Genomic DNA, 57,671 nt, shown 5'->3' on the forward strand with positions numbered 1-57,671 from the left:
TTAATTCCCGGCGAAAAAATATCAAAAATCAAATTAATTATTATTAATAATAAAAAAGTTTTAGCAGTTTGAGTAATAAATTCATTATTTTTCATTACACAAGCTAACATTAAAAATGAACCAAACAATCCAAACAAAGAAGTGCTACTTCCAGCAGACAAACTATTTTCAAACGCAAAACTCATTAAATTTCCAAAAAATCCAGAAACCATAAAAATAATTAGATAACGGATATGTCCAAAAATATTTTCTAAAATCTTACCTACAAAATAAATTGAAATTCCATCAATGATTAAATGTTGATATCCAATATGAACAAAAATTGGAGTTATCAATCTCCACCATTCACCTTGCTGAATTAAAATATTTGATTCAGCACCGAATCTCAATAAAACACTTGGATTAGTAGATCCTCCCGAAAATGTCATAAAAATGAAATTAATAACCATAATTGCTAATAATAGCCAAGTTACTATTGGATATTTTGAATATTGTTTTATTAACTTTTTAAACACAATCATTCTCCCACCAATATTTTTTGCACAGGAATATCAAATTTTTCTGAATTCCATTGCATATCATCAAAAATCTGCTCTTTTTGTACTAAAGAGATAGTGTTTCCAAAATAGTTTTGTAGATAACAATCAAAATATCCCCCACCATATCCAACTCGCTGCCCCGTTGTAATACAAAAAGCAACTCCAGGAATAAACATTAAATCAATCTTATCCTTAGTTATTTCAGTTCCATTAATTGGTTCCCAAATTCCAAATTTAGATTTTTTTAATTTAGTCTTAGTGGTCAGTCTATAAAAAATCATCTTTTTATTTTTGAAAGTTTTTGGAATTACAATTAGCTTTCCTTCGGATAAAGCTTTGAAAATCAGAGGATAAGTTGGGATTTCATTCTCGGTATTAAGAGTTAGAGCTATCACTTTAGCATTTTCCCACTCTGATGTATCAAAAACATTTTGATACATCTTTAAAAACATTGAAGGAGTAATTTTTTTATTTTTTAATTTCTCTAAAACAATTCGTCTTAATTCATTTTTTGTCATCAATACCTTCAATTCCAATAAAAAAAGATTCTGGGCAATAGCCCAAAATCTTATTTTGTTTCACGGTGTAATGTAACTTTTCTTTCACGAGGGCAATATTTATCTAATTCTAAACGATCGGGATTATTACGACGATTTTTAGAAGTTAAGTAATTGCGCTCGTGACATTCAGTACATTCTAAAGTAATGTGTACACGCATGTTAAATACCTCCAAACAATTTCTTTTTAACATCAACTATAACAAGTATCAGTTTAACATCTTTTGGAAATAAATTCTACAAATTAACTAAATAAATGTTAAGTATTTATACTTGACGCTATTTATCTGGTTTATTTTGAACATCTTTCCAATATGCTTTATAAATATTTTTAGCTAAATCCATATTATTGCTTTCAGCATCAGTTGGAAGGTTTGGCATTGCAAGTGCAACAACTACTTGAGGATGGGTTGATGGTGCATATGAAGCTAAACTCAATGTAACGGTGGGCTTCCCATTATAAAATGTTTGGGCTGTTCCCGTTTTCGCCGATATTTCTGGTGAAATATCTGCTAGTGCTCCACCAGTCTTGTACTTATTATTCCCGTGGACTACTTTATATAATCCATCTTTAACAACATTACGTTCATCTTCTGTCATTGGAATCTCATTTAAAGCTTTTGGCATGATAGTTTCTTTAACAGCACCTAATTTTCCAGTTTTGCTATTCGTGCCACGAATATTTTGAACAACATGAGGTTTAAGACGATATCCGCCATTTGCAATGGTTGACATGTATTGAGCAACTTGCATAGTAGTATACCCATCATAGTTTCCATATGATTCATCAAGTGCTTTACCAATGTTTGCAAATCCACCTGGTCCTTTAATACCAGCTGATTCTCCTGGCAAATCAATCCCAGTTTTTATCCCCAGCCCAAATTGATTGAAATATCCACGTTCAATATCAAAGATATTTGGGTTCATATTTAATTGGCCACCAGGAACATATTTAAAGTTTGCTTCTTTCATGGCTAATTGCATCATATAAGAATTAGATGAAACTTCCAAGGCGTCAGAAGCAGTAACCGGCATGTTTGCATTACCGGTCTTATTGAACCATGAACTTTTTGATGATCCACCATTTTTAATAGGTTCATCGGTTAATGTACTGTTAGTAGGAGTGATAACGTGGTCCATCAAAGCACCTGAAACAGTGGCTCCTTTAACTACTGATCCCATAGTAATAGCATTGTTGATATTTCCAATATCATTTTGAGTAACTTTATTAGTCTTAGGATCACGATTAACTCCGGCCATCCCAATTACTGCACCAGTATTTGGATTCATAGCTACTGCATAAGTTCCAGTAGCATTACCACCAGGTTGAGCATCTTTAACTAATTTTTGAAGATCCTTTTGAAACTTAGCATTGATAGTTAATTGCAAATTGTCACCACGTTGTCCGGGATATTTTTTGACTTGCTTAACAATCTGATTATTACTATTCAATTTAACATCAGTCTGAGATTTGGAGCCTTTCAATATTGGCTCATATTCTTCTTCTAGGTTACTTTGCCCAACCGATTCGTTTTGCGAATATCCTTGAGAAAGTAATTGATTAACCCGATCTTCTGGCAAACCAACTTTATTTGATGAAACTGTTCCAGTAATTGATTGGAATCCATTACCATCAGGATAGCTTCGCTTCCAGCTAGTTCCAACTTGAACACCAGGCATTTCACTTTGATGTTCTCCAACTTCTGCAACTTCTTTATTAGAAACCCCACTATATTTAATATAAGTAGTGGATAATTGATAAGCACCACTCATTTCAGTATAAATAATAGCAGCATTTTTCATTGAAGGTGTAACTTCAGCTACAGAACCTTCTTTAAACTTTTTGATTTCAGCTGCTTGTAAAGCATCCGGAGATAAATTAGCAGCATTCGGTATCGATTTTGCAATCTGTTTTCTATTATTCGCATTTGCTAAATAATATTCAGCAATTTGTTTTTTAGTTAGTTTTTTTGTCGGAACTTTAATAAAACTACCTAATTTGGTTGCATTTTGATACATTTCATCAGAAGTTACTCCTGGGCCTTTCGTATATATAATGGCACGTTCTGATTTATTTCCTGCAATTTGTTTACCAGTTGAATCATAAATCATTCCCCGTTGTACATTTCCATATACAGTAGAATTATTACTTTGATTAACATTTGATTTAAAATAATTGCCTTGAATAATTTGTAAATCAGCTAACTTCCAGATTAAAACAGCAAATAATATTCCAACAATTATAAAAATTAAATTTAAACGAAAAGGAATTTTACTTGTTCCGTTTTCTTGACTATTTGCTCGTGTTCTTTTTTTGAAAAATTTACCAAAGAAACTCCCCACAACAGTTACCCCTTAATAATAATTAAATTAAAACTTATAGTTTTAATCACTATGAAACTAAATTTTACAGTTATGTCCATTATTACATTATACGCTTAAGACCACAATATTGAGCTCCAGAAAAAATTAATTTTAATAAAAAGTTGAATTTTATTGAGAATATTCAATAAAATTCAACTTATAATTATTCAACTGAGATAATCTTTACATGCATTACGCCATCAGGAATTGCAATATCTACTTCTTCACCAATTTTATGTCCTAATAATCCTTTAGCAATGGGAGAATCATTAGAAACCTTGCCACCAAGCGGGTCGGCTTCGGCTGCACCAACAATTTGATAAACCTCAGGCTCTCCGTCTGGTAGTTCCTTAAATTGGACAGTTTTACCAACACTAACCTCGTCAGAAGCTGTTTCCTCTTCATCTACAACTTGGGCAAACTGAAGCATATGTTCAACTGTATTGATTCTACTTTCTAATAAAGCTTGTTCATTTTTTGCCGATTTATACTCGGAATTTTCTGATAAATCACCATAACTTCTTGCAATCTTAATTTGTTCAATTACGTGAGGACGCTGATTAGTCTTTAAATCTTCAAGTTCTTCCTCTAATTTATCCTTCCCGTCTTGAGTCATTGGATATACTTTTTCTTCTGCCATTTCTACACCTCAATTATTTTATTCAAAATAGAATTTATCATGAAAAATTGCCATTATCAAATAAAACGTTTAATAATTGACAACTGGATTATTGTCGTCAGTTCCAAAAATAGCTTTAACCTTGGTAGCTAACAAATCAATTGCAACAGCATTTTCGCCTCCACGAGGAATGATAATATCTGCATAACGTTTAGTCGGTTCTACAAATTGATGATACATTGGTTTGACGGTTGCCAAGTATTGTTGAATAACGGAATCCAAACTTCTTCCGCGTTCTTTTGTATCACGTTGAATTCTACGAATTAAACGAATGTCATCATCAGTATCAACAAAAACTTTAATATCCATCAAATTCCGAAGCCGTTCATCATTTAAAGTTAAAATTCCTTCTAAAATAATAACATCCGTCGGCTCCTGCTTTTCAGTTCGTTTACTTCTAGTAAAAGTAGTGTAGTCGTAAACAGGTTTTTCAATTGTTTTATACGCAAGCAAATCATTCAAATGATCTACTAATAAATCATTATCAAATGCATTAGGATGGTCATAATTTACTTTTTTCCTTTGTTCCATCGTCATATTAGTTTGATCATTATAATATGAATCCTGTTGGATAATACTAATTGAATGACCTAAAAGACGTTGTAAAATTGCTTTACTGACTGTTGTTTTACCACTACTAGAACCGCCTGTTACACCAATAATAACGGGATGCTTATTTTTAGTTGTCATTGTCTCCTCCATCCGTGCCAAAAAAATAGTATTATCTAATTTCAACTTTGAGTTCATCTTGTAAATATTTTTCAATTTTTTTAACTGATTTATTTACTACATCATCTTTCAAGGTATCATTAGGATTTTCAAATGTTAATGAGTATGCTAAAGATTTTTTCCCATTTGGAACATGGTCCCCATCATATACATCAAATAAAGTAATGTCTTTCAAAAAGGCACCACCACGACGTTTAATAATTGTATAGATTTGCTCATTTGTAACTTGCTGATCAATTAACATTGCAATATCACGTTTAATACTAGGATATGAACTTACAACTTGATATTGTTGACCCGTTTTATCTGCATTAATTAATTTATCTAAGTCAATCTCAAAAACGTATGTTTGTTTAATTTTAAATTGATTGGCAATTGTAGGATGTACTTGACCCACGAACCCAATTATTTCATCGCCTAGTTTAATCAATGCTGTTCTTCCAGGATGCATTTCCTTTATTTCATCACTTGAAACAAAAGTAATTGAATCTTTTAAAGACAAAGTTTCTAAATATTTGGCTACAATCCCTTTTATTTCAAAGAAATCTACTGGTTTAGATTTTTCATTCCAAGTTGATGGAACTAACGATCCAGAAATAGCTCCTGCAATGTGTTCAATTTCAGTTGGACGAACTTCATCGTTATTTTTGAAAAAGACTCTACCTTGTTCATAAAAAGGAACATCAACCACTCCACGAGCTTGATTATATGCAACATCATCTAACAATCCAGAAATCAAGTTCATGCGTAAAACAGAATGATCATTAGTCATAGGCCATTGTAAACTGGTTTCCTTACTTGAATTAAGCATGAACATTTTAGCTTTATCTGCATTAGTTAACGAATAAGAAATTGCGTGATTCAATCCCATTCCCTGGAGCGTTTGACGGGATTTTTTAATTAATTTTTGTTTAACAGTTAATCCACCCTCGGTGGTGGTAGTAATTGGAAGGGTGCTTGGAATGTTGTCATAACCATAAATTCTGGCAACTTCTTCGTATAAGTCAGCATCAATTTTGATATCCCAACATCTAGTTGGAATTGTTACTAATAATTTGTCATCCTGTTTTTCAATTCCAAATCCAAGTCGTTTAAAAATTGAAATAACTTCCGCTTCACTTAGAGAAGTTCCTAACACATGATTAATTTTTGCGACTGTGATTTCAATATTAACGGGATTTATTGTTTCCATGCTACCAGTAACCACATCTTTACTAGCGATTGCTTCAGTATTTTTTTGAATCATACCAGCAGCGTAGTTAAGTGCATTTTCTACATTTCCCTTATCAACTCCACGTTCAAACCTTTGGGAAGCATCCGTATGCAAGAGTTCTTTTTGAGCCATCTTACGGGTTAAAACTGAATCAAAAACTCCAGCTTCGATGACAATATTTTTTGTTTTTGCAGACACACTGCTTTGCAATCCACCCATCAACCCAGCAAGTGCGACCGGCTTTTCTTCATCAGCAATAACAATATCTACATCATCTAATTCACGTTCTTTATCATCCAAAGTAGTTATTTTTTCACCATTTTTAGCTTTACGAACTTCTAAATGATGATTAGTTATTTGATCCAAATCATAAGCATGTAATGGCTGACCCAATTTCATCATGACAAAATTAGTTATATCAACTACATTATTTATTGGTTTAATTCCTAAATTCCATAGTTTAATTTGGAGCCATAAAGGACTTGGTTTTACGTCAACATTTTTAACAACCTTAAGCTGATAAATAGGAGCCAAAGAATCATTTACTGTTGCTTTTATACTATCGGCACTAAAATCATCGCCTTTAGATGGTTCAACAGTTTCTTCAAAATCTACTTTTTGATTCAAAACTGCTCCTAAATCATAAACTGCTCCTCTAAGACTTAACATGTCGCCACGGTTAGGCGTCACGTCTAAATCAATCAATGAATCGTTCATACCTAAATATGAATAAATCTCATCTCCAACTTTAGCATCATCAGGGAGAAAATAGATTCCATCCTTCCATTCATCAGGAACAATTTCTTTAGGAAAACCAATTTCATCTAAGGCACATAACATACCGTTTGATTGAACCCCACGCATTTTGGCTTTTTTGATTTTTATATTTCCACCAATACGAGCACCAGGTAACGCGACTATTACCTTTTTGCCCACTTCAACATTAGGTGCTCCACAAACTATTTGTTGTGGTTCATCATTTCCGACATCAACTTGACAAATATTTAAATGCTCTGCATCGGGATGTTTTTTAATCGATAAGATTTTACCAACTATTAATTTTTTTAAACCATCGCTTCGTTTAAAAACAGAATCAACTTCTACTGAAGTTCTTTCAATTTTTTCTCCCAAATCTTTAGGAGAAAGATTTATTTTTAAATAATCACTTAGCCAATCATAAGATAATAACAATTTTATTCCTCCCTATTAATCAAATTGAGTTAAAAATCTTAAATCATTAAGATAGAAATCACGAATATCATTAACTCCGTATTTCAACATTGCAAAGCGATCTGGACCTACCCCAAAAGCAAAACCACCATATTCTTGACTATCAACCCCTGCCATTTTCAAAACATTGGGATGAACCATACCTGCTCCTAATACTTCAATCCAACCGGATCCTTTGCAAACCTCGCAACCTTTTCCTCCACAGTTCATGCAAGTTACATCTGCTTCTACTGAGGGTTCGGTAAAGGGAAAATAACTAGGACGAACGCGAACTTTAAATTTATCACCAAATAATTTATGAGACATTACTTCTAAAGTTCCCTTTAAATCAGACATCGTAATGTGTTTATCAATCACAATCCCTTCAACTTGGTGAAATTGGTGTGAATGGGTAGGATCATCTGTATCTCTTCTAAAAACAACTCCAGGAGAAATCATTTTTAGTGGCCCTTTACTGAAATCATGATTTTGCAAAGCACGAGCCTGCATAGGCGACGTATGGGTACGCATTAAAATTTCCTTAGTGATATAAAAAGTGTCTTGCATATCACGAGCTGGATGGTTTTTAGGCAAATTCATCATTTCAAAATTATAGTGTTCTTCTTCAACTTCTGGACCACTTAATACTTGATATCCCATTCCAATATAAATGTCTTCAATTTCATCAATAATTTGTTGAATAACATGAGGATGACCCATCGGAATGTTATTTCCTGGCAAAGTAACATCAATTGTCTCAGACTCTAATTGTTTGTTTAGAATTTCTTTTTCAAGTTGCGTTTGTTTTTCATTAATAGCGGCCGTAAGTTCATCACGCACTTTATTAGCAAAACTTCCTACAGTTGGTCTTTCAGCTACCGATAATTGTGAAATTCCGCGTAGAGCTTTAGTAATAGGGCCTTTTTTACCTAAAAACTTAATTTTAATTTCATTTAACATCTTAATATCTGACGCAGATGTTACCTCTTGTAATCCAGTTTGTTTAATTGTTTCTAACTCTTCTTTTAAACTCATAATTACCTTCCTTTTTCCAAAAAAAAAGCCCTCCCTTAATGTAGGGACGAAGCTTCGCGTTACCACCCAAATTCACACTAAAAAGTGTGCACTCTTAAATGGATAACGATCATTAATCGGACATTTTTAATTAATTATTTATGCCTACTTTCAAAAGCGAATTCAGCTCTAATGATTAGTTCCAGCATTTCTAATCTCTCTGTTCTTATATTCATAGCCTACTACTTCTTTTGTCCACGTAGTTATTAAAACTATAAAACAAACATTTATAATGGTCAAGATTATTTGTTACCATCGCACCACTCGTCGGCCCAATTATGTACATCTGTCATAATTGGCTTTAACCCACGGCCTTTTTCAGTTAGTTCATATTTAATTATAGCTGAGTCTGGTGAGGTTTTTCGTACAACAATTTTTAATTTTTGTAATTCTTTCAATCTAGCTGTTAATACTCGATCACTACATGTTTCAATTTTTTTTGCAATTTCACCAAAACGTAAAGAATTTCCAATCAACAATGATTCAATAATCATGCCATTCCATTTTTTACCTAAAATACAAAAAGCTTCTTGAAACTTAGAACATAAACATTCTGTCTCATTATACTTGGAGGTTTGTCGTTTCATTATATCACCCCTTTAAATTATTACTTTTTTCATTTTTTGCTAACAATTTTTTAACTTTCGTCTCTAATGGAGCCATAAATTCATTAACCGCTGCATAATCATCAACTAATGAAACAATAACACTTTCCATATATTTCGGTCTTGCTAATGTTAAGCCCCACATGTGTTTCAATATTATATCTTCTTCTTTAGGCGTTAAATCAGTAATTTTTTTAGCATTTCGTAAAGCTACTCGTGGATGAATATATGCATGTGAACCAACCTCAAATTTAGTAGTTCTCCAGTCATAGTAAAACAAGTCATGTAATAATCCACCTCGAGCGGCGGCCCGATAATCTAAATGCATTTTTTTAGCAATTTTATAACTTTCATAGGATACATCTATACAGTGTTTTAAACGAGTAGAATGATGATGTTGCGTATAATTAGCTAATTCTTTTATTTCGTTTGATTCTAACAAATCAGAAACACATGCTATATATTCTGGATCATCTTTCCAATTTTGTTTTTTCAACTCTTTCACATCCATTCATGTAATTATTTCTTAATTCGAAACATAATTACTGCTGCTGCAATCGCTACATTTAACGATTCTGCTTTCCCTGTAATTGGAATATACAAATTTTTAGTAGTTTTATCCAACAATTCTTGCTTCATTCCATTCCCTTCATTTCCCATAACTAAAGCGAAATCATTAACAGGAGTAATGCTACGATAATTAACAGCTTCTGGATTCAATTCAGAACCATAAATCGGAAAGCCTTTAAAATTAAATAATTCCATCACTTTTAAAAGTGATTGTCTCACCACCTTTATGTGAAACTGACTTCCCTGCATTGAACGTAAAACTTTACTATTATAAGGACTAGCGGTTCCTTCACCAAAAACTACTCCACTAAATCCCGCTGCATCAGCAGTTCTTACCATAGTACCAATATTACCAGGATCCTGAACATCGTCTAACAATAACCAAGCTCCATGTAGATCATTATTTTCATCAAAACTAGAAGGAATAATCTTACAGACCGCAAAAATCCCTTGTGTTGTGGATGTATCACTTAATTCTTGAGCTACTTCGTCTGAAATTAAGGTTATTTTAAAATCATTAATATCGCTACCATGTTTTAAATATTGATCATCAGTTGTATAAATACTAATGATTTCGTCTTGAGGTAAATAATTAATTGCTTCTTGAACTAAATGCCAACTTTCAATCATATATTGACTATTTTTTTTACGTCCCTTATTAGTAGACAACTTTTTTAAATCTTTAATTATTTTGTTTTGTTTTGACGAAATTCGTTCCATTAGCAACTCCATTAGATTATTATATTATAAGTTAATACTACCACAATCAATTAAAATGAAAGTGATTTTCTACTATGAAAACAGTAATAATAACAGTAACTGGAAAAGTTCAAGGAGTGGGCTTTCGTTACACTACTTCGATGATTGCTGATTCGCTAAAATTAAATGGCACTGTCAAAAATTTAAAAAATGGAAAAGTTGAAATTTATGTCCAGGGATTAAATCAGCAAATCACAAAATTTATTGAGTACTTACGCAACTTCCCTAATCCTTATGCAAAAATTAATAAGATAAGTACTAAAATTATCAAAGATACAAAAAAATTCAATAACTTTCAAATTATCCAATAATAATTGAGGACATAATTGCGATAAACTATGCTTTAGTTTAGTATTAAGAATATGATTTTATAGTTAGGAGCTGTATAAATGAAAAAGATGAAAAAATATACACTATTAGGAGTCGTCGCATCTGCGGCTTTATTACTAACAGGGTGTGTTAGAACTGACTCACATGGTCATCCATACGGATTAGTATATAACTATCTTGCTGTTCCAGGACAGCATTTAATGGATTGGCTAGCAAAGTTTGTTGGTGGTTATGGTTGGTCTTTGATCGTAATTACAGTTGCTGTAAGGTGTATTTTACTACCCTTAATGATTAATCAACTAAAAAAATCAACTATTCAACAAGAAAAAATGAATTTAGTCAAGCCACAATTAACTAAATTACAAAAGTTGATGAAAAATGCGAAAAATCAAGAAGAACAAGTTGCACTTAACCAACAAATGATGAAATTATATCGTGATAATAACATCAGTATGACTGGTGGAATTGGATGTTTGCCAATGTTGATTCAACTCCCTATTTTTGCAGCTTTGTATGCTGCAATTAGGTATTCTCCAGAATTATCTCATACTGTTTTCATGGGAATTCAATTGGGACAAAAGAGTGTTTTGTTAGCTGTTCTTTCATTTGTAGTTTATGCCGTTCAAGGATATTTATCTGTAATTGGGATGCCAAAAGAACAACGAAAGCAAATGGGAATGATGATGTTAATCAGCCCTATCATGATTTTTTTTGTTTCTATGTCGTCTCCAGCTGGATTAGGAATTTACTTTTTCATTGGAGGAGTTTTTGCAATTTTACAACAATTAATTGTTAATTCATATCGACCAAGAATTATCAAAAAAATAAATGAAGAAGCAAAAAAGAATCCACCTAAAATAGTTATTCCTGACACATTGAACTCAATTGAAAATAATGTTGAAAAAGAAGAAAATAATCAAGCAAATAAACAATCTGAAAAAAATCGAAATCGAAATAAAAATCGTCAAAAACATCACAAAAAATAAATAATATTAAAAGGATGGGATTAGTTATCTAACTAATCCCATCCTTTTAAGTTAGTTTAAATATAATTAATTAACGATTATTGCTACTCATTCCAATTAGTTCAAGTAAAATTTCAAAAATATTAAGAATATCAAGATAAATACTTAAAGCACTCATAGCGCTAAACTTTTGTAATTGACTTTCTGAGGTAACAGAACTGGCATATTGTTTTACACTTTGAGTATCCCAAATAATGTAAAATGAAAAGATTACTAGCATTACAACATCAATAATAATATATAATGTTGGGATTCTTAATAACATTGCAACTAAACTAAGCACAATTGCTGCAAGCAATGCCCAAAATAGGTATACTCCCATTCCAAGAAAATTACGTTTCGTTTTGTTGGCATACAAAGTTAAACCACCAAACATCAATGCTGTACCCAAAAAAGCAAGTCCAATTGTTCTAACATCGTAGTAAATTAATACTGGACTCAAAGAAACTCCAAACAAAATTGTCATTAAGTAATAAATAGTATTGGTTGTTGAAGCACTCGTACTTTCATCGTTAACTGAATGACCAAGAGCAAACATTAGTCCTAATGCTACAACTAAAATTAATAATGAAGTTCCAATCCCCATTGACATAACAAATTTAGTCATAAAAGTAGACATAAATGCCATTACGATTCCAGTTATTAATAAACCAATGGCAACTTTTTGATAAGTCTTAGCAACTAATCTTTGCGCCATATCTTCAGTATTTCCGTAAATTTCTCCGTTCATACAAAAACTCCCTTTCTATATTTTTAACAATATGAATTGTACCACGTTTAACAACATAAATATAGAAATGAATGATAGCCAAATAACATTAAAAATCATTCATTATAAATATAAGTCAATCTAGTTAACAATTATATATAGTTAAGTAAATTTTTATTTTGGGATAGTTCATGTTTCTTACCATTAATACTAACGATTAAATTATCATCATTATTTATCTTAACTTTAAATCCGAGTTTATGTGCTTGAATATAACTTTGAATTAAATTTTTTGGTATTCCTGGGAATTTTTCTACTAACGTTTCTCTAGAAAAATCATTTTTATATTTAAGTCCTTGTTCAATTCCAAATTTTTCTAATGATCCATTACGAATAAATGGCATTAATTGCCCAGCAACTGTCCTCTTAGGATTTAAGATATCTGTACGTGCTGATTTTACTGTTTGTTCTAGTTGAGATTGTAAATTTTTTGGAGCATTTTTTACAATAGAATCTAATCGATTCAATAATTCTAGTGCTTTATTTTTTAAATCAACTGACAAATCATCATATGGATGTTGTAAGGCGGTATATTGATTATCATAATGTGCCTGATTTAATTCTGACTTATTCCAACTTTTATCAGTAATCAATTCATCAATGACCAATAAATGAACAAAATTCAATGATTGAAGTGTAACTCCATTGATTGAAAATGGATTATCATCAAAAATCCTAAATTCAACGTATTTTGCTCCTTTTTTAATTACATCTTCTATTTTATTAGTACCTTTCAAACGAACCGGACCATAAAACTCACTAGAACTACTTAACTTACCATCATTTACTGAATTAACTATATCATTAATAAAACCCTCTAAAGTTGCATAAGAAACACGAACATCTGGAAAATTAGTATAACCATATTCACTAGCACGAATCGAGCGAAAGGGTTCCTTTTGGCGAATATTTTGAGGAATAGTATCATTTAAGTTCTCACTAACTGGCGTTGCACCAAATAAATAAGTTAAAAGCCAACGATATCCAACAATTTGTTGACCAATTTTAAACAATAGTTCATTTTTCGCTTTTTTTATTGATTTAATTTGATGCTTTTTTTGAAAATTATCAACTATCTTTTCATTTGGGGAATAATTGACATGAACGCCCGCAATTAACTGTCTATATGGACCATATTTATGCATTAAATTGTCTAGATATGCTTGATACCAAGGACGATTTTTGGATGTAGTTTTTAAAAATATTAAATCTGTCGATGTTAGTTTGGGTGGCATTGATAATGGCCAAATAATTTCGTTTTTCTGTAAATCATTTTGTAAAATAGATTGTAATGAATGTAAATGATTAATAACTTTTTCATTCGTTGGCTGCGGTGCGGTTACTAATTCTTCCATACATTCAGTAAAGTCATTTTGAAAATATGGTTGACTGCGACGGTTTCCTAAATCTTTAGGATGTTTATAACGGGATAAACTATTAATTTTTAAATCAAAGCGATTACCTTCAATTTCGATTCCCATTAATCCTGTAAATAATGAATGATATATATCAGAGTTCATTTTAATTGCACCACCTTATTTTTAATTAAGTGTAATTACTAGTTAAACATTAGTCAATCCATTAGTAAAAAAATATATAAAAAAAGAACTTCGAAAACCCATGGTGTTTTCGAAGTTCTTTAATTTAATTAGTTACTTTTTTTAGCAACTACTTCTTTACCATCGTAATATCCACAACTAGGACATACGTAGTGTGATTTGCGGAGTTCACCACAATTAGGACATGGACTCATGCCAGGAACTGACAATTTAATGTGTCCACGACGATTATCTCTTCTTGATTTAGAAGTTTTTCTCTTTGGTACAGCCATTATTAATAACCTCCCTTTACTTAATTTCCACTAGTGAATTATTAAGTTTCGTCATTATCAGAAGAATAAAAATTCTTCAAACTTGCGAAACGTGGATCAACTTTTTTAGCATTCTCCTTTTGATGGTCAAAATCATCTTCAGAAATAACATTCCAGTCATTTCCAGATGGCATTTGTTTTCCATTCTTTTCATCTGGAGAAAGAACTTGCATTGGAATTTGGACAATCACATTGTCCACAACAGCCTTATCAAAATCAATCATTCCAGATTCATCAATTAACAAAGCCACCACCTCTTCATCGTAACGATTTAAAGCAGCTTTTGTATTTACATAAACTTCATTAACATGAAAATCTAGCGGCATATTAACTGGCACTAACGATCTTGAAGATGGAACAGTAATACTTCCCTTAATGTCTGCATCAATAACTACATCGCTCTCATCGGCAATAATTGAAACTGAAACATTAAATGGGGTTGCATCTAAAATTTCATCTGGATATCGTTCTTTTAAAGTCTGTTTTAAATCAAGGACTGCAGATTCCTCGTAAGGTTTGTCTTTATATCCTTGTAAATTTTCAAAGGACCATTTCATAAAATAACCTCCAATGCAACAGTTTCAATTATACTTAGAAAAAAATTCAATGTCAAGGACTGCTCCTTGATAGCTATTCATTCTACTATTATTGAATGTTGTAACAAATCTTGTTGCTTTCCATTAACCATACCTGTTAAAATGCCAGCTTTGCCCTCTAAATAAAGTTGGTTTTCAAAAACATTTTTATCTATTTTTGAAATAATTGGAACCGGACATTCATGTTTAATTTGCTTTAAATATTGCCGTCCAATTTGATTTGTTCCTAAAATTCTAAGACAACTACCACATTCATTTATATTTTGGGTTGTCATTTTAAATAAAACATAAACGCATAGTCTTTGAATTCTAGTATAGGTATATCTTTTACTTTTAACTGCATTAACAAATTCAGTAAAAGTGTTAGCATTAATTACCATTTTCTTGAAACGATATTCTAGCCCATCAGTCATTTGATAAATTTTTTTTAAATCAGATAATGAAATTTGGGTAATTTCATATTTTAAATATGGCCAAAAATTATCCCAAAATAATGGCTTTAAATTATTAGGATTAATAGATGATTGGGGAAGATAATTTAAATAATCAATTTGTTGATTTTTAATTGCCAATCTAATCGATTTTCCGCTTGAAATTTGCTTTAACAAATATTCATCACTATGATTACTTTCTTTTCGATCAATTGGAACTAATTCTAAATTAGAATTAAATTTTTGAGCTGCTTGAGCATACCAAAATCCTAACGTATCATTAGGGTTATTAATTTTCAATCCTAAATTTTCTCGAAGATATTGACTAAACATTTCGGGATACGTTTTTCGATAGTCTTTGGCAAAAGATAACTCAAAATTTAAATCAGTATTTTTAAATTGATTAAAATCCCAATCAGCATGTTCACTTCCAAAAGATAAAAACGAACATTGTAGATAGTTAATTAATTTAACCGCTTGAGTAGCAAAGATACTAGCTGGTTGTACTGCAGCTTGAATTGGTAATTCTACTACTAAGTCAACCCCATTATCCAATGCCATTTGTGTACGTGCCCATTTATCAAAAATTGCAGGTTCCCCCCGTTGGGTCCAATTACTGCTCATTACAACTACTACTAGATCAGCATTAGTTTTTTCTCTCGCGGTCTGCAGTTGAAATAAATGTCCGTTATGAAATGGATCATATTCAGCAATAATTCCTACTGCTTTTAATTTTTCCATTATGCTTTCTCACAAACAAAAAACCAACGAGTAGTTTCATCATCAATTTTTTGCTCCCCAAAATCACTTGTCACTTTAATATTTTTAAATCCTGCTAATTTTAAAGCATTTTTATATTCAGTTAATTCATAAGTTCGTTCTTTATGTGTTTCACTGTATTCATCATAAGCATTAATTTTTTCATTATATTCAAAAAATGATAAATCATGTTCAACAGAGTGACTTTGTTTTCCAACATACGTTGTCCACATAAAAGCATGATCTTGATCACGAAAATTATACATATATCCCGGATATTTAATATCAGTTTGATAAGGGGTAATTACATCAAACAAAAATTTACCCTCCTGCTTTAAATGCCCATGGACTTGACGAAACATCTCTTGTACTTCTTCAATATTATTTAGATAACAAATTGAGTCGTCAAAACACATAATATCATTAAAATTAGTTAAACCATTTAAATCTAACATATTAGCTTGAATCAATTCGGTATTCAAAAAATCATGTTCAGATAAATGCATTTGTGCAATTGTCAACATGTCATCAGATAAATCGACTCCTACTACTTGATAATTTGCTTGCTTTAAAAGAACAAGTAGACGCCCAGTTCCACAAGCTAAATCTAATAAGTAATCATCTTTGTTAACATTATTAGCAACAAAAGAAAACCAACGATTATATAATTGATTATCAAATAACTCATCGTAAAATGTTGCAAACTTACTGTAAATCATTTTTAATCCTCAGCTATCCAATCAGATATGTCCTCAACTGTTGCGTCTGCCCATAATTTTTCTAAGTTATAAAATTCACGTGTTTCTGAGGTAAAGACATGAACGATTACATCTCCCAAATCAATCAGAATCCATTTAGCATTATCTTTTCCTTCTAAATGAATAATTTTTACATGATTTTCATTTAAATGGTCAATAATATTATTAGAAATTGCTTTAACTTGTCGATCAGAACTAGCGTCCATAATAACAAAATATCTTCCCATAACACTGAGTTTCTCAATATTGAGAACTTCAATATCATGTGCTCTTCTTTCATCAGCAGCCTTAACTATTATTTGCAAAATTTCTTGATTATTCATAAATTCTCCTATCTAATTCCTGCTACAATCGAATTATAAGCAACAACTGCAGCCGGATAAATTGCTTTTCCTTTTTTAATTAGAAAATCCATTGTATTTTGGTTTTGGTATACTACGCCTTTCCATAAATCATCGTGCGTCAAACGACGTGCTTCATCAACTCCAGCAAAATTCCGATTAGGTTCAATATAATCCGCCATGTATACAATTTGAGTACAAATATCCATATAAGGAGCAGCAATTGTATGATATTTAATCGCGTCTAAAATTCGAATGTCATTAATACCCAGTTCATGTTGCACAAATAAATAACCGACATATCCATGCCAAATTGATTTCCCGTAATTTAACAAGTTAGGGTCTAAATGATATTCATAAATAGCTTTTTCAAAATCGTTTGAGGAACGTTGTTTAGCATAATCATGAACCAATCCTGCTAACCCAGCTACAGTTTCATCAAAGTTATTTTCTTTAGCTAAATCGATTGCAACCTGCTCAACTCTTAAACAATGTTCAAACCGATCATTTTTTAAAACTTTTTTCATTTTTGCAATAATTTCTTCTCTACTATACGATGAATATTTTTGATAATCTAATTTATTTTCATTCATAAAGATGATGCTCCTTAATATAAGTTAAAACTTTATCTGGAACTAAATATCTAATGTTTTTATGATTTTTAATACTATTTCGTATGAATGTAGATGAAATAGCAATGGTTGGTACTGTAATCCATTTCACTGGATATTTTGAAGTATAAGGATTGCCTTGACGATTAACTCCAACAAATGTAACTAATGAAAGTAAATCATTAATTCGATACCATTTTGGCAAGTACGATACCATATCTCCACCAATAATAAAATAATATTCATTCATCGGATGTGAGTGTGTTAGTTTGATCATCGTATCATAACTATAACTTTTTCCACCACGCTCTATTTCATTCATTTCAATCTCAAATTGCGGATTATTTTCAATGGCTAAATTAATCATATTAACTCGATCTTTTGCAGCAATTGCTGTTTTAGCATCAATATGTGGCGGAATAAAATCGGGCATAAAATATACTTTATCTAGTTGTAATTGTGCTAACGCTTGCTCGCCAATCACAAGATGGCCTATATGAATTGGATTAAATGTACCGCCTAATATACCTATTTTTTTATGTTTCATTTGATACTCCTACAAGTTAAAAACCCCATTGGAAATATCACGATGAGCAGGATTATTTGATTGATTAAATAATAAAACAGTTTTTCCAATTGTTTGAACTACTTGAATTTCACTATTATCTTCCACAAATTGTTTCACATCATCAACATCAACGTCCGCACTTTGCTGAATACTTATCTTCACCAACTCACGTTTATTTACTGCTTGAATAACTTCATTCAACCAAACCTCATTTAATCCATTTTTTCCAACCGAAAAAATTGGACGAAGATGATTGGCATTTGCTCGTAAAAATCTTTTTTGTTTTCCAGTTAATTTCATATATTCTCCTTTTAAAACATTGATTTACGAATTAAGACAGCTACACCTTTGGGAGCCCATCCTGCTATAATTGATCCTTTAGGAACAGTTATCCAACCTAATCCCTCAATTACTAAATCTGACGTGTCCGTTACTTTAAATTCATGTCGTTGTAATGGAATAACATTTTCTTTTCCAGTTGGTGGATTTAACAATTCTCCTGCATGTTTTTCAAAAAACTCATCAGCATTTTCCAACTTGGTTCTATGAATCATTAAATTATTATCAGCATAAACTACAAAACCTGCTTTTGGTCCTTTAATATAATCAAAACGACCCAATGCACCTAAAAATAATGTTTGTCCTTCATTAAGTTGATAAGAACGTGGCTTGATTGTTTTTTGTGGTGAAACATACTTTAAGTCTTTAGGAGATAAGTAATGTGCCATCTGACTTTCATGAATAATTCCTGGAGTATCAACCAAATAATGTCCATTGTCTAATGGAATTTTAATCATATCAAGCGTTGTTCCAGGAAATTTTGAAGTTGTAATTAATTGTTTTTCTCCAGAACTTTGATGAATGATTTGATTAATAAGGGTAGATTTACCAACATTGGTAACTCCAACTACATATACATCACGATTCTTTTCATACTTATTAATTGCATCTAATAAATTATCCACAGATTGATTAGTTTTAGCAGAAGCCAATTCAATATCAATTGGTTTAATTCCTGCCTTATTTACCATTTGTCGAAGCCAGTCTTTTACTTTTGTTCTTTTGAATGATGAGGGCAATAAATCAACTTTATTACCCACTACCATAATAGGATTATCTCCAACAAAACGTTGAATTCCCGGTATAATACTTCCATTAACATCAAAAATATCTACTACATATACAATCAATGAATCGGTTTTTCCAATTTTACTTAATAATTCCAAAAAATCATCATCAGAAATACTGACAGGTTGAATTTCATTATAATGACGTAATTTAAAACATCGCTGACAATATAACTCACCTGATTCTAAACCTTTTTCAACCGCAGATTGCGGTGTATATCCAGGTTCTTTAGGGTTAGTGGTTTGAATCTCTGCCCCACAACCAATACAATATAATGATTCATCGTTCGTCTCTTCATTAATAATTGCTTCATCATTTTTTTTCATTAATCAATATCCTCTTTCCATTTCAAGTCAGAATATTTATTTTGGAGCATTTTATAAACAATCGCTTCAAAATAGCGATTGATTTTAGTTGGTAACATATCACTAGATTTTAATGGTTTTACCCAAATACTAGCAATTCCACAATTATTTGCTGCCCAAATGTCAGTCATTAATTGATCCCCCACCATCACCACTTGATTTTTTTTAAGATGATAACTTTTTAAAGTTTTTTTGATTCCAATCCCAAGTGGTTTTAAAGCATGTGAAACAAATGGTAGTTGTAAATCTTTCACAGCAACTCTGACTCTTTTAGGATCATTATTAGATACGACAATGACTTTAATACCATAACTATGCAACTTATCAATCCATTTGATAACTTTTTCTGTGCCAGTAGCATTATTCCAAGGGATTAAAGTATTATCAAGATCCGTCAAAATTGTATTAATTCCGTGCTTCTTTAATTTTTCAGGTGAAATATGATAAATACTTTGTACCATCCACGTTGGCTTAAAAGATGATAACATAACAAACCTACTCTCTTCGCTAAATTTACTTACTTTATTTTAAAGCATTTGGATATGAATTGGGAAGATTCTAATAAAAAAACCTCCACCAACATAAAATGGTGAAAGTTTAAAATAAGATTTATTTTATTATAAAGCCTTTTTAGCTTGTTCAGCTAATGCAGCAAAAGCATCTGCATCATTAACAGCTAAATCAGCTAACATTTTACGATTCATATCGATATTAGCTTCTTTTAAACCATGCATAAGTTTGCTGTAACTAATATCATTAATTCTAGCTGCTGCATTAATTCTTGCAATCCAAATTTTTCTAAAATTACCTTTATTATTACGACGATCACGGAAAGCATATTCCTGTGACTTCATTACTTGATCTTTAGCTGTTTTAAAAAGACGATGTTTTCCACCGCGGTATCCTTTAGCTAATTTAAGAACACGTTTACGACGGTTACGTGTAGCAGTTCCACCTTTTACTCGTGGCATATTAAAATCCCCCTAAGATTAAATTATTTTCTTAATAGTTCAGTATAGGTCTTAACCCAAATTTTACTAAGCGTGTGTGTTCCACGTAAATGTCTACGTTGTTTCTTAGTTTTACCGTGGAATCTATGGTCAGTAAAGGCATGTGCACTTTTAAGTCCACCTTTAGAAGTTTTCTTAAATCTTTTAGCAACCGCACGATTTGATTTCATCTTTGGCATAACAATTTCCTCCTCATTAATTAGCTATTTAGAGCTAGTTTTTTCTTTTATTACTTGGTGCAAGCATTAAGAACATACTACGGCCATCCATTTTTGCTCTCTGAGTTACTGTTGCAATATCAGAAGTTGCATCAGCCATTCTATTAAGAACCTGACGTCCAATTTCTTTATGCGTAATGGCACGTCCTTTAAATCTAATTGAAACTCTAACTTTTTCACCTTTATTTAAAAATTTCTGTGCATTTTTAAGTTTAGTATTAAAGTCGTTAGTGTCAATTGTAGGACTTAAACGAATTTCTTTAAGACTAACAGTCTTTTGCTTTTTACGAGCTTCACGCTCTTTCTTTTGCCGATTAAAACGATACTTACCATAATCAAGTATTTTTGCAACCGCTGGCTTTGCATTAGGAGCTACAAGTACTAAATCAAGATTAGCATCCTCCGCCATTTGTAAAGCATCTTGCTTTGACTTCAGCCCAAGTTTATTACCATTATCATCAATAATCATCATTTCATGAGCTCGAATACCTTCATTGACCATTTGATCTCTCTTTGCTATGGTGGTTCACCTCCAAGTATATTTAAAGCAGAAAAATAGCGGGTATTCAGCTGAATACCCGCTACACCTATTAATAGGTCATTAATCCGTAAAAGCCCAGCAATCATTATCACTAAGGCGAGAAGCGGGAAGCCTCTGCTTTTATCTATTTAATAATATCAAGATTATTTAACTTTGTCAACCTTACTATTATCTTTTTTGTCATTTCGTGAATAAGTAGAAATATCTTTAAGAATTTCAATCAAAAAGTCATCCATTGATAAGTCACGACTATTATCTTCTCCATATTTACGAACAGAAATGGTATTGTTTTTAACTTCATCATCACCAACAACAATTGTATATGGTATTTTATGAGTTTGGGCATCTCGGATTAAATATCCCATTTTTTCACTTCGTTCATCAACATTAGAACGAATATTAACTGCACGTAATTTTTCGTTGATAGTTCTAGCATAATCACCGTGTTTATCGTCACTAACGGGGATGATTTGCACTTGTTTAGGTGCTAACCAAGTTGGAAAGGCTCCTTTATACATTTCAATCAAGTAAGCAGTAAATCTTTCCATGGTTGATACAATCCCACGATGAATCATAACGGGACGATGTTCTTTACCATCTTCACCAACATAATGAAGATCAAATCGTTCTGGTAACATGAAATCTAACTGGATAGTTGATAAGGTTTCCTCATTGCCAAGTGCAGTCTTGGTTTGAACATCGAGTTTTGGACCATAAAATGCTGCTTCACCTTCAGCTTCTACATAATCTAAACCAAGATCATCCATAGCACCTTTCAACATTGACTGAGCCTTATTCCACATTTCATCATCATCAAAATACTTTTCAGTATTCTTTGGATCACGGTAACTTAATCGGAAAGTATAGTTATCGATATCAAAATCTTTGTATACTTCCATCATTAAATTAAGAATTTTTTTAAATTCATCTTGGATTTGATCCAAACTTACAAATGTGTGTCCATCGTTCAAGGTCATTTCACGAACTCGTTGTAATCCACTCAAAGCTCCTGATTTTTCATAACGATGCATCATTCCTAATTCAGCAATTCGCAAAGGTAATTCACGATATGAACGAATATGATGTTTGTAAATCTGAATATGAGAAGGACAATTCATTGGACGCAATTCAAGCATTTCATCATCATCCATTTCCATTGGTGGAAACATATCTTCTCGATAGTGATCCCAATGACCTGATTGTTTATATAAATCAAGATTAGCCAAAACAGGAGTATAAACATGTTGATATCCATGAGAGATTTCTTTGTCTGTAATATATCTTTCAATCGTACGACGAATAGTAGCACCATTTGGCATCCAATATGGTAAACCAGCTCCAACTTTAGGGTCTACAAAGAATAAATCAAGATTATTACCAATTACACGATGATCACGTTCTTTTGCTTCTTGACGTTGTTGTAAATCTGCTTTTAATTCGGCTTCTTTATAAAAAGCAGTTCCATAAATTCTTTGTAACATTGGATTGGAAGATTTCCCTTCCCAATAAGCGCCAGCAACTGACAATAATTTAAAATGTTTTAAATCTTTTAAACTAGGAGCTACTACTCCTTGTGACAAAGTTAAAATACCATCAATATCATAAAATAATACATTATCTGAATTAATCTTATTAATTAATTCAGCTTGATATGGATCACCATCAACTTCTTTAAGTGCATCTTCTTTACTTAAATAAACTCGCTTTACACTTGCATCATTTTTAATAACTTTTTTCATTTTTTCAGCAAGAGTATCTAATTCATCAGCACTAACCTGACGGTCTTCTTTATCAGTGTCAACATAAAAACCATCTTCATCAGCTGAAATTTCACCAATTCTTATTTCAGGAAACTCTTTTTTTACTACAGCTTCTAATAATTGTGCTGCCCCTTGACGTAATACTTGAAGTCCATCTTGAGTTCCAGAAGTAATAATTTCAATCTTGCCGCCTTGATTCAAAGGTTGCATTACATCAACTAATTTTCCATCAACCTTACCAGCAACAGCTTTTTTAGCTAAACTAACAGAAATTGATTTAGCAATTTCTTCAACAGTAATTCCACGATCAAATTCTTTTTTGTTTCCATCAGGAAATTCAAATGTTAACTCTGCCATGCTATTTTCCTCCTATAAAAAATGCCCCTGGTATTATAATACCAGGGGCGTCATTAGACGCGGTTCCACCCAAATTTATTCATAAAAATATGAATATCTTCGTTAACCACATATTAATTTTTGATTTAGTAAGGTGGTAAAATAATAAAATCAACAAACAGTTTCCAGAATATACTGTTCTCTCTGTGAATCAATTATTATTCCATATCCTTATTGACATTTTAACTATCAGTCATATGGATGTCAAGCTATAATCTTAATTATTTCTACGATTCCGGCCTCCAACTTGAATTGGACGAGCTAAAAATTTAATTCTTTCCATTAATCGCTTGGCTTTTAAAGGTTCTACATCGCCTCGAGAGGTAGTTGAAAGATGTTCTTGTTCTAATTGTTCCATTGAAAAATTAGAACTAAAAAATGTTGGTAGCTCATGCTGCATCCGATATTCTAAAATAACACCTAAAATATCATCTCTAATCCAAGTAGACATTGAATCTGCACCAATGTCATCAATTATTAAAACTGGAATCTTTTTAACACTATCCAATTTATCTGCCACCTGGTTATTGTTAATAGCATTTTTAATATCAACTGCAAAACTCGGAAAATGAAGCAATAATGTTTGAAATCCATCATCAGATAGACGATGAGCAACCGCAGCTAATAAATATGTTTTACCTACTCCAAATGGACCATAGAAATAAAGTGCTTTATGAAATGATTTAGGATTAGTTTCGTAATCTTGAATAAAATCAATTGAAGTTTCAAGAGCAACTGCTCTGTCAGCTGTTTGTTCATAATCATCTAAATTGACATTTTTGATATCTGCTGTCATTCCAACTGTTTTAAAATTTTTAGCTAATTTTTTTTGTCTTTCTAAGCTTAGATGCTCTTTTGTTGGCTGATATGATACGTCAATCAAGTGATCATTTAAAATTAAAGTCGGCTGATATCCCTTAGCAAAATTGCCATTTCCGTTTACTAACTTTTTCTTTTCATTAACGAACTCATACAATTTTGAAGCAGACTTTTCAACTGCATTTTTATCAAGTTTATTTTGATTTATTTTTAAAAAATTTTTTACGTCATCATCATCATATACACTATTTAAAATTTCTCGATAATGTTGTTTTAAATTATGAGATTCCATTGTTCGTTTTAATTCTTTTCCAACATCTTCCACTACTTTTCACTCCCCTCATCTTTTTTTAATTGTTTTAATTTGTCAGCAATTTTATGTTGTTGTTCTTTTGAAATAACCTCATCTTTAACAAATTTAGCATCGTTTTGAGCCCAATCAGGCAATGTTTCTTTAATATTATTTTTTCGCTGATTTTGTTTTTTTCTAGCAACTTTTTTCTCATCAATTTTACTATCACGTGTTTTAATCTCGTTAAGAGCTTGACTTGCACTATTAATATCTTGTTGCGACCAGTCATTAGCAATCGTATCAACTAAATTTTTATTTAAAGTAGGATAGTCCCTATCAACGAGTAACAAATAAATCAGTATATTTACTACTTCGCTTTTTAAAACATTTCTCTCGACTAGTTGACTGATTGTACGTTCTTCAGAAGAAGTTGCAAAACCTTTTTTTTCTTTTTTAAGTGAATTTAAAAATACAAGTGGAGCTGTAGTTTGTGCAATTTTAACCAACTGTTGTTCTTGAATAGTTAAAGATTCAATCTCTGACACATTATTTTTAACAACAACTGGATCATCATCCTGACTAACTGGATTAAATTGAATTTGATGAGCACGTGAAATTAATATTTTGAACTTTTGCACATCAAAATGATTATTTACTAAGCTGGTTGCTTTTTCAATTATTTTAGCCATTTCAACTTCATCAGTACCATATAATAATTTTGTTGAACTAAACAAAGATTTGTTTTTTTTCACATCATCTATATTTACAAATGAATTTTGTAAAATAGTTAATATCAAATCAAAATCCAAATTATTAAAATTGTCAGACTGATTCCGTTTATCTAAAGTGCCTTCCGTATAATCATGGACTTGTTTAATCATATTTGGTTGGTTCGTAATATTTTCTGAATGAATTGAAAATGCCTGTAAAAAATTATGTGTTTGATCATCAAAAGCAGAAAAATCAAATTGCTTAGGTAATAATTTATGTGATAGATTCAGGAATTGAGATTCCCCGACCATCTCTAAAAGCACTTCACTTAAAAGATTATCATTAAAAAATCGTACACTAGACAAAGGATTTTCTAAAAGATATTTGTCACTTCCAGATTCGTCAACATAAACTTTTAATAGCCCAGAACCCTCTAATTTTAATCTAGCATTATATAATTCATTTCCATCGACTCCAAGATTAGACATCAATTCAAAATGTTCGTGTTCGCGATCATCACTATGCCAAAGCTGATTAATCAAAGCATAAGCGTTATTTCCAATAATTGGCAAATACAATTCATCTAAACTTTGTCGATTCTGGTTATCTAATGGTTGATGCTTAAAAACATGATAGTTAGTTTTAGGATTAATAATCTTATTGTTAGTTATGTCCATTTGTTTGCTCTTCTGATTCTGTAGAATCACCCATTAGTTCTTTCATTTTACTATAAAATTCGTTCATATCTTTAAACTGACGATAAACACTAGCAAAACGAATATAAGCAATTTCATCTACTTTTTTTAATCCTGCCATTACGTATTTCCCAATAGCTTCACTTGAAACCTCATGACTCCCAGTATCTTGATTCTCAATATTTTTTTCTGTTTCAGACACAATCTTGTTCATCTGTTCCATTGACACCGGTCTTTTTTCACAAGATCTAATAATACCACGAAGAATTTTTTCTGAACTAAATTCTTCACGAGCTCCATCTTTTTTAACTACTAACATTGGTGTATCTTCAATTGTTTCAAAAGTAGTAAACCGATGTCCACATTTTTCACATTCACGACGTCGCCTAATTGCTTTTCTACTCTCAATTGGTCGACTCTCAATAACTTTTGATGAAGTATGGAAACACTTTGGACATTTCATTCATCTCACCTCAGTTTATCTAACCATTTTAATACTTGCTGCTTTAAATCTATAAATCCGTTGGAACTATCGATTAATTCATCAGCTAATTCTTTTTTTAAAGATTGCGGCCATTGAGCTGAAATTAATTGATTAGCTTTACTAATAGAAATATTATCACGTTTTTGTAGTCGACTCATCTGAATTACCGGATCACAAGTTATCATTAAAACATTATCAGTCATAATTTGAAATCCATTTTCAAACAAAGTTGGAGCGTCAAGAATTGTTAAACGACCTTTAGTATTTTTTTCAATTAATTTAAATAAAAAGGGATTAATTATTCTTACTAATGCTCTCATTTTACTAGGATTACTAAATACAATTTTTCCTAATTTATGCCGATCAACACTTCCAGAGCTAACAACATCTTTTCCAAAACATTTCCCTATAATTTCAATGACTTCTTGATTATGATTTTCTAAATCATGAGTCATTTTATCTAAATCAAGAACTGGAATGCCTTCTTTTTCAATTATTCTTGCAACTGTTGATTTACCAGTTGCTATACTTCCGGTTAATCCAATTATTTTAGTCACTTAAATCACCATGAATAGTTTGGCAGGTGGGACAAAATGTAGTACCACGCTGGGCCACTTTAATTTTTTTCATCACAGTTCCACAACGTTCGCATTTTTCTCCTTTTTTACCATATGCATGCAATTGATTTTGAAACTCTCCTGCTTTCCCATAGGCATTAGAATATGAATGAACGGTAGTCCCATGACCTTTAATTGCTGCAGCGATTTCTTTAATAATATTTTCACGTAATAATTCAATTTCTGAGTCACTTAAATAATTTGTTTGTTGTTCTGGGTTAATCTTAGACATCCATAGTACTTCATCACAATAAATATTACCCAATCCAGCTAAATTAGACTGATCCAACAAAAATGCCTTAATTTTACGATGGGATTTATGCAACTGATGTTTTAAATAATCAAATTTCAAATTTTCATCAGTTGGCTCAGGTCCAATTTTATTTAAACCTGATAAATCAAAGACGTTTTCGTTTTTAACCAAATACATTTTTCCAAACATTCTTGTATCTTTATAGCGTAACTCTCGTCCATCAGTTAAATGAAAAACAATATTAGTATGCTTAGGACGCTCTGTACCTTCAGGTTGAATCTCATATTTACCTTCCATTCGCAAATGAGAAACCAACGTTAAATCATCGCTTAAACGAAATAAGAGATATTTTCCACGGCGTTCAATTTTAATAATTTCTTTTCCAGCTAATTTTTCTTTAAATTCTTCTGGTGAAACATTTAACATCTTAGGATAAATAACTTCAACAGATTTAATTTTTGCTCCCGCAACTAAATTCATTAATCCTTTACGAACTGTTTCTACTTCTGGTAATTCTGGCATCATTACACCTACTGTCTATTTTTTAATATCATACCAATTATCGCCATAATGGCTTTCAACTTTTAACGGAACATTAAAATCAACATCTGAATTTTGTAACAGAGGACTCGTCTTCACAATTGAGTCCATCACTTTTGGAACTAATTTTTCTAATTTTGGAATTTCTGCTTCTGGAGCTTCAAATATTAATTCGTCATGAATTTGAAGCAACATTTTAGCTTTCATTCCTTTCTCTTTTAAAATCTGTTGCATTTTAATCATAGCAGCTTTGATAATATCAGCTGCACTTCCTTGAATAGGTGAGTTCATTGCAATTCTTTCAGCAAATTGACGTTGTTGAAATCGCTTTGAATTAATTTCTGGAATGTATCTTCGCCTTTTAGAAATTGTCTCAACATAACCATTTTTTTTAGCAAATTCAACAATATCTTCAGTATATTGCTTTACTTCTGGGTATTCTTTGAAATATTTATCAATGAATTTTTTAGCATCTTTTGGAGAAATACCTGTATTATGGGCTAATCCATATGAGCTAATTCCATAAACAATTCCAAAGTTTACTGCCTTAGCTTGTCTTCTTAGTTCAGGAGTTACTTCTGCATCATCAGCCAACTCAAATATTCTGCGTGCTGTGACAGCATGAATATCTTCTCCACTATCAAAAGCCGCTTTCATATTTTTATCCCCTGATATCGCAGCCAAAACCCGCAATTCAATTTGCGAATAATCAGAAGAAAATAATTTCCACCCCTTATGACTAGGTACAAAAGCTTCTCGAATCTTTCGACCTTCCTCAGTTCGAACCGGTATGTTTTGTAAGTTTGGATCAACAGACGATAATCTTCCAGTTTGCGTAAGAGTTTGAAGATATCTTGTATGCACCTTTTGATCTTTGCCAATATCACTTTTAATTCCGTCGATGTAAGTAGAAATTAATTTGGTTAACTGACGATAAATCAAAATATTATCAATGATTGGATAATCAGGAGCAAGTTTTTCCAAAATATCTACAGAAGTGGAATAACCAGTTTTAGTTTTCTTTAAGATTGGTAATCCCATTTTTTCAAATAAAATATTACCCAACTGCTTTGGTGAACCAATGTTAAATTCTTCTCCAGCTTCTTGATAGATGGTTTGTTTTAATTCTGAAACTCGTTCAGTAAATTTACTCTTTAATTCTTCCAACTTATCAACATCGACAGTAATACCCTCAATTTCCATTTCACTCAAAACTTGTGAAAGGGGCAACTCTAACAGACGATACAAATCAGTTTGTTGATGTTTTTCTAAATCTATTAACATTTCATCTTTTAATTTACTAATAGCCAAAGCTTTGCGAGTCATATGCTCATAAAGAATTTTATCATCAGGTACCTTAATACTTTTTCCCTTACCATAAATATCTTGATCAGGTAAAACACCATCATATCCATGTCGATTAGCTACTTCACCAATATCATCGGCATTATCCAACGTATTTAACAAATATGAAACTAACAACATATCAAAATCGACACCATTTAAAGTAACATTATTTCGATGCAAACCAACAATCTGTGATTTGTTATCAAATACATTTTTCTTAATTGAAGAATTTTCTAATAAATTTTTAACATTTTCATTTTGTAACAAATTTAAATCTTTACTAACAAACCATTTTTCCCCATTGCCAATTACTAAACCAATTTGTTTTGCATTATGATAATTCATAGTTAACATTTCTAGATTAAAAGTTAAATTATCACCAAGTTGATTTAAATCGTTACTATTTGCTTCTGTTAAGATTTCGTAATTGACGTTTGGAAGCTTATGTTCTGAACTAGATTCATCACTTTTAAAATCTTTTAAAAAAGATTTAAACCCCATTTTTTTATAAAAATCAATCAACTCTTCTTGATTTAAACCTTGATATGCTAAATCGGATAATTTAATTTCCAATGGTACATTTCGATCAATAGTAGCTAATTTTTTTGACAAAAAGGCCTGATTCTGATCATTTTCTAAATGTTCTTTTAGCTTCTTCCCTGATACCTCATCCAAATGTTGATAAAGATTTTCAATCGTTCCAAACTGTTTAATTAACTTAATTGCAGTTTTGGGTCCAACTTTTTCAACTCCAGGATAGTTATCAGAATTATCACCTTGAAGGCCTTTTATATCAATAATCTGACTAGGCTTTATTCCCAAAGTTTTTTCCACGTATTTAGGAGTGTATGCTTCAATATCACTAACTCCTTTTTTAGAAACAGCAACAGTTGTTTTTTCTGAACAAAGCTGAGTCAAATCACGATCTCCAGTTATTATCTCAACTTGGTATCCTTCTGACTCCGCATTTTGTGCCATAGTTCCAATAATATCATCAGCTTCATAATTTTTTAATTCATATGTTTTAATCCCACGAGCGTGCAATAAATCCATTACATAAGGAAATTGTTCTTTTAATTCTTCTGGCATCTTAGCTCGACCAGCTTTGTAATCATCGTACATTTTTGTTCTGAAAGTTGTTTTACCAGCATCAAAAGCCGCTAAAATAGCAGTTGGTTTAACCTTTGCCAAAATATCATCCAACATACGGTTAAAACCATAGATAGCATTTGTATGTAACCCATCATGATTAGTAAAACGATCAAGTGACGTATATAATGCAAAAAAAGCTTTATAGGTAAGTGAGTTACCATCAATTAATAATAATTTTTTGTCGGACATAAATGCAACTCCTCTAGGAATATTTGCTGATATTCAATATCTTTATTTCATCATAATTATAATCTTTTATACTAATTTTATTATACTTCATGATGATTATCTAATATTGTTCACTAAAATTTTTCAATAAAAAACGTCCCGCTGTGGCCACAGCAGGACGCCAAGAATATATTCTCTTGATAACGATAACTCTAATAGACAGGAAGAAATTAATCAGTACTATTATTTCATTACTTTAAAACTAAAAAATCAAAAATTTTTATTAATTATTAATTAACAAGCTCGTTCTAATTCAGTCGTGTTTAAAAACCTAAAAGTCTATTGAGATATCGTTATCGTAGTTGAATCATAACACCAAAGATGTTAAAAGTGTCAAATAAAGTTCTTAATTTACTTTTTTACTCAAATGACTAAGTAATTCTTCGTATGTTCGTTCATATTTTTGGATATCACCAGCACCCATAAAAATGATGACGGCATTCTTATAATCTAATAATGGTGACATATTGTCCTCACTAATCAAATTACCGTTATCAATTTTGTCAACCAAATCTTGACTAGTAACATGACCAGATTTCTCACGAGGAGATCCATAAATTTTAGTCACAAATACCTTATCAGCTTTTCCCAAAGTTTTAGCAAAATCATCTAAATAAGCAATTGTTCTACTAAAGGTGTGTGGTTGAAAAACTACAATGATTTCTTTATTAGGATACTCTTGTCTTGCTGCATCTAAAGTTGCTTTAATTTCAGATGGATGATGAGCATAATCATCAATAATAGTCATATCACCGATTTTAATTTGCGAAAACCGTCTTTTTACACCTTTAAAAGTTAATAATTCTCTTTTAATTTCATCTAAATCAACTTCTTCAAAATAAGCAACTGCTATTACTGCAAGGGTATTAAGTACATTATGTTCACCAAATAATGGAATTTCAAAACGACCTAAATTTTTGCCACGAAAAACAACATTAAATGTTGATCCAGTAGTAGTCCTTTTAATATCAGTCGCACGAAAATCATCCTTTTCTTTTGTTCCATAATAATAAACTGGAACATCAGCATCAATTTTACGTAAATATGGATCATCACCCCAAGCAAAAATCCCTTTTTTAACGTGTGAAGCAAAAGTTTGAAAAGCATCAAAAACATCATCAATACCTTTATAATAATCAGGATGATCAAAATCAATGTTTGTCATAATTGCATAATCTGGATATGTTGGCATAAAGTGTCTTCGATATTCATCAGCTTCATATACAAAAAATCTAGCATCAGGAGTAGCATTACCCGTTCCATCTCCAACAAGGTAATCAGTTGGTGCAATTCCACTTAAAACATGGGCCAATAATCCAGAAGTACTTGTTTTCCCATGAGCTCCACAAACAGCAATGCTGGTAAAATTTTTAATCAATTCTTCTAAAAATTCTGGATAACGGTAAATTGGCAAACCCATTTCTTTGGCACGAACAACTTCAGGCTGGTCATCTTTAAAAGCATTCCCAACGATTAAAGTCATACCAGGTTTAATATTATCGGGATTAAATGGATATACTGAAATGCCTTCATCTTCTAATCCTTTTTGAGTAAAAGTATATTTTTCAATATCTGATCCTTCAACTTTGCATCCCATGTCATGAACTACTAATGCCATGGCACTCATTCCCGTTCCCTTAATTCCAACGAAAAAATAAGTGGTATCTTTGTTTAATTCAGGTTCATTATTTATCATTATTTATGGATGTTCTCCTTTTATTTTATATAGTTAAAATGATATCAATTTCTAACTCGAAAGTCTAAACACTAAATATTAAGCTTTTTTAAATCAGCCTCATTCAAATAAATGTCACGAGGCTTTGCACCATGTTGTGAAGAAACAAAATTATTTCTTTCTAAATCATCAATGATATTAGCTGCTCGATTATATCCAATTGAAAATGTTCTTTGTAATTTTGAAGTAGAAATCGTATCTTCATTTGCAACATATTGTAAAATTTGTTGCCATAAATCATCATGACTAGCTGCTTTGTCAACACTTTTTAGTAATGATTTAGGCTCAAATTCATAATGTGGGCTACCCTGAGTACGAATAAATTCTGTAACTTTTTCAACTTCTTTATTTGTTACAAATGCACCTTGTAATCGTTCAGGTTTATTAGCCCCATTACCTAAATATAGCATATCCCCTTTCCCTAACAGCCGTTCGGCTCCAGCTTGATCGATAATTGTTCGAGAATCAACCTGACTTGAAACCATAAAAGCAATTCGAGTTGGAATATTATTTTTAATCGTTCCTGTTACAATGTCGACACTTGGTCTTTGAGTAGCTACAACTAAGTGAATTCCTGCTGCACGTGCCTTTTGTGTGATTCTAACAATGTAATCCTGGACTTCGCCAGAAGCTACCATCATCAAATCAGCTAACTCATCAATAACAACTAAAATATAAGGCAGTTTGTCAACATCACGATTATTTTCATGTGCTAATTTATTATACTGCTCAATATTTCTAACACCAGAAGCAGCTAATCGTTCATATCGATTATCCATCTCAGTTGTAACCCATTTTAAGGCAGCTGCGGCTTCTTTTGGATCTGAAATAACTGGAGAAATCAAGTGTGGAATCCCATCATATGGAGCCAATTCAACAGCCTTAGGATCTATTAAAATCATTCTTAACTCACGCGGAGTGGCATGATAAAGTAAAGATAATAATAAACTATTAATAAAGACACTTTTCCCTGATCCTGTTGCCCCTGCAATCAAAGCATGGGGCATTTTACGAATATCTGCAGTTACCGGAAGACCTTCAATATTAACTCCTAAAGCAACATCAGTCGAAAAGTTTTCTTGTTTAAATAAAGGTGATTCCAAAATTTCTGATAGCATTACTGGGCGTGGTTCAGGATTTGGAATTTCAATTCCAACAGTTGATTTACCTGGAATAGGAGCTTCAATTCGAATATCTTTTGCAGCTAATGCCATTTTCAAATCGTCATTTAAATTAGTTATTTTGTTTACTTTGACTCCTAAATCAAGTTTCACTTGAAACTGAGTTACAGTTGGTCCATTAGTCCAATCAGTCACATGACCTTGAACATGAAATGCTTGTAAAGTATCATCCAACGTTAGTGCCTGATTTTCAATCCATTCATCCATATCATTATTTACATTGTTATTGACTGGAGGATTTAAAAGTTTGTCGCTTGGAAAACGATAATTTTGTTCCGGAAATTGATGACCGTAATCCTTATAATCTGCTGTTTGATTATTTTGGGAATTTGATTTATTACTAGCAGTATTCAAATCAGTCTTGGAATCCGTTAATGAATCAGTTACTTCGTCATGATTTGATACAAAATCATTTTGAATGTCATTATGTTCAACATCCTTATTTTCATTTAGTGTATCTGAATTATTAGCAGTTTTCTCAGCGGACTGATTAAACAAAGGTAAATGATTGGCTAAACCATTTTCATTATTAAAAATATCACTAAGAGAATGACCTAATTCCTTATGATGCGTAGGCTTTTTCTTTTTATCCTCTGAGTTATCCACAGTGTTTTCATTTTCGTTTTCATTTGACTGCGACTTAACTACATCATTATCAATTGATTTTCTAACATCTAATTTGCCATCGTTTTTTTTCAAATCAGGTGTTTGAATTATCGCTTTTTTATCAATATCATCAGATTTTTCCTCACTAATTAAATCGATTGAATTCGACTTAATCACGCCAACTTTAGGTTTTTCAGCATATAAAATAAAGTTTGCGGTATTTTTTTCCAATTCTTTAATAGCTTCAAGATACTGAGAACTAATTTTATTTCCACCAAAATTATAATAATTATGTCGGATATTGCTCTTAATTGGTTTAAAGGACTTTGTTTTCTGAATCAAGTCAAGTTCTTTTTCTTTTGGAGTAAATGTATTTTTTTTATTATTTTCACTTAAAAGCTTTCGTTTCTTTCCATTATTAACTTTAGTGGAGGTATTTTGAAATTGATTAATTGCAAAATTTTTTGAAACTTTTTCCCCATTAAAATATTTTCTAAAAAATGCTGGACCATCATAATGTTCCATAATGTTTTTCACCCTAATTAAAAGTTATGTATAAAAAAACGAATAGCAACTATTCGTCAAAAAGTGTTTTAGCTTTTTTAAAATTGAATGGTTCGCCAATTTTATACGAATCAGGCAAAATCAATGCGCCAGGTTTATCAGGAGCATTAGGAATTTTAAGTTCTCTTCCAGAACAAATCATTCCATTACTTTCAACTGATTTTAATTTACTTGGCCAAATGATAAGTCCATTAGGCATCATTGCACCAATCTCAGCAACTACGACTCTAATACCTTCTTGCATATTTGGAGAACTGCTAACAATTTGTAGTGTTTCACCATTTTGAACTTCAGTCTCTGTGATAAGTAAATGGCTTGAATCAGGATGATTTTTAACTGATTTAACATATCCAACAATAAACTTAGGTTCAATCCTTTTTGGTAATAAATTATTAAATCCATGATTGGTTAAAAATTCATTTAAATGGCTGATTTGAGTTTCATTTAAATCAACTCTCCCATTATAATTTTTGATATCCGGAATGATTCGGCTAACATTGAAAATATTGTAACCAATTACATTTCCGTCCTCATTTTTAATTTCAACAATGTCATCTTTTTTATTAATTTGTTGTTTCCCTTTTTTAGGACCTAATACAACAATTAAGACATCCCCAATTTGTTTTGGATTATAACTAGTAATCATCAATTTGTTCATTTCTCCTTAACATTATTTTTTAGTTGAAAGTGAATTAATAAATTCTTCAATTTCAGTTTTAGTCTTGCGATTTTTATTTACCAATCTGCCAATTTCATTGCCATTATCATATGCAATAAAACTAGGAATACCAAAAACATCCAATTCTTTACATAAATCAATGTTATCATCACGATCAACTTTAATAAATGTGTATTCTGGATAATCTTTTACGATTTCTGGCATTACTGGTTTAATAAAGTTGCAATCTGGACACCATCCAGCGGTAAAAAATAAAATATATTTACCGCTTTTAATTTTTTTATTTAATTCAGTTACGTTCATTACTGGTAATTGTTCCATACTATGATTCTCCTATCTATTTTATTATAGCCCACGCTTAATTAAATTGTTATATAATTAAATTTAAATGAAAGAAAGGGGTCAATCAATTGTTTAAACCTAAATTTATAGTTCCAACTCTATTATCAGTTGCAGGTACTTCAGTATATGTTTTTGTAAAAAAAAGAAAACAAGCTAAACAAGAATTAGTAAAAAAAAGTTTAACCGATTCCATAAAAAAAGAATTTGGTAATCAAAATATTAATGGTTACTGGATTGATTTTGATAACCATAAAGGTCTTGAATATGAATGCGGTATAAATATTGAAAATGAAGAAACTGGTTTAAAAGAATCATATACTTTCTTATTCACTCCAGAGACCAGAGAAATATATCGAATTAAATTAATTAATGATAGCTACGAATGATTATTTAAGTAAATTGGGCCACAATCTTATAGATTGGGCCTTTTTCTTTATATTTTTCTTCATATTCTGTTTCTACGTTATCATCTATAATTTCTACATTACTATGATGAAAATCTAGATTAACAGAACTAAATTTCATTCCAAAATTATTTAAACTAACAAGAGAGTATTCAAAAAGCCCTCGGTTATCAGTTTTAAACTCTAACTCAGCATTCTTAGGCAATATATTCTGATAGCTTTGTAAAAATTTTGGCGAAGTTAAACGTCGTTTTTCATGACGACTTTTAGGCCAGGGATCAGAAAAGTTAAGATATAATTTTTGAATTTCACCCTTTTCAAAAAAACTATCGACATCTTTACCATCGGTTAAAACTAATTGAACATTAGGAAGCTGACTATCAACTGCTTTATTTACTGCCATTGCCAGTACTGAATCTTGAATTTCAATTCCAATATAATTAATATCTGGATGTTTTTTAGCCATCCCAATAATAAATTGACCTTTTCCAGAACCAATTTCAACGTGAATTGGAGCATTATTTTTAAATCTACTTTTCCACTTTCCTAAATACTTTTCTGGGTCATTAATTAAATATTCTGGGTGATTTTCCATGTATGGAAGTGCCCATTTCTTTTTTCTAACTCTCATCATCAATCTCCGATTTCTAATTTTTATGTTTTTTATTTAAAAGTGTAACTGTCAAAAAATAGACTTCTATTATCCACAATATAATTGAAATAAAAATTGTTTGTATTCCATCTTTAGCAATTAACATTCCGATTAAAAGAGCTAGCATTTCAATCATTAATAATAACTGAAGCAATCTTCTGAAGTTTTTAATTTTAACATTTTCACTAACTGGATAAATATGAATTAAAACATTATCATCAAAATAATTAAAAAATGGAATAATTTGAACCCCAGTTAAATAAATAAATAAAACCGAAATTAAAATTGCTAAAATTTGGTTATTGACAAACATTAATAAAACAAAACCGACTAATAAAAGTCTGAAATATAAGGAACTTATATCATTGTCGCGAATAAAAGTACGTAAATATAAATTAGAAAACAAATGTTTTTGATCTTTTTTTAGTGGTCTTAACAATGGATCCAGATACTTACGTCGATGCGATTTTGAAGGTAATGAAGGAACCTCTGTAAATAAACTGAAGAAACGATAAATACGATTCATACGCTTGTCTTCAGTATTAATTACATATTGCCAATTAACTACATTAGATTGATGTAGTCTTTCATAAGTAACTCCAAAAATACAAATTAATGTTAAAAAGAGTGCTGTTGGTAACCCAATATAAAATGCTACCCCTAAAATTCCAATTGGAAGAATCCAATTAAATAACGTTTTTTTCCAAAATGAACTAGAACGAGAACGTCTAATTTGCAAAAATTCTATTTCTAACAAATAAAACTTTAGTAATAACATCAGAATTAACACAAACACTAAATCTAAAGTTTTCCATCCAAAAGAAATACTCATAAATGGTAGCAATACGAACCAGATTAAAAATTGAATAAGTGAAGCCATTAAATAGCTATATTTTAATGCAGCTTGAAAATAGCTTTTAAAATCATATTCTTTGGGCGTTAAAAACACTTGATCTGGTTTTTTAATCAGCGTAACCATTGTTCCCAAATGAACAGAAAATAAAATAACGATAATTACTAATAATGGTTCCCACCACAAGTTAGTCTGTAAATTACTTAATAAATTTGAATATGAAAGACTAAGTGCTCCAATAAAAAACATTAACGCAATTACAAAAAAATCATTAAAAACATAACGTAAATATTTAACCATTTCCATTATGTGAGAATTAAGTCTTTTTCTAAAAATTTTATTCATGACTATCATTCCTTGCCAATGCTAAATAAATATCATTTAATGAACTTCCATAATTTGAATATTGTTGTTTAATATCTGCCATTGTACCTTCATAATTAACTTTACCATCATTAAGCAACACGAATCGATCACAATATTTTTCAGCAGTATCCAACACATGGGTAGACATCAAAATACTGGCTCCCTCTTTTTTCTTATCATCAATTATTTTAAGTAAATCATTTACTGCCAGTGGATCCAGTCCTAAAAATGGTTCATCAATCACAAATAATTTAGCATTAGTAATAAAAGCACAAACAATCATGACTTTTTGGCGCATCCCTTTGGAAAAATTAGCTGGAAACCACTCCAACTTATTATTTAAACGAAAAGTCTTTAATAACTGATGTGCCTTTTCCCAAGTTGATGCATAATCAAGATTATATGCCATGATTGTAGTATCAATATGTTCCTTTAAAGTTAATTCAGGATATAAAATTGGCATTTCAGGAACATAAGCAATTTCCTGCTTATATTTTTCAACATCATCATTAATTTGAATTCCATTTACTTTAATAGTGCCAGAAAACGGTGTCATTAAACCCATAATGTGATTAATGGTAGTTGATTTCCCAGCTCCATTAAGACCAATTAAAGAAACTAGTTCTCCATCTTTAACATCGAAACTTTCATTTTTTAAAACAGGAATACTAGAATATCCACCAGTCAACTTATTAACTTCTAAACTCATTGAAACACTCCCAACTCATTAAGATATAGTAATTAAGCTAATTATATCATATGGCAAAGCTCAATAATTTTATAAGATAGTGTATACTTACAGAGAAAGGAGCTTTATCTATGACTGATTCAAATTGTATTTTTTGTAAAATTGTAAGTGGTGAAATCCCTAGCTATAAAGTCTATGAAGATGACGTAGTTTTAGCATTTCTTGATATTTCACAAACTACACCTGGACATACACTAGTGATTCCCAAAAAACATATTAAAAATATTTATGATTTCGATGCCGAAACTGCAGGCGAAGTATTCGCAAGAATACCAGCAATTGCAACAGCTATTAAAGATTCAAATCCTGAAATCAAGGGAATGAATATTGTAAATGATAATGGTGAATTAGCCTACCAATCAGTATTTCATGCTCATTTTCATCTCATTCCACGCTATACAAAAAATGATGATTTTTCAATTCATTTTGGCAATAACGAAAGTGATTATAATAAATCTAAATATGAAGCAATTCAGGATTCAATTATAAATAAAATCAAACAATAAGATTAAAATAAGATTAAATTTAATTGGTAAACAATCACCACTAATTTAGATATGGTATATTTGTAAGTAAGATTATCTTTCTTTGAGAATTTAAATCTTCAAATTTTAAGAATGGATGTGTATATATGAGTAAGAAAAAATGGGCTGTGGGCGCAGCTGGTATTCTTATGAGTCTTTCACTTGTTGCATGTGGAGAAAGCAGTAAAACTGTTGCCACAACTGATGGTGGAAAAATAACTCAAGAACAATATTACAACAAAATGAAGGGTACCCAACAAGGTAAACAAGAACTTCAACAAATGATTCTAAACAAAGTATTGGAACATAAATACGGAGATAAAGTTAAAGAATCAGAAGTAAACAGTCAACTTGATAAATACAAAAAACAATATGGTAGTCAATTCTCTGCTATGTTACAACAACAAGGTATGACTGAATCTCAACTTAAAGACTCAATTAAAGATAATTTATTATTAAAACAAGCTGTTCTCGATAAAACCAGCTTCTCAAATAAAGATCTTGAAAAACAATTTAAGAGTTATCAACCTAAGGTAACGGTTAAAGCAATCGTTACCAAAGATAAGAGTACAGCTGAAACTGTGATCTCAAACCTAGATAATGGTCAGAAATGGGATACTTTAGCTAAGAAATACTCAATCAACTCTTCAAATAAAAATGATGGTGGTAAATTACCAGCATTTGATAACAGTAATTCAACGGTTGATTCATCATTTAAGAAGGCTTCATTTAAACTTAAGAATGGTGAATACACTAAGACCCCTGTTAAGACTAAAGAAGGTTACCAAGTAATTGAAATGGTTAACCATCCTTCTAAAGGAACTTTAAACGATCATAAAGCAGAAGTTAAAGATCAGTTAGCAACCCAAAGAATGAATGATAGTGATACACTTCATAGTGTTGTTGCTAAGGTTCTAAAAGACGGTGATGTTCATATTGAGGATAAGAGTTTACAAAACATTCTTTCTGGATATATCGACACTCCTAAAAACTAAATAAGTATAAAAAATAACCACCTCACAATTAGGTGGTTATTTTTTATACTTAATCTAATTTTAATACTAAATCCGGTGAAACCTCATTCATAATTCTGTCGTCAGCCGTAAAATACAATATTTGAGTTGTTTCTGAAATTAATTTCATTAATTCTATTGCATTGTTTGTCCGAACATGATCGAATTCCACGAAACCATCATCAATCATGATTGGCATTGGAAATTCATCACTAAATGAGATTGTCAAAGCAAAAATCAATGACAGATAAAGTTGTTGCATTGTTCCTCTTGATAACTCTTTTATCTTAAATTTCATTCCATCATCTGTAACGACTTCAATTTTTTTACCATATTTAATTTCAACATAATGATGATCAGTCAAAATGCCAAAATATTTTTGTGCTTGTTTTTGAACTTGAGGAAATCTTCCATGACTAGCTTGGTTTAACACTCTTTCAATCCATTCATTTGTTAATTTATAAACCAACCATTTACTAGTCAAGTCATTAATTTCACTTTGAGAGTTAGCTAATTGTTGTTTTAAATCTAAAAAGGTTCCATCTTTTTTTAACTGATCAATTTTAACTTTAATTGCAGTTTGCTCTTGCGTTAAAGAAACCATTTTAAGCTTTAATTTCTCCTGCTGTTCTTTTAACATCTGCAATTTATCATCCAGTACCTGCTTATTAGCATAATTTTTTAAACGCATAACAACTGAAGAATCTAACTCATTTTGTAAACTAGCTAATTGTTCTAATTGTTTTTTAATCTTATTTTGTTTTTCAAATAAAGATTTAAATTCAGCTAAATCTTTAACTTCACGTGAAAGATAAAATTGTTGCATTTCTTTTTGTATTTCATCATGTTGCTTTTGATGTTGATCACGATCATTTTCTAATTCCTGTAGGCGCTGATGATATTGTGTACTCTTTTGTTCTTGATCTTTTGCCCCCAATACAAACTGTTTAATAGTATTGTATTTCATTCCGTCCGAAACATCAGTTAATTCTAATTCGTTAAATGCAAAACTCCAATTATCCAAATAATTTTTAAGTGATGCCAATTTATTTTGTGCATCATTTTTTAAAACATTAATTTCTTCCAACTCATTATTACGACGCTTAATTGCAGTTTGTAATACATTTGTCCATTGATTTTGCGAAATACTTTGAATTTTATATTCTTTGCCAATCGACATTAATTCATTTTCAATATCCTGAATTTGAGAGTTTAATTCACCAACTGGAATTTGATTGTTTGTATTAGTATGATTTTGTTTAGATTTTTTAGTTAACAAAAATCCAACAAAAGCCAATAACAATCCCACTACTAATAAAATTGGCAGCATGACTCCTTGAAATAAAAATCCAACTATAATTAGGAATACTCCAAAAACAGTAATCCCAATCGGTAATTGATTATTACTAGTTGAAACTTCAGTTTTGCTACGGTTATTTTGTTTGGCAAACGCAATTCTACTTTTTAAATCACTTTGTTTATGCAATAGTTCATCAACATGATTTAACATCTCAGAATCAAAAGGTTTACTAGCTGTTCCCCCAGCATCGATATTATCCTGGCGTAATCTTAATTCTTCGTTTTTAATATCATGAAGTAACGAATCATATTCACGTTGTTTTTCAATTTGACTATCAAGGTGTCTAGATAGATCACTAATTTTAGCCTGATTGTCCAAATAAAATTGATAATGTGGTTGTGTCACAAAATGTTGCTTTTTAAAATTTTCAATTTTTAAATTATTATTATTCAAATCATTATCAATTAGTTTTAGTTTATTATTCAAATCATTAATTTTTGCCAAATCATGATCTTCAAACCCTTTTTTAATTTTAAGATTTTTATTTTTTAATTGATTTAATTGCTCATATTTATTCCAATTTTGACTATCTTCATAGACTTTTGAATAAGTTTGAACTAATTGATTATAATCTTGATTATCTTTTTTTATTTCACTATCTAAACTATTTAGTTGTTTCGTTAACTCAACAAATTCGGGATATTTGTTTTTTGCTTCTTTAAACTCATCCTGTAATTTTTCATAATTTTTTAATTCTAAATATAAACTTTGTTTTTTCCCAGTTGGCCGATAAATTGACCCTGCCTTTTCATCCAAGTCTTTTTTTAACTTAAGCCATTGGTCAATACCAACAACTCCTACCCGACGAATTCGTTCTTCTAACTCGTCATTAGTCAGTTTTGCAATAGCATCAAGATCAAGTGAACCAAAATAAAATAATTTATTGTACCCATCTCGATTAATTGGGCCTAAAATTTCTTTTAAAATTAGCTGTGGAAGTTCATTGCCATGATAATCAAAAATAGTTAAATCTCCACCGTTTTTACCATCAACACGTTGGATTTCAAAGGTTTCTCCATGATTAGCAATTACTAATTTACCACCCATTTTGCTTTTATCCTTAGGACCATATAGATGAGTAGTGCTACGATGCTCAAATCCAAATAAAATATCTTTAATGAAGTTAATAATAGTAGTTTTTCCTGTTTCATTTTTTCCATAAATGACTTGAAATTGATTAAAATCAAAAGTAACATGGCTGAGTTTACCATAATTAAATATTTCAATTTTTTTAATCTTCACTATGTTTTTCATTCCCTTCAGTTTGGGCTTTCAAAAGTATTTTACTTTGATCTAATAAATTTTGAAGTGCTTTATCAGAACTAAAATTATCACGAATAAAGGCATTTTTAAACAATTTTTTTGCTATTTCATTAATCACTTCATGATTAAAAACTAAACTTTGTGTTTCGTTCCAAAATGATTCATCTAAATCAGAAAAGTGAATATCTTCTTTTTCATCAAGATTAACTTCATAAATCCAGCCGTTTAAATCTTGATATTTATCTTTTAATTCTTGCTGAATACTTTCTAATAATAAATCGTTTAGTAAACCGTTCGATACTTCACTACTAGCTTTATTATCCTTATTAATCAAAATGAGATATAATAACTTCAAATTAGTAAATTGACTACTTTCAAGTGTTTCTAAAACTTGATTAACAACATCCGTAATATTCATTGAACCATTAATTTTTACTTTTAATTTTGTAAAATCAACTTCAGATGTCGAAACGAAATTAGCATTCAACTTATCATTTGTATCGCTTACCATTAAATATCCTTTTTTACCAGGTTCATTTTTATGCCGTCCTTGAATATCCCCAGGATACTCAATCAAAGGGTTTTGATTCAATTCTTGTCTTTTATGAATATGACCTAATGCCCAATAATCGTATCCTTTATCAACCATTTCATTGATAGTAAATGGAGCATAGTTGGAATCATTTCCAGATTTTATGGAACCATGAACCATTCCAATTTGATAGTCAGCATCACTACTAGTAGGAAACTTAGTTACCATATCTTCAGTTATTGCTTGTTTATCATAACTAAATCCAGTGATTTTGACTTTTTTTCCATCCTTTGTAGTCAATTGGTGGGTCGTAACTTCACTTGGAAAAACAAAGACATTTGCAGGAAACGCAAAATTTTTCCCATCATCTTTTTGAAAATCGTGATTTCCAAATGATAATAAAACCGGAATATCTGCTTGATCCAATCTACGTAATTGATCAATAAAAAAACTTACAGCCGTTACACTCTGGTTCTTCCCATCAAACAAATCTCCAACTAATAAAACAAAATCAACTTTTTCTTCAATTGCATCATCTACAATTCTAGTAAAAGAATCATAGGGAGCTTGTTGTAGCTTTTTCCATAATGATTGTGGTGCATTAGCATCATCTCTAATTCCCTCGAAAGGTGTATCTAAATGTAAATCGGCAGCATGAATAAATTTCATTCTCTTATCTCCTAGACAATAAAAAAAGAAGCACCTAAATTAAGTGCTTCCTAATTTAAAAGAATTAACCTTCGTAAAGTTTACGCAATGGTTCAGTGATAACCATGTTAGCATCATCAATTAATTTACCCATTGCTTTTTCTCTTTCCATTAAAATTTTAATTGCAGGAAGTTTGTTCATTTTATCAGCAAGTTCTCTTGCAGCCTTCATATCATCTGGGGTGATTTCTTGACCAGACATTTGTTTTTGTCTTAATTCGTTTTGACTTGCTTGAAATTCAGTAAAAATCTTGTATGAATCTTTTTCAGCTTTCAAAGCGTCAAAAGCATTTTTTAAATTAGTAAATTCTTCTGATTGAGCAACTGCATCTTGCATTTTTTTAGCTTGTTCCATAATTTTGTTATCTGACATAAATATATCTCCTCTTGATAAGTATTATATTATCATTTTAACATATTTTAACCTCAACGACCTAATAAACTACGTGCTCCATTGATTAAATTATGAGCCACACTTTTAGCTCCCACTTCAACATTTTTACTAAAATCTTGAACTTTCCCAGCTAAATCATTTTCTTCTTCACTATTACTTTCCTTATTTTGTTTATCTTTTTCTTTAACTAATGTTGCTGCATCTTGTGTTTTAAATGGGGTTTGCTTAGTATATGGAATAATTTGTTGCATTTGTTGTTTATACAAAGTATTAACCCCAGTCCCACTTAAATTTTCTAAGTGATGAGAAGAATTAGTATTGTCAAAACCTTCCCAAGTAGCTACTACTACGTCTGGTGTATAACCGACTAACCATTTATCCCTCGTAGCATCCGCATCTTTACTATTATCAGCCTCTGTACTACCAGTTTTTCCAGCAATCTGGTATCCATTTGGTTTAGCAGTTGCTCCAGTTCCATAATCAAAGACACCCATCATCATACTTGTCATTTGTTTTGCAGTATCATCGGACATAATTTGACTCGGACTACTTTCATGTTTACCAACTGTTTTCCCAGTTGAATCCACAATCTTAGTAATATAAAAAGGTTTAGAAACTTGCCCATGGTTAGCAAAAGCCGTATAAGCTCCTGCCATTTGTTGTGGTGAAACACCACTTGATAGTCCTCCTAAAGCAAGGGCTAAATTATCATCTTTTTTAGTAACTGGTAATCCAAATTTTTGTACGGATTCGTAACCTTTATTTACTCCAATTTTATTCAGAGTCCAAACAGCGGGGGCATTCATACTTTGTGCTAATGCTTCATACATCGGAACTTTACCACTATATTGATTGTTATAATTATTAGGCGTGTAATGATTCTTACCATAAGATAATTTTTTATTAACTAGTTTTGAATCATAGTTAAATCCGTTTTCTAATGCAGGCGTATAAACCGCCAATGGTTTCATAGTTGATCCTGGTTGTCGTTTTATATCTGTTGCCCGATTAAACCCACGGAAGATATCTTTATTACGTCCCCCTACAACAGCTTGAACTCCACCATTTTTAGGATTAACAGCAACAGAAGCTGCTTGAACCTTAGTCCCATCAGCTGCATTTTGGGGAAACAAGTCTGGATTTTTAAAATCTTTTTGAAAACTACTTTGTTGTTGCTGGTCAAGATTTGTATATATTTTATAACCATCATTCATAAGCTGTTTTTCCGTTAACCCATATTTACTAATTGCTTCATTAATGACAGCATCAAAATAATATGGATATTTATAACCATCTTTTACTTTAAAAGTATCTTTAGTCCCTAACGGCAACTTCTGATAATTTTTAAGTTCACTTTTAGAAATCTTTCCATTTTCCGCCATTAACTCCAAAACAACATTTCGCCGTTGTTTAGCTGCTTCAGGATGATCAATTGGATTATTACTTGGATTCTGCAACATTCCAGCTAAAACAGCTGCATCTTGAACTGGTAAATCCTTGGCATCCATTCCAAAATATTTTCTAGAAGCATCTTGAACACCATAAATTCCATTTCCAAAATATGCATTATTCATGTACATTGTGATAATTTGTTTCTTAGAATACAAATTTTCAATTTCAATCGAAATAAATAACTCTTTAAATTTTCGTGATAAAGTTTGTTGCTGGGAAAGAAACGTATTTTTAGCTAATTGCTGTGAAATAGTACTCCCACCACCACTAATTTGATTTCTACCCATTAATTTATTTCCAATTGCAAGTAGAATAGCTCTTCCATATCCCTTTACCGAGAAACCATGTTCATGATAAAAATTACGGTCCTCAGTTGATAAAATTGCATTAGGAAGATTGGGAGAAATTTTTTGACTTGAAACATAGGTTCCTTTTTGTGAATAAAGTCCGCCAGCCTTAGAACCATTTTTATCGTAAATTAAAGTTGAACGAGATAAATTAGATTGTAAATTATGAACATGAGAAGTTTTAGCAATAATTGTCAAATAGATTGTGAATATTAAAGAAAAAAACAAAATGATTACTACAATCCATTTTGTAATTTGAAATCTTTTCCAATATTTGTAAATGAAATACCAAATTTTCTTTAAAAAAGTTTTAAAAAATGAGTTGTCTTTGTATTTTGCCATAAAAAATTTCTCCTAGATAAGCTTAATCATTATTGTATCACAAAGACTTTAAAAAGCTGTAAAGACAATAAAAGAGCGTCACTATCAAAAGTGACCCTCCTTTAAGATAAAATTACATTTCATTTGGTGCTTTAACCCCAAGTAAATTCAAAGATTCTTCTAAAACAATTGAAACACTTTTAACTAAGGATAGTCTTGCATTCAACTCATCATCATCAACCAAAATCTTAGTATGAGCATAATATTTATTAAATGCTTTTGCTAATTTTAATGAATATTTAGCAATGTCTGATGGTTCAAAATGCTGATTTGCACGTTTAACAACCTGTGGAAATTCTTGTAATAACTTGATTATTTCCCATGAATCATTATCGGTCAAAGAATGCTTACCTTTTTCAAAATCAGAATATTCACCTTTTTTTAAGATGCTTTCAGCACGAGCATGTGCATATTGTACATAAGGACCAGTTTCACCTTCAAATCTCAACTGGTCTTTCAAATTAAAATCAATACTATCCATTCTAGCATTCTTTAAATCACCAAAAATGACTGCTCCGACTCCAACATCTTCTGCAACTTGATCTTTATTTTTTAATCCAGGATTCTTTTCAGCAATTTGTTCCTTGGCCATCTTAACTGATTCATTTAAAACTTCATTTAAAAGGACGATATTCCCATGTCGCGTGGAAAGTTTTTTACCATCAACTGTAATCAAGCCAAATGGAACATGATGTAATCCAGCTGCTGAATCAAGACCCATTTTCTTCAAAACTGCTTTTAATTGTTTAAAGTAATAAGTTTGTTCTGAACCAACCACATATAAATTCATAACTGGATGATAAGTTTTATCACGATAAATAGCAGTTGCAATATCACGTGTAACGTATAATGAAGCACCATCGGTTTTTAAAATCAAAGCTGGGTTTAAATCTTCATCGCTCAAATCTACAATAGAAGCACCTTGGGATTTTTCTAATAATCCCTGATCTTTTAATGTATCAACTACATTTTGTAATTTATCATTATAAAATGATTCACCATTATAGGTATCAAACTCAACATTAAGTTTTTGGTAGGTTTGTTTAAAAGCTTCTAAAGAAACATCTCTGAACCATTCCCAAAGTTTTACTGCTTCAGGATCTCCGTCTTCAAGATTTTTAAACCATTCGCGTGCTTCAACATCTAATTCAGGATTTTCTTGGTCTTCTTTATGAAATCTAATATAGTATTGCACTAAATAATGAATTGGATCTTTTTTGACATCTTCTTCGCTACCCCACTTTAAATAAGCTGTAATCAATTTTCCAAACTGCGTGCCCCAATCACCTAAATGATTATCTTTAATTGGTTTGTAACCATTTTTAGTTAAAATTTTGGCAATTGAATTACCAATCACAGTAGAACGCAGATGACCCATTGACATTGGCTTAGCAATATTAGGAGAAGACATATCAATAGTAACCACTCGATCTTGTCCATCTTGATTATCCCCATAATGATTTTTTTCAATCAATACATCGCTAATTACTTGCTCACTAACACTTTGTTTATTTAAAAAGAAATTAACATAAGGACCAGCGGCTTCAACATTATCAAAACTAACCCCATCAATTTTAGCAACGATTCCTTGCGCAATTTCTTGAGGAGCTTTGTGCATTGTTTTTGATAATACAAAAGCTGGAAAAGCCAAATCACCATTTTTTGAAAGTTTAGGTTTTTCTATTTTAGTATAAATATCACTGGTTGAGACTTGATTGTCAACTGCATCAGAAATAGCATCTGCCACCAATTGTTTGTAATCCATTTTATTCACTCCTTATAATAAAAAAACTCCTACATTAAAAATTAATGTAAGAGACGAGTTAACCCGCGGTACCACTCTAATAGGTAAATTACCCACTTTGATTATTTAAATTATTGCCTAAAAAGCACGCCTTCGCATTCATCAAATATCTAGCTCTCAACATCCTAGACTTGCTGTAATCTTTAAAATACTACTACTCTTTTATCATAGGCAACTTACCAAAGCGGGTGACGGGAATCGAACCCGCGACGTAAGCTTGGGAAGCTTAAATTTTACCACTAAACTACACCCGCAATACATTGAAATTATAGCATTAAATAAGTTGCTTGTCATTAGTATTTAGTTTATTAATTATGATAAAATTCTACTGGAGGCATATCATGTTTATTTATTTAATTATTATTTTATGGCTATTACTAGTAATTTCTCTAACAATTGGAGTTACTCGTAAACAGGATAAACAAATTATTAAAGCTTTAATATATACTAGAGCCCTTTATTTTATTCTATTGATGATACAAGTCGTTTTCTCTATTCAGAATTTTAATCAACAACCTGGTTTAATTATTTTTAGTTTTATTATATCCATTTTTGCTATTTCGTTTATTGACATTTCATTTCAACGAAAAATACAAGGAACATTAAAAATATCTATCATTTGGATAACCATTATTTTAATCATTATCGCTATTATTATCCTATTCATGATAAAACAAAAATTCGTTTAGATTTTTACTCTAAACGAATTTTTTCTATTATTTATTTTTTTGCATTTTTTCAGCTAATCTAATCGATTCATCAACTAATTCACTTTGAGCATCAATCACATGGTAGCTATTGCTGCCGGCTCGTTCTTCTGCAACTGATATTTCAGTACATCCTAAAATAACAACGTCACATTTTAACTCATTCGTCATTTGATCAAGAATATGATGATATAAATCAGCGTCAACCCAATTTTGTTCTTTAACATCATCATAAATTAATTGCATAGTTTCATCAGCAATTTCACTTGTCGGCATCACTAAATCATACCCAGCTTCTTTAATTGGTTCTTCATACACTTTATCTTTTAAAGTTCCTTTAGTTGCAATCAACCCCACTCGTTTAGCATTCGGAAATTTCTTGCTAATCGCTGCAACTGCTAAATTTGGCATATGCAAAATAGGAATTGAGGTTAAAGATTGTAATTGATTATAAAAATAATGAGCAGTATTACATGGCAAAGCAAAAAATTCCGGTCCTATTTTACTTTGTTGCTTAATATCTTCAGCTAATGGTTTCAAAGGATCTGGATGATTTTGGGGATCAATAATATAGTCTGTTCGATCAGGAACTGTAGCATGATTTACAAGAATATAATTTAAATAATCTTGGTCTTGATGAGCATCAGTCTTTTTATTCAATTGATGAATATATGATTCTGTTGCTTCTGTTCCCATTCCGCCAATAATTGTAAAAAAATCTTTCATAAGTTTTATCCTTTTTCTGCATGAAAATTCTTTTTGAAATCTTCAACATAATTATGATCAATCCACTTCATTAATAACCAACGCATAAAGTTTTCATCCTTTTTATACCAAAAGGTATTTCCAAATTGACCTTGTGAAATTAATTTTTGAGCTTCTTTTTTGTCTTGATTATTTTTGGCATATTTATTAAAAACTTTTTCCGGTACACCTAGCCATAATTGATAGTTATTTTTATCTTGATTAGCATAAACAGTCTCTTTATCTTTTAAGTTATCAAGAACATAATCATCTACTAACCATTTTGCTAAATTATAACCATTTAAAGTTACATAAAAACTACTTCGTCCTTGTCGCAGATTAATTTCAAATAACTTATAAGTGTTATCCCGAGAATCCCACTTCATATCAAAATCAGCATACCCAGTATAGTTAACACTTTCCAAAAATCTTTTGATTTGATCATAAATTTGTTTGTTATATTCCGGTAAAATAGCTACATAATTACCAATTGCCCCGGGAGCTGGATCTTCCAGTAAAGGATGACCTAAGCACATCATTTTAACTTTATGATTTTTATCAACATAAGCATTAATAACTCGCATATTGCTGTCATCACCTGGAACAAAGTCTTGAACAATCACATCCGAAGTATATCCATTATCATAAATTTTTCCAATTTTATCTCGATAATCAGCTTCATCATTAATAATGAATACCTTTTTTCGACCCTCAAAATGAATATCAAGCCATTCAACACTATTAGTAGGCTTAACAGCAATTGGATATCCAAAGGGTTGAGAAAAATTATCATCTTTATAATCTTGTTTAGTAATTACTTTAGTTCCCGGATAAGGAATATTTAGTTTATCACATAATTCATAAAATTTTTCTTTACTATTTAATTGTTTAATCAATGAATAATCAACATAAGGACAAATAAAAACATCTTCTAATTCATCTTTATGCTTAGAAATTAATTCAGCATACCCATCACTACAACCAATTAAAATTACTGGTTCTGAATGATTTGCATATCTTTTTTTTAGCTTGCGCATTTCTTCAATCCAAGCTGGATCTTCACTAAAATTCGGCACAATTTCTAAATCAACGATTTTAGTATAACGAGTTGGTGCTAATCGCGTTTGTGCGATTGCCTTAACTGGCTTCCCATATAAATCATAAAAAGAACGTGCCATTCCATAGACATTAAAATCACTGCCTAAAAGAATCGGGGTAAAATTTGGTGTTTTAACAGTCATTTTCATTCAATTCCTTTACTAATTCTTTAACAATAACTGTATCAGTAGGATATGGGGTATCAACACCATTAATTTTTTGATACGGATCTCTTCCTTTTCCAGCTATTACAATTATATCATCATTTTTTCCTTGTTTAATTGCGTCAGCAATCGCTGTTGCACGATTCATCACAAAATGAACATCAACTTTGCTATGATCAATATGAGAATCAATTTCTTTTGAGATTTCTTTGGGATCTTCAAAAGCTGGATCTTGCATAGTTAAATAAGCCACATTAGCATTTTCACTTAATGCTTTTCCAATTCCCTTTCGGCGAATAATTCCTTTATTTCCTGTACAACCAACTACTACGATAACTTTTCCATCTGGATTTTGACTTTTTAAAAAGGATAATAACGAATGCATACTAGAATAATTATGTGCATAATCAACATAAACTGTTCCGTGATCTTTTGTTTCATAAATTTCCATTCTTCCAGGAATTTGAGTGTTAGCAATTCCCTTAATAAGATCAGAACGTTTAAATCCAGCAATTCCAGCAGAAATAATTGCATCGACAGCATCTGGTTCATTATAATCACCTGGAATCCCTAAACGATAACTACCTTCTAATTCAAGTTCTTTTGCTTTTTTAGATAAAGCTTGCAGATAAATTTCATTTAATTTTAATGTATCTACTTCGCTTGAATAGACAAAATCTAAGTTAATTGGAAGGTCTAATTTTACATTTTTTCTAGCAAATAAATAAATATTTTCAGGATTACAAGTTGCTTTAGCAGTATAATAAACGTCTTTTAAATTATCCGTTTCAGCATTAATAATTGTGATTTTAGAATTCACTAGTAATTGTTCTTTACAGTGTAAATAATTAGAAAACGTGGGATGTTCATTTTCTCCTACATGATCAGAAGAAATATTAAGAAATGAACCAATGTCATATCTTAAACCATAAACTCGATTTTTAAGATATGCCTGAGATGAAACTTCCATCACTAAAATATGCATTCCATTATTAACTGCTTTTCGCATATTATGAAAAATATCTAAAGATTCAGGCGTAGTTAACTGGGATTTGAACGTGTCACTAGGCGTATTCCCAATCACTGTATTGATGGTAGAAAAAATAGCAACCTTATCATTTGTAGAATTTTTAATTGCGTCACGCACAAAATATGCCGATGTCGTTTTTCCTTTAGTTCCGGTAATTGCAATAATATACAATTCATCTTGGGGATAATCAAAAAAAGCTGCAGAAAGCAAAGCCATTGCTTTTTGAATATCTGTTACAATAAATTCATTCATTCCAGCACTTGCTGGGAGATGACGTTCAGAAACAACGCCAGTAGCGCCATTTTTTTTAGCAGCTTCTAAATATTCTGGTTTAAAGTTTCCTTTACAGAAAAACAAAGTATTTTTCTGAATATCACGAGAATCATAACTTACATACTCAAACTCAGGTTGACCCATTATAGTAGTTGATTGCAACAAATCGTGTTCATATAAGATTGTTTTTATTTCATTGACATTTAACGACAACTGATAGGACTCCGTTCTGCAATATCTATTTTTCAATGAGTTCATAACTGTTATTTTAAATGATTTATATTACAGCTTGATTACTCATAAGTTAAAAAAATCTTTAGTTTGATGATTTTAACTTAAATTTATGATTAATTTTTAGTGTCTTTGTTTAAAGATTCAATAATTTTTTTAACTATTAAAGAATCTGTTGGATAAGGAACATCAATTCCTTTAACTTTTTGATATGGATCTTGACCCTTTCCAAGAATCACAATCATATCATCCTTTTCACCGGACAAAATTGCATCCTTAATTGCTTGTTCCCGGTCAAGATTAAAATGAACATCGACTTTATCATGATCAATATATGAATCAATCTCTTGAGCAATTTTTTGGGGATCTTCATATGCAGGATCATCAGTTGTCAAATAAGCCACATCGGCTTCTTCATTTAATGCTTTACCAAATCCCTCACGGCGATCAAGCCCCTTATTACCTGGACTACCAACCACTGCTACTACTCGACCATTTGGATTTTGTCGTTTTAAAAATCCAAGCAATGCTCGTGTACTAGCATAATTATGAGCATAATCAACATAAATTGTTCCATGATTTTGGCTTGGATACATTTCCATTCGTCCTGGGATTTTAGTATTTGCAATCCCATTTAATAAATCGGATCGCTTAAAACCTGCTAAGCCGGCAGCAATAATAGCATCAGTTGCATTAGCTTCATTATAATCACCTGGAATTCCGATTCGATAATCTCCATCTAGGTTTAATTTTTGTGCTTTCTTAGTTAAACTTTTTAAATAAATTTCGTTATCGCTTAAAGTGTCGGATTTACTATCAAAAACAAAGTCTAAAGTAACAGGCATTTCAGTTTTAGCGCCATTCCTAGCAAACAGATAAATATTATTAGCATTACAAGTGGCCTTAGCTGCATAATAAACATCTGCTAGATTTTTAGTTTCTGCGTTTATAATAGTTACTCTCGAATTTATTAATAATTGCTCTTTACAATGTAAATAATTAGCAAAAGTTGGATGTTCATTTTCTCCCACATGATCTGGTGAAATATTCAAAAATGATCCAATGTTAAATTTCAAACCATAAACTCGATTTTTCAAATAAGCTTGAGATGAAACTTCCATTACTAAAATTTTCATTCCATTATCAACAGCCCTACGCATATTGTGAAAAATATCTAATGACTCTGGCGTCGTTAACTGAGATTTAAATGTATCATCATCTTTAGTTCCAACCACAGTATTAACTGTCGAAAATAATGCAGTCTTATTTCCTGATGCTTTATCAATAGCATCCCGAAGCAAATAAGATGAGGTAGTCTTACCTTTAGTTCCGGTAATCGCTATGATAAATAAATTATTCTGTGGATAATCATAAAATGCAGCTGATAATAATGACAATGCCTTTTGAATATCAGTTACAATATACTCGTCCATTCCCAAACTAGCTGGAAGATGTTCTTCAGCCACCACCCCTGTGGCACCAGATGCTTTTGCAATCTCAAGATACTCTGGCCTAAAATTCCCTTTACAAAAAAATAAAGTATCATTTTTTACATCACGAGAATCATAACTAATGTAACTATATTTTTTTTGATTATGATTAGCTGAAACAGATGATTTCAACAAATTATGTTCTTGCAAAAGAATTTGAATCTCATCAATGTTTAACGACAATTTATCATACCCCATTCTAGCTATCTTACTAATTAGCAAGTTTTATTTTTAGATTAAAGATTACACTTCTATAATTTATTTTATATTATTTTTACATATTGCAGCATTTTAATTTTAGCAAAATCAATGACTAAAAACAAAAAGAACCTCTTAAGTGAGGTTCTCTAATCAAGAAATTTTAAACTGATAATTACTAACTAATTTTATTTTGCATCTTTTATTTTTTCAACATCAACTTTATTTAACTTGTCAATTATATTATCAATAACGTCGACTGAATCTGCAATTTTTGCTTTAGACATCCCTAAGATATCAAAACAAGTATCAACATGTGTACAAATATCATCTTCTAACTTTTTGGCTTGTTCTGTTACACTGATATTTACAACTCTCTCATCCTTTTTAGACCGTTCTTTAGTTATCCAGCCCTTTTTATCAAGTCGTTTCAAAAGCGGAGTTAATGTTCCACTATCTAAATCAACATGCGAGCCTAATTCGCGTACTGTCATTGGAGCATATTGCCATAAAACTACCATCACGATATATTGTGGGTATGTTAAATCATATGAAGACAAAACATTTTGATAAAATCTATTAAACTTTTTATTTGCATTATAAATTGCAAAACAAACCTTACTGTCGATTCCTTTAAGTTTTTCCATATCTACTCCCACCAATATCTATTTCATAGTATTTCTTATGAAAATTTTAATTATATTTAATATATAGCACATTCACGATATATTACAACCCCTAATTTCTGTTCCATTTATAAAGGATTTATAGTAAAATAAAGGAGTTCGCACCAGTGGTGGAATTGGCAGACGCGCAGCGTTCAGGTCGCTGTTTGATTTTTCAAGTGCGAGTTCGAATCTCGCCTGGTGCATAAAATAGTGTTTCATTAGTTTTCAACATTTTTCATAAACCTTTACAAAGTATTGATATAGTAACATTTGTGAAAGGTATTGAAATTATATGAAAACAGTTGAAAAGATACATTTTTAAGCAAACTGTGGGCAACATATAAGTTGGGGAGCAAGTCATACATATTCGATTAGATGGGCGTTTAATACGTTCATCTTTTTTATAAAATCACTTTAAAAATCTAATTAAATACCATACCACCATCAATCAACAACGACTGACCAGTCATATAATTTGAATCTGGCCCTGCAAGATAAGAAACACATCCAGCAACATCTTCAGGCTTGGAAAGACGTTTTAATGCAATATTTTTGGCAAACTGTTTCATCCCCCACTCAAATGGTTGGCCTGCTTTATCTGCAACATTTTTAGCAATGTCGTTCATCATTGGAGTAACTACAATTCCTGGACAAAATGCATTAACAGTAATATCGTATTCAGCTAATTCCTTTGCAGTTGTTTCAGTAATACCTCTAATAGCAAACTTAGTTGAACCATAAACAGTTAAATTGGGGTTACCAGTCATTCCTGCTTGAGAGGACGCATTAATTATTTTGCCTGAATGTTTGAGTTCTTTAAACATTTTAGATGCTGCTTGAATTCCCCAAATAGTTCCCCCAACATTAATTTTTTCAGCATTTTCTAACACTTCTGGTGTTACTTCATCAATAGGTGTCGTGGGAGCAACTCCAGCATTATTTACCATTACATTAAAATCACCAAAATGTTGATAAGTTTTTTCAACGGCTGCAAACACATCATCACGATTAGCAACATCTCCCTGGATTGCGATTGCATCACCATTGTCATTTTGAATTTCTTGCGCTGTCTTTTCAACTTTTTCAAAAGTTCTTCCTAATAAAGCCACCGAAAAACCATCATGTTGTAATCTTTTAGCAATTGCTGCACCAATTCCTTGACCAGCACCTGTAATTAAAGCTACTTTTTTCTCCACAATATAATCCCCTTTATAATTATTTACATTATTAATTGTAATATATAACAATTAGATTTGATAATTTATTTTGATTATCAAAATCTTAAAAACAAGTGTTATAATACAATCTGTTTTATTAATTAAAAATATAATAATTGGAGATGGTCAGTTTGAAATTTTTTGTTACATTTTGTGCTTTTGTTGCTGATTGGCTACTATTTGTTTTTCCATTACTGCAAGGGAAAATGGAATTAATGGATTCTAATAGTGTTTTCAAAAAATACCAAAGCTCAAACCATCATAGTTTTAGTCTCAAAGGTTTATTTAAAAATATTATTTGGGTAATACCACCCTTACGAATTTATTATTTAAAAAAATATGCTGGTAAAGAACTTTTTGATTTATCTTTAAATAAAGAAGACTTTACAAAATTTTTTGGTTTTTATAACAAATCAATTGCTTGGTACTATGTTTCATATGCTGGATTTTTAAACGCTCTCTATACTACTTATGAAATGACTGAATATCTTCCTATTGGAGAATGGAGTTTAGTGGTTTTCTTTATTGTAGTAATCTTTTTAACCTATATTGGGGTTTCTTATACTAATTATATGGTTAGTTCGAAACGTAAAATTAACCTAATCAAGAAAATCGCCAAAAACCATAAAAATAAAATCCACCAAGAGCAAAATTATGAAAAAAAATAAAGGAAAAAACACTCCGTTGTTAGTTGAATCACTCATTATCGGAGGAATAGCGATTGCACTTGAAGCTACTTCTTTAGTGGGATTAACTTACTGGTCATTAAATCGGAATCAATCTCAACAAGATAAATAGCTTAAACAAATTAAGACTAATAAAACTTATAAAAGGAGCTGTCAATTTGAAATTGACAGCTCCTTTTATAAGTTTTATTCAAAAAATTCTCGACTGTGAGAAGTTTCGTTATAAATATCAAAACGACCCTGTTTTAATTCAACTTTGTACATATCAGTCTTTTTAGCTTTGTTCTTTGCAAAGTTTAAAAGTTGGTGTTCCACACTAGTATTATCAATATGTCCTGCTGAATT

The 57,671-nt window shown here is 31.0% G+C and carries 60 protein-coding genes, 2 tRNA genes and 2 other annotated features (2 of these 64 running past the window's edge); of the genes, 9 read left to right on the forward strand and 53 right to left on the reverse strand.

The genetic code is table 11. The features are described 5' to 3' along the window. The 11 genes from AC0GLR_RS03645 to AC0GLR_RS03695 form a co-directional block, all read right to left on the reverse strand. A protein-coding gene (locus AC0GLR_RS03645; RefSeq protein WP_495604139.1) for a rhomboid family intramembrane serine protease crosses the window boundary here: on the reverse strand, positions 1 to 515 show its 5' portion. Its footprint begins 160 nt before the window's first position; the window shows 515 of its 675 coding nt (coding positions 1-515); the start codon lies at positions 513 to 515; the stop codon falls past the left edge of the window. A 2-nt stretch (positions 516 to 517) separates the two neighbouring features. Continuing rightward, complete coding sequence (locus AC0GLR_RS03650; RefSeq protein ID WP_495604140.1) at positions 518 to 1,057, reverse strand: 5-formyltetrahydrofolate cyclo-ligase; 540 nt, start codon at positions 1,055 to 1,057, stop codon at positions 518 to 520. A 50-nt stretch (positions 1,058 to 1,107) separates the two neighbouring features. Next, the gene (rpmG, locus tag AC0GLR_RS03655) at positions 1,108 to 1,257 is read right to left on the reverse strand and encodes a 50S ribosomal protein L33 (protein ID WP_054646234.1); all 150 of its coding nucleotides are present in this window, start codon (positions 1,255 to 1,257) and stop codon (positions 1,108 to 1,110) included. Positions 1,258 to 1,375: 118 nt separating this feature from the next. Next, positions 1,376 to 3,439 carry a peptidoglycan D,D-transpeptidase FtsI family protein gene (locus AC0GLR_RS03660; protein WP_495604141.1) on the reverse strand — a complete coding sequence of 688 codons (2,064 nt, stop codon included), beginning with the start codon at positions 3,437 to 3,439 and terminating at the stop codon, positions 1,376 to 1,378. A 184-nt stretch (positions 3,440 to 3,623) separates the two neighbouring features. Continuing rightward, positions 3,624 to 4,100 carry a transcription elongation factor GreA gene (gene greA, locus AC0GLR_RS03665; protein WP_495604142.1) on the reverse strand — a complete coding sequence of 159 codons (477 nt, stop codon included), beginning with the start codon at positions 4,098 to 4,100 and terminating at the stop codon, positions 3,624 to 3,626. A gap of 69 nt (positions 4,101 to 4,169) precedes the next feature. Next, on the reverse strand, positions 4,170 to 4,829 hold the full coding sequence (udk, locus tag AC0GLR_RS03670) for a uridine kinase (RefSeq protein ID WP_495604143.1): 660 nt from the start codon (positions 4,827 to 4,829) through the stop codon (positions 4,170 to 4,172). Between the two features lie 31 nt (positions 4,830 to 4,860). Continuing rightward, positions 4,861 to 7,272, reverse strand: coding sequence for a phenylalanine--tRNA ligase subunit beta (gene pheT / locus AC0GLR_RS03675; RefSeq protein ID WP_495604144.1), 2,412 nt, complete (start codon positions 7,270 to 7,272; stop codon positions 4,861 to 4,863). A gap of 15 nt (positions 7,273 to 7,287) precedes the next feature. Beyond that, the gene (gene pheS, locus AC0GLR_RS03680) at positions 7,288 to 8,325 is read right to left on the reverse strand and encodes a phenylalanine--tRNA ligase subunit alpha (protein WP_495604145.1); all 1,038 of its coding nucleotides are present in this window, start codon (positions 8,323 to 8,325) and stop codon (positions 7,288 to 7,290) included. 39 nt (positions 8,326 to 8,364) lie between these two features. Further along, positions 8,365 to 8,571: a binding site (T-box leader), on the reverse strand. Positions 8,572 to 8,606: 35 nt separating this feature from the next. Beyond that, a complete protein-coding gene (locus tag AC0GLR_RS03685; RefSeq protein WP_495604146.1) occupies positions 8,607 to 8,951 on the reverse strand; it encodes a winged helix-turn-helix transcriptional regulator in 345 nt (114 codons plus the stop codon). Positions 8,952 to 8,955: 4 nt separating this feature from the next. Further along, complete coding sequence (locus tag AC0GLR_RS03690; protein ID WP_495604147.1) at positions 8,956 to 9,465, reverse strand: HD domain-containing protein; 510 nt, start codon at positions 9,463 to 9,465, stop codon at positions 8,956 to 8,958. A 23-nt stretch (positions 9,466 to 9,488) separates the two neighbouring features. Then, positions 9,489 to 10,259, reverse strand: a complete 771-nt coding sequence (locus AC0GLR_RS03695; RefSeq protein WP_495604148.1) for a TrmH family RNA methyltransferase — start codon at positions 10,257 to 10,259, stop codon at positions 9,489 to 9,491. A 74-nt stretch (positions 10,260 to 10,333) separates the two neighbouring features. On the opposite strand from AC0GLR_RS03695, the gene AC0GLR_RS03700 reads away from it, so the two are divergent. After that, positions 10,334 to 10,609 carry an acylphosphatase gene (locus AC0GLR_RS03700; RefSeq protein WP_495604149.1) on the forward strand — a complete coding sequence of 92 codons (276 nt, stop codon included), beginning with the start codon at positions 10,334 to 10,336 and terminating at the stop codon, positions 10,607 to 10,609. A 78-nt stretch (positions 10,610 to 10,687) separates the two neighbouring features. Further along, the gene (gene yidC, locus AC0GLR_RS03705) at positions 10,688 to 11,614 is read left to right on the forward strand and encodes a membrane protein insertase YidC (RefSeq protein WP_495604150.1); all 927 of its coding nucleotides are present in this window, start codon (positions 10,688 to 10,690) and stop codon (positions 11,612 to 11,614) included. Between the two features lie 70 nt (positions 11,615 to 11,684). On the opposite strand, the gene AC0GLR_RS03710 is transcribed toward yidC, so the two are convergent. The 26 genes from AC0GLR_RS03710 to AC0GLR_RS03835 form a co-directional block, all read right to left on the reverse strand. After that, complete coding sequence (locus AC0GLR_RS03710) at positions 11,685 to 12,383, reverse strand: Bax inhibitor-1/YccA family protein (protein WP_054646243.1); 699 nt, start codon at positions 12,381 to 12,383, stop codon at positions 11,685 to 11,687. 131 nt (positions 12,384 to 12,514) lie between these two features. Continuing rightward, positions 12,515 to 13,942, reverse strand: a complete 1,428-nt coding sequence (locus tag AC0GLR_RS03715) for a glutamate--cysteine ligase (RefSeq protein WP_495604151.1) — start codon at positions 13,940 to 13,942, stop codon at positions 12,515 to 12,517. A 128-nt stretch (positions 13,943 to 14,070) separates the two neighbouring features. Next, positions 14,071 to 14,253: a 50S ribosomal protein L32 gene (gene rpmF / locus AC0GLR_RS03720; protein WP_054646245.1), complete on the reverse strand. Its 183-nt coding sequence runs from the start codon at positions 14,251 to 14,253 to the stop codon at positions 14,071 to 14,073. Positions 14,254 to 14,294: 41 nt separating this feature from the next. Beyond that, positions 14,295 to 14,849, reverse strand: a complete 555-nt coding sequence (locus AC0GLR_RS03725) for a DUF177 domain-containing protein (protein WP_495604152.1) — start codon at positions 14,847 to 14,849, stop codon at positions 14,295 to 14,297. A 77-nt stretch (positions 14,850 to 14,926) separates the two neighbouring features. After that, positions 14,927 to 16,060 carry a nucleotidyltransferase gene (locus AC0GLR_RS03730; protein WP_495604153.1) on the reverse strand — a complete coding sequence of 378 codons (1,134 nt, stop codon included), beginning with the start codon at positions 16,058 to 16,060 and terminating at the stop codon, positions 14,927 to 14,929. Next, complete coding sequence (locus tag AC0GLR_RS03735; protein WP_495604154.1) at positions 16,060 to 16,797, reverse strand: class I SAM-dependent DNA methyltransferase; 738 nt, start codon at positions 16,795 to 16,797, stop codon at positions 16,060 to 16,062. Before AC0GLR_RS03735 ends, AC0GLR_RS03730 begins: the two co-directional genes overlap by 1 nt. Positions 16,798 to 16,799: 2 nt before the next feature. Further along, a complete protein-coding gene (gene rsfS / locus AC0GLR_RS03740; RefSeq protein WP_495604155.1) occupies positions 16,800 to 17,159 on the reverse strand; it encodes a ribosome silencing factor in 360 nt (119 codons plus the stop codon). Positions 17,160 to 17,167: 8 nt separating this feature from the next. Next, positions 17,168 to 17,770 carry a bis(5'-nucleosyl)-tetraphosphatase (symmetrical) YqeK gene (yqeK, locus tag AC0GLR_RS03745; protein WP_495604156.1) on the reverse strand — a complete coding sequence of 201 codons (603 nt, stop codon included), beginning with the start codon at positions 17,768 to 17,770 and terminating at the stop codon, positions 17,168 to 17,170. Then, complete coding sequence (locus AC0GLR_RS03750) at positions 17,763 to 18,335, reverse strand: nicotinate-nucleotide adenylyltransferase (protein WP_495604157.1); 573 nt, start codon at positions 18,333 to 18,335, stop codon at positions 17,763 to 17,765. Before AC0GLR_RS03750 ends, yqeK begins: the two co-directional genes overlap by 8 nt. A 9-nt stretch (positions 18,336 to 18,344) precedes the next feature. Next, positions 18,345 to 18,656 (reverse strand): ribosome assembly RNA-binding protein YhbY, encoded by a 312-nt coding sequence (yhbY, locus tag AC0GLR_RS03755; protein WP_056997631.1) that lies wholly within the window; start codon positions 18,654 to 18,656, stop codon positions 18,345 to 18,347. 11 nt (positions 18,657 to 18,667) lie between these two features. Beyond that, entirely contained in the window at positions 18,668 to 19,810 is a 1,143-nt protein-coding gene (gene yqeH, locus AC0GLR_RS03760; RefSeq protein WP_495604158.1) for a ribosome biogenesis GTPase YqeH, read from the reverse strand. Next, positions 19,810 to 20,337, reverse strand: a complete 528-nt coding sequence (locus AC0GLR_RS03765; RefSeq protein ID WP_056997633.1) for a YqeG family HAD IIIA-type phosphatase — start codon at positions 20,335 to 20,337, stop codon at positions 19,810 to 19,812. Before AC0GLR_RS03765 ends, yqeH begins: the two co-directional genes overlap by 1 nt. A 129-nt stretch (positions 20,338 to 20,466) precedes the next feature. Next, positions 20,467 to 20,820 (reverse strand): 50S ribosomal protein L20, encoded by a 354-nt coding sequence (rplT, locus tag AC0GLR_RS03770; RefSeq protein ID WP_054646252.1) that lies wholly within the window; start codon positions 20,818 to 20,820, stop codon positions 20,467 to 20,469. A 23-nt stretch (positions 20,821 to 20,843) separates the two neighbouring features. After that, positions 20,844 to 21,038, reverse strand: coding sequence for a 50S ribosomal protein L35 (gene rpmI, locus AC0GLR_RS03775; RefSeq protein ID WP_054646253.1), 195 nt, complete (start codon positions 21,036 to 21,038; stop codon positions 20,844 to 20,846). Positions 21,039 to 21,072: 34 nt separating this feature from the next. Next, a complete protein-coding gene (infC, locus tag AC0GLR_RS03780) occupies positions 21,073 to 21,579 on the reverse strand; it encodes a translation initiation factor IF-3 (protein ID WP_054646254.1) in 507 nt (168 codons plus the stop codon). 42 nt (positions 21,580 to 21,621) lie between these two features. Then, positions 21,622 to 21,744: a sequence feature (ribosomal protein L20 leader region), on the reverse strand. A gap of 17 nt (positions 21,745 to 21,761) precedes the next feature. Beyond that, entirely contained in the window at positions 21,762 to 23,735 is a 1,974-nt protein-coding gene (gene thrS, locus AC0GLR_RS03785) for a threonine--tRNA ligase (RefSeq protein WP_495604159.1), read from the reverse strand. A gap of 256 nt (positions 23,736 to 23,991) precedes the next feature. Beyond that, positions 23,992 to 24,918 (reverse strand): primosomal protein DnaI, encoded by a 927-nt coding sequence (gene dnaI / locus AC0GLR_RS03790; RefSeq protein WP_495604160.1) that lies wholly within the window; start codon positions 24,916 to 24,918, stop codon positions 23,992 to 23,994. Beyond that, complete coding sequence (locus AC0GLR_RS03795; protein WP_495604161.1) at positions 24,918 to 26,273, reverse strand: DnaD domain protein; 1,356 nt, start codon at positions 26,271 to 26,273, stop codon at positions 24,918 to 24,920. Before AC0GLR_RS03795 ends, dnaI begins: the two co-directional genes overlap by 1 nt. Continuing rightward, positions 26,260 to 26,754, reverse strand: coding sequence for a transcriptional regulator NrdR (gene nrdR / locus AC0GLR_RS03800; protein WP_495604162.1), 495 nt, complete (start codon positions 26,752 to 26,754; stop codon positions 26,260 to 26,262). The genes AC0GLR_RS03795 and nrdR overlap by 14 nt, the downstream gene beginning before the upstream one ends. 5 nt (positions 26,755 to 26,759) lie before the next feature. Then, positions 26,760 to 27,332: a dephospho-CoA kinase gene (gene coaE, locus AC0GLR_RS03805; RefSeq protein ID WP_495604163.1), complete on the reverse strand. Its 573-nt coding sequence runs from the start codon at positions 27,330 to 27,332 to the stop codon at positions 26,760 to 26,762. Beyond that, a complete protein-coding gene (gene mutM / locus AC0GLR_RS03810) occupies positions 27,325 to 28,167 on the reverse strand; it encodes a DNA-formamidopyrimidine glycosylase (RefSeq protein WP_495604164.1) in 843 nt (280 codons plus the stop codon). The genes coaE and mutM overlap by 8 nt, the downstream gene beginning before the upstream one ends. Positions 28,168 to 28,182: 15 nt before the next feature. Next, entirely contained in the window at positions 28,183 to 30,873 is a 2,691-nt protein-coding gene (gene polA / locus AC0GLR_RS03815; protein WP_495604165.1) for a DNA polymerase I, read from the reverse strand. 385 nt (positions 30,874 to 31,258) lie between these two features. Next, positions 31,259 to 32,608 (reverse strand): UDP-N-acetylmuramate--L-alanine ligase, encoded by a 1,350-nt coding sequence (gene murC, locus AC0GLR_RS03820; protein WP_495604166.1) that lies wholly within the window; start codon positions 32,606 to 32,608, stop codon positions 31,259 to 31,261. 71 nt (positions 32,609 to 32,679) lie between these two features. Continuing rightward, positions 32,680 to 34,959 carry a DNA translocase FtsK gene (locus AC0GLR_RS03825; RefSeq protein WP_495604167.1) on the reverse strand — a complete coding sequence of 760 codons (2,280 nt, stop codon included), beginning with the start codon at positions 34,957 to 34,959 and terminating at the stop codon, positions 32,680 to 32,682. A gap of 49 nt (positions 34,960 to 35,008) precedes the next feature. Continuing rightward, positions 35,009 to 35,647: a YtpR family tRNA-binding protein gene (ytpR, locus tag AC0GLR_RS03830; RefSeq protein WP_495605416.1), complete on the reverse strand. Its 639-nt coding sequence runs from the start codon at positions 35,645 to 35,647 to the stop codon at positions 35,009 to 35,011. Positions 35,648 to 35,668: 21 nt separating this feature from the next. Next, positions 35,669 to 35,998 carry a thioredoxin family protein gene (locus AC0GLR_RS03835; protein ID WP_495604168.1) on the reverse strand — a complete coding sequence of 110 codons (330 nt, stop codon included), beginning with the start codon at positions 35,996 to 35,998 and terminating at the stop codon, positions 35,669 to 35,671. Between the two features lie 89 nt (positions 35,999 to 36,087). Between AC0GLR_RS03835 and AC0GLR_RS03840 the strand changes: the two genes are divergently transcribed. Beyond that, positions 36,088 to 36,405, forward strand: coding sequence for a hypothetical protein (locus AC0GLR_RS03840; protein WP_495604169.1), 318 nt, complete (start codon positions 36,088 to 36,090; stop codon positions 36,403 to 36,405). 4 nt (positions 36,406 to 36,409) lie between these two features. Here the strand turns inward: AC0GLR_RS03840 and trmB are convergent, their stop codons facing one another. From trmB to AC0GLR_RS03855, 3 genes are read right to left on the reverse strand one after another with little or no spacing between them, the layout of a single operon-like run. Then, positions 36,410 to 37,054: a tRNA (guanosine(46)-N7)-methyltransferase TrmB gene (gene trmB / locus AC0GLR_RS03845; protein WP_495604170.1), complete on the reverse strand. Its 645-nt coding sequence runs from the start codon at positions 37,052 to 37,054 to the stop codon at positions 36,410 to 36,412. A 16-nt stretch (positions 37,055 to 37,070) separates the two neighbouring features. Beyond that, positions 37,071 to 38,273, reverse strand: a complete 1,203-nt coding sequence (locus AC0GLR_RS03850; protein ID WP_495604171.1) for an ABC transporter permease — start codon at positions 38,271 to 38,273, stop codon at positions 37,071 to 37,073. Continuing rightward, complete coding sequence (locus AC0GLR_RS03855; protein WP_495604172.1) at positions 38,266 to 39,003, reverse strand: ABC transporter ATP-binding protein; 738 nt, start codon at positions 39,001 to 39,003, stop codon at positions 38,266 to 38,268. Before AC0GLR_RS03855 ends, AC0GLR_RS03850 begins: the two co-directional genes overlap by 8 nt. Before the next feature lie 110 nt (positions 39,004 to 39,113). On the opposite strand from AC0GLR_RS03855, the gene AC0GLR_RS03860 reads away from it, so the two are divergent. Both AC0GLR_RS03860 and AC0GLR_RS03865 read left to right on the forward strand, forming a co-directional pair. Continuing rightward, positions 39,114 to 39,548, forward strand: a complete 435-nt coding sequence (locus tag AC0GLR_RS03860) for an HIT family protein (RefSeq protein ID WP_495604173.1) — start codon at positions 39,114 to 39,116, stop codon at positions 39,546 to 39,548. Positions 39,549 to 39,673: 125 nt separating this feature from the next. Next, positions 39,674 to 40,561: a peptidylprolyl isomerase gene (locus AC0GLR_RS03865; RefSeq protein ID WP_495604174.1), complete on the forward strand. Its 888-nt coding sequence runs from the start codon at positions 39,674 to 39,676 to the stop codon at positions 40,559 to 40,561. A gap of 49 nt (positions 40,562 to 40,610) precedes the next feature. Here the strand turns inward: AC0GLR_RS03865 and AC0GLR_RS03870 are convergent, their stop codons facing one another. The 6 genes from AC0GLR_RS03870 to AC0GLR_RS03895 all read right to left on the reverse strand — a co-directional run bounded on the left by AC0GLR_RS03870 (position 40,611) and on the right by AC0GLR_RS03895 (position 49,074). Beyond that, complete coding sequence (locus tag AC0GLR_RS03870) at positions 40,611 to 43,181, reverse strand: ATP-binding protein (protein ID WP_495604175.1); 2,571 nt, start codon at positions 43,179 to 43,181, stop codon at positions 40,611 to 40,613. Continuing rightward, positions 43,171 to 44,403, reverse strand: coding sequence for a metallophosphoesterase family protein (locus AC0GLR_RS03875; protein WP_495604176.1), 1,233 nt, complete (start codon positions 44,401 to 44,403; stop codon positions 43,171 to 43,173). The genes AC0GLR_RS03870 and AC0GLR_RS03875 overlap by 11 nt, the downstream gene beginning before the upstream one ends. Positions 44,404 to 44,467: 64 nt before the next feature. Further along, positions 44,468 to 44,815, reverse strand: coding sequence for a YlbF family regulator (locus AC0GLR_RS03880; protein ID WP_054646271.1), 348 nt, complete (start codon positions 44,813 to 44,815; stop codon positions 44,468 to 44,470). Positions 44,816 to 44,868: 53 nt separating this feature from the next. Continuing rightward, positions 44,869 to 46,977 carry a transglycosylase domain-containing protein gene (locus tag AC0GLR_RS03885; protein WP_495604177.1) on the reverse strand — a complete coding sequence of 703 codons (2,109 nt, stop codon included), beginning with the start codon at positions 46,975 to 46,977 and terminating at the stop codon, positions 44,869 to 44,871. A gap of 112 nt (positions 46,978 to 47,089) precedes the next feature. Continuing rightward, the gene (gene argS / locus AC0GLR_RS03890; RefSeq protein ID WP_495604178.1) at positions 47,090 to 48,781 is read right to left on the reverse strand and encodes an arginine--tRNA ligase; all 1,692 of its coding nucleotides are present in this window, start codon (positions 48,779 to 48,781) and stop codon (positions 47,090 to 47,092) included. Positions 48,782 to 49,003: 222 nt separating this feature from the next. Next, positions 49,004 to 49,074 (reverse strand) — tRNA-Gly (locus tag AC0GLR_RS03895). Positions 49,075 to 49,161: 87 nt separating this feature from the next. On the opposite strand from AC0GLR_RS03895, the gene AC0GLR_RS03900 reads away from it, so the two are divergent. Then, positions 49,162 to 49,509 (forward strand): DUF1516 family protein, encoded by a 348-nt coding sequence (locus AC0GLR_RS03900; protein ID WP_495604179.1) that lies wholly within the window; start codon positions 49,162 to 49,164, stop codon positions 49,507 to 49,509. Between the two features lie 27 nt (positions 49,510 to 49,536). Here AC0GLR_RS03900 and AC0GLR_RS03905 read toward each other — a convergent pair whose 3' ends face one another. From AC0GLR_RS03905 to AC0GLR_RS03925, 5 genes are all read right to left on the reverse strand, one after another. Continuing rightward, positions 49,537 to 50,253 carry an aspartate/glutamate racemase family protein gene (locus AC0GLR_RS03905; RefSeq protein ID WP_495604180.1) on the reverse strand — a complete coding sequence of 239 codons (717 nt, stop codon included), beginning with the start codon at positions 50,251 to 50,253 and terminating at the stop codon, positions 49,537 to 49,539. Between the two features lie 5 nt (positions 50,254 to 50,258). Next, complete coding sequence (locus AC0GLR_RS03910) at positions 50,259 to 51,512, reverse strand: carboxylate--amine ligase (protein ID WP_495604181.1); 1,254 nt, start codon at positions 51,510 to 51,512, stop codon at positions 50,259 to 50,261. Then, on the reverse strand, positions 51,502 to 53,049 hold the full coding sequence (locus AC0GLR_RS03915; RefSeq protein ID WP_495604182.1) for a UDP-N-acetylmuramoyl-L-alanyl-D-glutamate--2,6-diaminopimelate ligase: 1,548 nt from the start codon (positions 53,047 to 53,049) through the stop codon (positions 51,502 to 51,504). Before AC0GLR_RS03915 ends, AC0GLR_RS03910 begins: the two co-directional genes overlap by 11 nt. 134 nt (positions 53,050 to 53,183) lie before the next feature. Beyond that, on the reverse strand, positions 53,184 to 54,740 hold the full coding sequence (locus tag AC0GLR_RS03920; RefSeq protein ID WP_495604183.1) for a UDP-N-acetylmuramoyl-L-alanyl-D-glutamate--2,6-diaminopimelate ligase: 1,557 nt from the start codon (positions 54,738 to 54,740) through the stop codon (positions 53,184 to 53,186). 203 nt (positions 54,741 to 54,943) lie between these two features. Continuing rightward, positions 54,944 to 55,402 carry a MarR family winged helix-turn-helix transcriptional regulator gene (locus AC0GLR_RS03925; RefSeq protein WP_495604184.1) on the reverse strand — a complete coding sequence of 153 codons (459 nt, stop codon included), beginning with the start codon at positions 55,400 to 55,402 and terminating at the stop codon, positions 54,944 to 54,946. Between the two features lie 140 nt (positions 55,403 to 55,542). On the opposite strand from AC0GLR_RS03925, the gene AC0GLR_RS03930 reads away from it, so the two are divergent. Beyond that, positions 55,543 to 55,626 (forward strand) — tRNA-Leu (locus AC0GLR_RS03930). A gap of 219 nt (positions 55,627 to 55,845) precedes the next feature. Here AC0GLR_RS03930 and AC0GLR_RS03935 read toward each other — a convergent pair. Further along, positions 55,846 to 56,619, reverse strand: a complete 774-nt coding sequence (locus AC0GLR_RS03935; RefSeq protein ID WP_495604185.1) for a (S)-acetoin forming diacetyl reductase — start codon at positions 56,617 to 56,619, stop codon at positions 55,846 to 55,848. Between the two features lie 152 nt (positions 56,620 to 56,771). Between AC0GLR_RS03935 and AC0GLR_RS03940 the strand changes: the two genes are divergently transcribed. Together AC0GLR_RS03940 and AC0GLR_RS03945 are read left to right on the forward strand one after the other, a co-directional pair. Beyond that, complete coding sequence (locus tag AC0GLR_RS03940; RefSeq protein ID WP_495604186.1) at positions 56,772 to 57,308, forward strand: hypothetical protein; 537 nt, start codon at positions 56,772 to 56,774, stop codon at positions 57,306 to 57,308. Then, complete coding sequence (locus AC0GLR_RS03945) at positions 57,295 to 57,438, forward strand: hypothetical protein (RefSeq protein ID WP_495604187.1); 144 nt, start codon at positions 57,295 to 57,297, stop codon at positions 57,436 to 57,438. Before AC0GLR_RS03940 ends, AC0GLR_RS03945 begins: the two co-directional genes overlap by 14 nt. A 74-nt stretch (positions 57,439 to 57,512) precedes the next feature. Here AC0GLR_RS03945 and AC0GLR_RS03950 read toward each other — a convergent pair whose 3' ends face one another. Continuing rightward, a protein-coding gene (locus AC0GLR_RS03950) for a hypothetical protein (RefSeq protein ID WP_054646279.1) crosses the window boundary here: on the reverse strand, positions 57,513 to 57,671 show its 3' portion. The gene runs 87 nt beyond the window's last position; the window shows 159 of its 246 coding nt (coding positions 88-246); the start codon falls outside the window, past its right edge; its stop codon occupies positions 57,513 to 57,515.

The sequence above is a fragment of the Fructilactobacillus sp. YLN 2412 genome, from assembly GCF_059488745.1.

Excerpts from the sequence above, each read along its gene's own strand:
- AC0GLR_RS03650 (WP_495604140.1), bottom strand. The coding sequence starts at position 1,057 with ATGACAAAAAATGAATTAAGACGAATTGTTTTAGAGAAATTAAAAAAT.
- rpmG (WP_054646234.1), bottom strand. The coding sequence starts at position 1,257 with ATGCGTGTACACATTACTTTAGAATGTACTGAATGTCACGAGCGCAAT.
- greA (WP_495604142.1), bottom strand. The coding sequence starts at position 4,100 with ATGGCAGAAGAAAAAGTATATCCAATGACTCAAGACGGGAAGGATAAA.
- udk (WP_495604143.1), bottom strand. The coding sequence starts at position 4,829 with ATGACAACTAAAAATAAGCATCCCGTTATTATTGGTGTAACAGGCGGT.
- pheS (WP_495604145.1), bottom strand. The coding sequence starts at position 8,325 with ATGAGTTTAAAAGAAGAGTTAGAAACAATTAAACAAACTGGATTACAA.
- AC0GLR_RS03685 (WP_495604146.1), bottom strand. The coding sequence starts at position 8,951 with ATGAAACGACAAACCTCCAAGTATAATGAGACAGAATGTTTATGTTCT.
- AC0GLR_RS03695 (WP_495604148.1), bottom strand. The coding sequence starts at position 10,259 with ATGGAACGAATTTCGTCAAAACAAAACAAAATAATTAAAGATTTAAAA.
- AC0GLR_RS03700 (WP_495604149.1), top strand. The coding sequence starts at position 10,334 with ATGAAAACAGTAATAATAACAGTAACTGGAAAAGTTCAAGGAGTGGGC.
- yidC (WP_495604150.1), top strand. The coding sequence starts at position 10,688 with ATGAAAAAGATGAAAAAATATACACTATTAGGAGTCGTCGCATCTGCG.
- AC0GLR_RS03710 (WP_054646243.1), bottom strand. The coding sequence starts at position 12,383 with ATGAACGGAGAAATTTACGGAAATACTGAAGATATGGCGCAAAGATTA.
- AC0GLR_RS03715 (WP_495604151.1), bottom strand. The coding sequence starts at position 13,942 with ATGAACTCTGATATATATCATTCATTATTTACAGGATTAATGGGAATC.
- rpmF (WP_054646245.1), bottom strand. The coding sequence starts at position 14,253 with ATGGCTGTACCAAAGAGAAAAACTTCTAAATCAAGAAGAGATAATCGT.
- AC0GLR_RS03725 (WP_495604152.1), bottom strand. The coding sequence starts at position 14,849 with ATGAAATGGTCCTTTGAAAATTTACAAGGATATAAAGACAAACCTTAC.
- AC0GLR_RS03730 (WP_495604153.1), bottom strand. The coding sequence starts at position 16,060 with ATGGAAAAATTAAAAGCAGTAGGAATTATTGCTGAATATGATCCATTT.
- AC0GLR_RS03735 (WP_495604154.1), bottom strand. The coding sequence starts at position 16,797 with ATGATTTACAGTAAGTTTGCAACATTTTACGATGAGTTATTTGATAAT.
- rsfS (WP_495604155.1), bottom strand. The coding sequence starts at position 17,159 with ATGAATAATCAAGAAATTTTGCAAATAATAGTTAAGGCTGCTGATGAA.
- yqeK (WP_495604156.1), bottom strand. The coding sequence starts at position 17,770 with ATGAATGAAAATAAATTAGATTATCAAAAATATTCATCGTATAGTAGA.
- AC0GLR_RS03750 (WP_495604157.1), bottom strand. The coding sequence starts at position 18,335 with ATGAAACATAAAAAAATAGGTATATTAGGCGGTACATTTAATCCAATT.
- yhbY (WP_056997631.1), bottom strand. The coding sequence starts at position 18,656 with ATGAAATTAACTGGAAAACAAAAAAGATTTTTACGAGCAAATGCCAAT.
- yqeH (WP_495604158.1), bottom strand. The coding sequence starts at position 19,810 with ATGAAAAAAAATGATGAAGCAATTATTAATGAAGAGACGAACGATGAA.
- AC0GLR_RS03765 (WP_056997633.1), bottom strand. The coding sequence starts at position 20,337 with ATGTTATCATCTTTTAAGCCAACGTGGATGGTACAAAGTATTTATCAT.
- rplT (WP_054646252.1), bottom strand. The coding sequence starts at position 20,820 with ATGCCACGAGTAAAAGGTGGAACTGCTACACGTAACCGTCGTAAACGT.
- rpmI (WP_054646253.1), bottom strand. The coding sequence starts at position 21,038 with ATGCCAAAGATGAAATCAAATCGTGCGGTTGCTAAAAGATTTAAGAAA.
- infC (WP_054646254.1), bottom strand. The coding sequence starts at position 21,579 with ATGGTCAATGAAGGTATTCGAGCTCATGAAATGATGATTATTGATGAT.
- thrS (WP_495604159.1), bottom strand. The coding sequence starts at position 23,735 with ATGGCAGAGTTAACATTTGAATTTCCTGATGGAAACAAAAAAGAATTT.
- AC0GLR_RS03795 (WP_495604161.1), bottom strand. The coding sequence starts at position 26,273 with ATGGACATAACTAACAATAAGATTATTAATCCTAAAACTAACTATCAT.
- nrdR (WP_495604162.1), bottom strand. The coding sequence starts at position 26,754 with ATGAAATGTCCAAAGTGTTTCCATACTTCATCAAAAGTTATTGAGAGT.
- mutM (WP_495604164.1), bottom strand. The coding sequence starts at position 28,167 with ATGCCAGAATTACCAGAAGTAGAAACAGTTCGTAAAGGATTAATGAAT.
- polA (WP_495604165.1), bottom strand. The coding sequence starts at position 30,873 with ATGTCCGACAAAAAATTATTATTAATTGATGGTAACTCACTTACCTAT.
- murC (WP_495604166.1), bottom strand. The coding sequence starts at position 32,608 with ATGATAAATAATGAACCTGAATTAAACAAAGATACCACTTATTTTTTC.
- AC0GLR_RS03825 (WP_495604167.1), bottom strand. The coding sequence starts at position 34,959 with ATGGAACATTATGATGGTCCAGCATTTTTTAGAAAATATTTTAATGGG.
- AC0GLR_RS03835 (WP_495604168.1), bottom strand. The coding sequence starts at position 35,998 with ATGGAACAATTACCAGTAATGAACGTAACTGAATTAAATAAAAAAATT.
- trmB (WP_495604170.1), bottom strand. The coding sequence starts at position 37,054 with ATGAGAGTTAGAAAAAAGAAATGGGCACTTCCATACATGGAAAATCAC.
- AC0GLR_RS03850 (WP_495604171.1), bottom strand. The coding sequence starts at position 38,273 with ATGAATAAAATTTTTAGAAAAAGACTTAATTCTCACATAATGGAAATG.
- AC0GLR_RS03855 (WP_495604172.1), bottom strand. The coding sequence starts at position 39,003 with ATGAGTTTAGAAGTTAATAAGTTGACTGGTGGATATTCTAGTATTCCT.
- AC0GLR_RS03860 (WP_495604173.1), top strand. The coding sequence starts at position 39,114 with ATGACTGATTCAAATTGTATTTTTTGTAAAATTGTAAGTGGTGAAATC.
- AC0GLR_RS03865 (WP_495604174.1), top strand. The coding sequence starts at position 39,674 with ATGAGTAAGAAAAAATGGGCTGTGGGCGCAGCTGGTATTCTTATGAGT.
- AC0GLR_RS03875 (WP_495604176.1), bottom strand. The coding sequence starts at position 44,403 with ATGAAATTTATTCATGCTGCCGATTTACATTTAGATACACCTTTCGAG.
- AC0GLR_RS03880 (WP_054646271.1), bottom strand. The coding sequence starts at position 44,815 with ATGTCAGATAACAAAATTATGGAACAAGCTAAAAAAATGCAAGATGCA.
- AC0GLR_RS03885 (WP_495604177.1), bottom strand. The coding sequence starts at position 46,977 with ATGGCAAAATACAAAGACAACTCATTTTTTAAAACTTTTTTAAAGAAA.
- argS (WP_495604178.1), bottom strand. The coding sequence starts at position 48,781 with ATGGATTACAAACAATTGGTGGCAGATGCTATTTCTGATGCAGTTGAC.
- AC0GLR_RS03900 (WP_495604179.1), top strand. The coding sequence starts at position 49,162 with ATGTTTATTTATTTAATTATTATTTTATGGCTATTACTAGTAATTTCT.
- AC0GLR_RS03905 (WP_495604180.1), bottom strand. The coding sequence starts at position 50,253 with ATGAAAGATTTTTTTACAATTATTGGCGGAATGGGAACAGAAGCAACA.
- AC0GLR_RS03910 (WP_495604181.1), bottom strand. The coding sequence starts at position 51,512 with ATGACTGTTAAAACACCAAATTTTACCCCGATTCTTTTAGGCAGTGAT.
- AC0GLR_RS03925 (WP_495604184.1), bottom strand. The coding sequence starts at position 55,402 with ATGGAAAAACTTAAAGGAATCGACAGTAAGGTTTGTTTTGCAATTTAT.
- AC0GLR_RS03945 (WP_495604187.1), top strand. The coding sequence starts at position 57,295 with ATGAAAAAAAATAAAGGAAAAAACACTCCGTTGTTAGTTGAATCACTC.